Source organism: Verrucosispora sp. ts21, assembly GCF_002879555.1.
In the GTDB taxonomy this organism is placed as follows: domain Bacteria; phylum Actinomycetota; class Actinomycetes; order Mycobacteriales; family Micromonosporaceae; genus Micromonospora; species Micromonospora gifhornensis.
In genome coordinates this window covers 1-57,671 of sequence record NZ_PNOZ01000029.1, presented here as the reverse complement: position 1 = coordinate 57,671, position 57,671 = coordinate 1, and the positions used below count along the sequence as shown (strand labels likewise).

The following is a 57,671-nucleotide window of genomic DNA, read 5'->3' as shown; positions in this document are numbered from 1 at the left end:
CGCGTACGTGTGGATGCGCCGCGGTCACACCGCCATGGCGCAGGAACAGCTCGACGAGGCGCTGGCCGCCTTCCGTTCCGCCGGGTACACCCACGGGGAGGCGCACGCCCTGCGCCGCGCGGGGCAGGTGCTGCTGCGCCGGGGTGAACACGCGCAGGCCGAACAGGTGCTGACCAAGGTGCTGGAGATGGTCCGCCGCAGCCGCGACATCATCGGTGAGGGGCACCTGCTGCGCAACCTCGGTGAGGCGTACGAGGCCAGTGGTCGCCACGAGCAGGCCCGCGAGGCGTACACGCAGGCACTGGCCGTACGGGAGAAGATCATCGACGTCGGCGGTGCGGCGCTGGTACGCCTCGACCTGGCCCGGCTGCTGTTCCACATCGGTGAGTTCGCCGAGGCCGGCGGGCTGCTGGAACAGTCCACGGAGACCTTCCGGGCCCGGGGCATGCGCGCCGAGCTGCGTGAGGCGGAACGGCTGGCGCAGGAGCTGGCCGCCGCGGATCCGTCCGCCGCCTGACCTCGCCGCTATCACGGCTATCACGGCGCGGCGCACCAGCCCGGCACCCGCCCTCGACAACCTCCGAGAAGACCATCCTGAGCTGCGGAAACGTCGCCGATTGGCGGCATGATGGCCGGCCGATAGTGAGATCCCGACCATGGTGTGTGACGGCGGTTGTCCGGTGTCGTGAGCGGTGCCGGGCAGCGCTTCCAGGCGCGCTACCCCCGCGCCACGACATCGTGATAGGGAGTGGGACACCAGATGAGCATCGACCTGCCGGCCGGCGACACCGTGCCACTGTTCGGATTACTGGTACGCCAACATCGCATGCGTATCGGGCTGACCCAGCGCGAACTGGCGGACCTGTCCACCGTCAGCGTCCGGGCGATCCGCGACCTCGAACAGGGTCGGGCCCGCCGACCGCGTCAGGACACCGTCCGGCTGATCGCCGACGGCCTGCGGCTCGGGGCACGGGCCCGCGCCGACCTGGAGTCGGCCGCCGGGGAAGGTCGGACCAGTTGGGCGGTGAAGGCCAGCTACGAGGCCGACCCGCCGGCGCCACCCTTCGCCGTCGACGTGCAACTCGGGCGGGAACCCGAGACCGCCGTCATCGTCGACGAACTCGCCACCGGCGCCGAACGGCTGGTGACCGTCGTCGGGATAGACGGGGTCGGTCGGACCCGGGTGGCCATCGAGGTGGCGACCCGGATGCACACCGCGGACCGTACCCCGGTGCTCTGGTGTCCGGTGACCGGCCCGACCGGCGGTGACCGGCTCTCCACCCTGGTACGCGCCGCCGCCGACCAGCTGCTCGGCGACGGGACGCACCCCGCGGACGGTACGGACGCCATCGCGGCCCTCGTCGAGATCGTCGCCGACCGGCCGCCGCTGCTGGTGCTCGACGGGGTGCGGGAGGTCGCCCACCCCGGCCGCCTGGTGCAGCTGCTGCGCGACTGCCCGGGCCTGCGCATCCTGGTCACCGCCGCGTTCCCGCTGGGGGTGCCCGGTGAGCGGCACTTCCTGCTCAACCCACTTGCCGTCGCCGACGAAGGTGAGCCGTTCGACGCGCACGCGCCCGCCGTCCGGATCTTCATGGAGCGGGCCCGCCGGTACCGTCCCGACGTCGATCCGGACGCCCGGGAGACCGCCCTGATCGCGGAGATCTGCCGCCGCCTCGACGGGATACCGCAGGCCATCCACGCCGCCGCGTCCTGGTTGGTCGTCTACGACATCGCGACCCTGCACCACTGTCTGCACGACGGTCCGTCCGGACTGCTGCACCACCTCGCCGGCCCCGACGGCGGCACCAACCTGCGCGACGCCCTGGAGCGGCGGCTGACCACCCTGCCGACCGCCGAACGCGACCTGCTCGACGCGCTCTGCCTGCAGGGTGAGACCTTCGACCTGGCCGAGGTGATGGCGCTGACCGGCCGTAGCCTGCCCGACAGCGGCCGTGCGGTCCGTGCCCTGGTGCTGCGCGGTCTGGTCCGCCCCTGGTACACCGGCGGCCAGTCCCGGTTCCGGATCCTGCACCTGGTACGCGCGGCCCAGCTCTGCGCTCTCGACGTCCGGGTCTGACGGTGCGGTGCGGCCGCGGCGGCACGCCACCCGGCGTGCCCCCGGCTCGTCCGCGGTCTGTCCTCGTCGCATTCACCGCATCCGATAGGATCCGCTGGTCTGCTCAGCTCTCACCTCGACGTGTGTGCGGCCGGAGTCCGGCCCGCCCACCGACAGCTGCGCGGCCGGCACGTCGGAGGGCTTCGCATGAGACAGCGGCACACCGAAGCGGATTCGCCTCGACCGGTGGCCGCTGCGCAGCAGGACATCGCGCACCAACTGCAACTCGCCGCCGCCGGCGACCAGGTCGCCTGGAACGACCTCGTGGACCGGTTCAGCCCGCTGCTCTGGTCCATCTGTCGGCACTTCGGTCTGAGTTCGGCCGACGCGGCGGACGCGTTCCAGCTCACCTGGCTGCGACTGCTGGAGAATCTCGACACAATCCAGGATCCGGCTCGCCTGCCCGGTTGGCTCGGCACCACCTGTCGCCGGGAGTGCCTGGGTCTGCTTCGGCCCACCAAGCGGGTCCGGCCCACGGATGACGACCGGCTGCTCGATCGCTTGCGCGGACCGTCCTCGTCGGCCGACCAGCCGGTGCTGATCGCGGACCGCAACGCACGGCTGTGGCGTGAGTTCGACCGACTCGACGCCCGCTGTCAGCGGATCCTGCGGCTCCTGCTTATCGAACCGGACGGTGACCGGGTCTCCTACGAGCTGGTCGCCTCGGCGCTGGACATGCCGGTGGGTAGTCTCGGCCCGATCCGGGGGCGGTGCCTGACACGACTACGCCGCCTGCTCGACGCGGAGGGTATCAGCGACGCGCTTCGCGACTCCTAGGAGGAAACGGCAACCCGAGGACTGAGGGAGGAATCGTGGACGACGAGCACACGGGGCCGCAGACGCCGGCGCCGGGGGCGGACGATCCGCTGCTGGCCCCCCTCGGCGAGCTGATCCGGGCGGCCGACGCACCGCCGGCCATGGCTGTGGAACTGGCCAAGCAGAGCTTCGGTCTGCGCCAGGTCGACACCGAGTTGGCGGCGCTCGTGGCCGACTCGGCGATGGACCCGGTCGGGACCGCGGTACGCGTCGGCGAGCAGGGCACCCTCCCCCGGCTGCTCACCTTCGAGGTCGAGGGCCCGGACGACACCCCGCAGGCGGTGGAGGTGGAGGTCAGCGGTTCCGGCCGGTACCGGCGGCTGCTCGGCCAGCTGCATCCGCCGGGGGCGGCCCGGATCGAGGTACGGCAGCCCGGGGGTGACGCCGTTGATCCGGTGGACGCCGACGAGCAGGGCCGGTTCGTCGTGGCGGCGGTCGGGGTCGGGCTGATCCGGCTGACCTGGCATCGCCCGGGACGCCACGCGATCGCCACGGCCTGGTTCAGACTGGACTGACGGTGCCGGCCGGCGTCACGCCGACCGGCACCGTGGTCCTCAGACCGGGGTGCCCGGCAGCACCCGCAGCACCCGCCCGTAGTCGGGGAGGATGCGCCGCCCCGCCAGCAACGCGTTCAACGCATCGCGGGGAGTCAGCTTCGGGTCGTCCAGGCAGGCCCGGGCGACCAGGCCGCTGATCTGTGGGGCGGAGAACGAGGTGCCGCTCCAGACCGCCCAGGAGTTCGCCGGGAACGTGTAGTCGGCTACCGACGGGTCCGGCACCGGCGGCAGTGTGCCGGTCACGAACGTGGCGACCACGCCGAGACCGACGCAGGAGCAGTCGACCCAGTCGCCGTGGCTGGAGAACGGGGCCGGCAGCAGGTCCGCGGTCAGCGCACCGACGGCGACCACACCGTCGAAGGCGGCCGGATACATCGGATCCTTGCTGCCGTTGTTTCCGGCGCTCGCCACGATCAGGACCTCCGGGAACCGGTCCACGATCGTCCGCACCGCGCTCTGCAGGGCCAGTGGTGGCACACCGTCGACGGCGGGCGTACCGATCGAGGCGTTGATGATCAGCCGTACGCCGTCGGTGGCGGCCTCGTGCGCGGCGCGCAGCATCGCCTCGGCGGCCTCCTGGTCGGTGCCCAGCCCGTCGCTGCGGGTGAACCGATATGCCCGTACCTCGCAGCGGGGCGCCACCCGCTGCACGATGCCGGCGGCGAAGCTTCCGTGCCCGGCCGACCAGTCGAGCCGGCCGTCCCCCGCGCGGCCGTTGACGACCGGCAGCACGTCGAGGAGTTCGGTGTTGTCCGGCCGCCGGACGATGGTGTCCAGCCAACTGTCGGTCCGGTCCTCCGGGGTGATGCCGGTGTCGATGACCGCCACCCGTACCGCCGGGACGCCCGGTCTGCGCGCGGCTGCGGCCTGTGGGAAGTCGCCGAGGGCGGCGGTGGCGAACGGATAGTCGTCGCCCTTGATGATGTGTCCGAGCGGTACGACCAGGTGCGGCGCGGCGGTGATGCCCAGCTTCGCCAACTGGCGGACGTCACCGGCCAGGTCCTGCGGGCCTTTGCGCCCTTCGAACACTGCGGTGCGCCGCTGCTGCGACGATTCGGCCTGTTTCCACGGCCGGTAGCCCAACCGGCGCAACACCTGCAGCGGGTCGGCTTCCGGTCGGGTCGCCTCGAAGTCGACCACCAGCTGCCCCCGCGCGACGAGGACGTAGGTCCGCTGGCCGGCCAGGTCGGTCACCGGGTACCTGTCGAAGGGCAGGGCGAACTGCCCCGGTGCCCGGTCCTGCCGCTCCTGCATCTGGTCGATGATCTCGTTGGTGCGCCCGCGTCTGGCGTCGACGATCATCACTTGCACCTGCCGGCGTGCGTGGGCGGCGTCGATCTTCAACTGCTTGCTGGAGCGGTGCTCCGGGAACTCGTCCGGCGACGGCGCCGACGGGGGCCTGGGCTTCATGTTCACAGTGACGCTCCTATCGAAGATCTTGGTGATTGGCGCTGCGGTGACGGCAGTCAGATTCGGTCACGGCTCGTCGGTACACCAGCAATAACCCGACGCAAGGTACGGATACACTGCGGACATTGACGTACGGCGACGAGCGGCCCCACGATGACCGCTGATCTTTGCGCAGCTCTCGTGACAGAGGCGGATGCCGCGTACTCCAGAGTCGTCCTCGACCCCGCGAGATACACCGCGACGGCGAGGGAAATCGTCGACCTCGCCCGCCGGGCGGGAAACGACGAGGCACTGATCGTGGGTCTGCGGGCGCTGGCCTGGACCCGCCACGCGGTACTGGACAACGAGACGGCCAAGAGCCTGCTGGATTCCGCGGCCCGGCTGGCCACCCGCCGTGGCCTGCACCGTCGACTCGGGGAGGTGCTCCTCACCCGCTCGGTGGCGCTTCAGGAACTCGGCAGGTATCCCGCGGCGACGCGGGATCTGCGGCGGGCGGCGGGCCTGGTGTCCCCGCAGCAACGTCCCGAACTGCTCATGCAGCTCGCCATCCTGGACCACAACGCCGGTCGGGTGCGCGCGGCCGCGCGTCAGTACCGGGTGGTGCTCGCCGAGCCCGCCTGTCCGCCGGTGATCTGGGTGAAGGCGGCCAACAACCTGTCGTACGCGCAGACCCAGCTCGGTCGTCCGCAGGCGGCGCTGGCCTACCTGGACCGGGCCGCCTCGCTGGCGAGCGACCTGGGACCGATGTTGTCGGCGGTCATCGAGAACAGTCGGGCCTGGTCCAGCTTCCATGCCGGCAGGTTCACCGAGAGCCTGCGCCGGTTCGCCGAGGCCGGCCGGCTGTACACCGCAGCCGGGCTGCCGCTCGGCGAACACTATCTGGATTACACCGACGCGTTGGCCGAGCTGCGCCTGCTGGACGAGGCCGCCGCGGTCGCCCGGCTGGCCGCCACCGACCTCGAACGGCACGGTGCCCGGCTGATGGCCGCGGAGGCGCGGCTGCGTTGTGCCCGGCTGGCGCTGGCGTTGGGCGACGTCGACACGGCCCGCGCCGACGCGACGAGCGCCGTGCGTGACTTCCGGCGGCAGCGCCGCACCGCCTGGGCGGCGTGGGCCGTCGTCACCGCCGTGGAGGCGGACGCCGTCGCCGACGGTTTCACCACCATGGCGGTACGCCGACTCGGTCACGCGGCGGCCACGCTGCATCGCCTCGGTCTGCGGGCCAACGCGGTGGAGGCGCATCTGGTGGCCGGGCGGGCGGCGTTGGCCACGGACGACCAGCGGCGAGCGAGACGTCACCTGGCAGCGGCCGGTGCCCTGGCGGACGGGCAGACGCTGCTGGTGCGGTTACGCGGACGGTTGGCGCTGGCCCTGCTGGCCGACACCACGACGCACACCGCCCAGGGCACGGCTGCTCGCCCCCGCACGGCATCGGCGTACGGCCAGGGGGCAGCGACCCGCTCGGCAGCGCCCGACGCGGGTGCCGTGGTGCGGCACTGCGCGGCCGGACTGGCCGACCTCGCCCGCCACCGGGCGGCGCTGCCGTCGGTGGAACTGCGGGTGCTGGCCGCCGGGCACGGCGTGGAACTCGGCGACCTCGGTCTGCGCCACCTGCTGCGCACCGCGCCCCCGAGTCGGGTGCTGCACTGGCTGGAACGCACCCGGGCCGCTGCCCTGCTGACCGTGGAACCCGCTGCCCACGACGACCTCGACGACCTCGTGATCGCGCTGCGTACGGTCGAGCAGGAACTGCGGGCGGCGCGGCGCGAACGTGGCCCACTACCGCGCACCCTGCTGGCTCGCCAGGCCGCGCTGGAGGTGCAGATCAGGCGGCGGTCCTGGGGCCGCGACGGGACGACGACGCGGTCGGCCGAGATCGTGACCGCGGGTCAGCTCCGTGACCTGCTCGACGGCGGCTGGCTCGCTGAGTACGCGACGGTGGACGACACAATCGTCGCGGTCCTCGTCGGGCCGCACCGAACCCGCCAGATCCAGCTCGGCGCGCTGTCCGCGGTGCAACGGGAGACTGCCGCGCTGCACTTCGCACTGCGGCGGCTGCTGCGCGGCGGCCGCTACGTCGACCAGGCCCTCTCGGCCGCCCGGACCTCGCTGGACACCCTCGCCGAACTGCTCGTCGCCCCGCTCAGGGTGCCGCCGGGGGCACCGCTGGTCGTGGTGCCACCCGCGAAGCTGCTGCGGGTTCCCTGGTCCCCGCTGCACCCCGGACCGGTGTGCGGCGCACCGTCGGCCACCATGTGGGCGCGGAGCCGGCGGGCAGCCGGGTCCCGGCGGGCAGGACAGCGGGTCGCGCTGGTGGCCGGCCCCAACCTGGACGGCGCCGTGGCCGAGGTGCAGGCCCTCGAAGCCTGTCACCCCCGGGCGGCGACACTGCTGCCACCGCAGAGCACCGTCGAGGCCGTCGTCGCCGCCCTCCGGCAGGCCGACCTGGCGCACCTGGCCTGTCACGGCCACCTGCGTTCGGACAGCCCGCTGTTCTCGGCGCTCGAACTCAGCGACGGTCCGCTCACCGTGTACGAGTTGCACAGCCGTGCCGTCGCCCCGCACCGGGTGGTGTTGGCCGCCTGTGACTCCGGAGTCGAACGCGACTACGAGGGTGACGAGGTGCTGGGTTTCGTCAGCGCGCTGATGGCCGGCGGTACGGCCGGGGTGATCGCGTCCGGCGTACCGCTGCCGGACGGCGCGTCGCTGGCGTTGATGCCACGGCTGCACGACCGGGTCGCCATTGGTGAGTCGCTGGCCGGCGCGTTGTGGGCCGTGCGGTCCGCCGAGCCACCCGCCTCCCCCGCCGATTTCGTCACCTGGTGCGGTCTGACCGCCTACGGCGCGGCCTGAACGACCGCGCCGGAGGCCGGGCATTGCCCAGGCCCCCGGCGGGTCAGCGACTCAGGAGGTGCCGGAGATGTACCACCAGCCGGTCAACGACGAGGCGGGCACGTCCGGGCCGACACTGCCCTTGCCCCAGAAGTAGTCGTCGAAGTTGACCAGACCGCCCGGCCCGACCGGACCCATTGTCGCCCACACCACCGACGCAGGCTGGTCGTCGATGGAGGCCTGCGCCCATGCCTTGCGCACCGGCATCGGGTTGTTCCACCAGAGGAACGGCGAACGCAGCATGTAGTTGGCGAACGTTCCGCCGTGGCTGGCACTGTGGTACGACACGGTGTGGAAGCTGTTGATCTGGTGCAGGCCGTCGAAGGCACCACCCCAGCGCTGCCACCACCGCTGCCCGCCGGAATCGTTGGCGAGCACCAGGCAGGTGAACAGGCTCATCCACTCGACGTCGCCGTTGCCCCAGCGGGCCTCGGTGTTCGCCAGGAACGTGTCGTCCCTGCTGCTGCACCCGGAGAAGCTGAACCCGGTGGGCGCTCCGTGACCCTGCCAGTAGGTCATGTCGACGTGGTCGGTCCAGTTGCTGTCGGTGCCGCCGAACGCCGGGTCCTTGAAGTCCCGCTCCCAGGCGCTGCCGTTCAGCCAGCTGAACTCGACAGGAATGCCGCGGGAGGTGAACTGGCCGTTGAACGAGGCGAGGTTGGTACCGGTCCACGGCAGACCGGAGCACGGGCCGGTGCCCTCGCTGCCCACGTCGACGACACCCAAGGACTGCACGCCCGGTGCCGCGAACGCCGTCGCCGTCACCGGCCGCCGCGGCGGCACCGGTACCGGATCGATCTCGGGCAACTCGGCGTCCACTGCCGCCGGAACGAAGATGATCTGCGCGGCCGAACCGTCGGCGTTCACCCCCGAGCAACGGAAGCTCGGCTCGATGCGGTCCACCTTCGCGTCCAGGGCGGGTGCCGGGTAGGCGTAGTCGGCCTGCCGGATCCGTACCGCACCCTGCATGGCCTTGGCGCACCGCTCCCGGCCGGCCTCGGGGTCGAGGACCCGCACCGGCTCACCCTTCTCCAGCACACGCGTGCTGTACGACAACTGGGTGACCTCGCCGTCGGAGCCGAAACCGACCCGGATCTTCGCGCCCGGCCCCTCGTACGGCAGCCCGTCCAGGCTGAACGAGAACGACACGGTGGTGTCCAGCGCCGCCGAAACCGTCGGCTTACCCTTGGCGTCGACCATCTCCAGGCTGGTGTGACCGACGGTGGGCCGGGCCTCCTCCGGGTAGAGGCCGACACGGGCCAGCGCCTCGCGGGTCAGGCCCAGCGCCTTCTCGGCGTCGATCGGGCGGAGCCGAGCCAACGCCGCCTTGTCCAGGATGCTGCCGACCGTCGGGTTGCCATCCTCGTCCTTACCTGTGTCGCCCACCGAGATCGACGGGATGTCGAGGAAGCCCTTCTCGTCCGCGAACCGCACGCTGCCGTCCTCGGAGCGGGACAGGCGCTTGATGCCGAACGCCTCACCCAGCTCGGCGGCCTGGGCTTCACTGATGCCCGTGGCGCGGACCTGGTAGGTCAGCAGTTCGGTGGTCGCGGCGGCGGAGACCGGCGCGCCTGATGCGGCCAGGGTTGCGGCTCCGGTCGTGCCGGCGACGGCCAGACCGAAGCCGAGCCGCCACCACCTGCCGCGAGAACGTAGATATGACATGGAAACCTCCCGTACGACGAGGGCGCGCGAACCGCGCCACAACGAAGACGACGGAGGTCGCCACCCGATACAGGGTTGGCATGTCAGCTACCTGACTGCTGATCCTTCAGTACGACGATCGGCGAGCGACGCCGCGATCCGCGCCTACTCCCACGCCTGGGATCGAGACTCGAAGGTCTCCGGATCGCTGTGGCACGGGATGACGCACACGAGGTGACCGCCCGGAGCCCGCAATGTCACGCACTCCAACCAGCGGCCGACCTCGACGGCACCGAGGGAGATCAGTCGACGCGTCTCGGCCTCGACGTCGTCGGTCTCGATGTCGAGGTGGTACCGAGCCTGGTCGTCCACGGCCTGCACCGCCAGGATCAGTCCCGGCAACGCCCTGTGCAGAGCGGTGAACTGCTCCTCCTCGGGAACTGGATGTGCCGGCACGCCAAGGGCTTTCGACCAGAAGGCGGCAGCTGCTGGTGCCGCATCGCGGGGTGCGTCGATCAGGATCGTCGAGAGTCTGCTGCGATGTGCCACGATCGACCATTATCCACGTCTACCTCAAGATTCATGCCCCTCGCCATGACCACCTGCTGGGACGACGCGCGCGGCCACGGCCGTCCCGCACGGCGCCCCCACCGGCCTGCCCCGGTTTCGCTGCCGTTAACCAGAACGTAACAAAGCACCACCAGCAGATTCAGCCAATCAGCGGCGACAATGTGGTCCACCACGACTCCAGGGCGCCCCGGCCGCTTTCACGGCCGCCGACTATTTGATCTTGTCGAATTGCCCAGAATGGCCCCTGATCCCGGATTCGCCTGCCGCCGAGCGCAAGCGGCACGAGCGCAGCAGTCGGCGGAATCCTACGGCCGGAGCGGTCTGGACTAGCACTGCGGACCGGGCGTAGCATGCTCCAGAGAAATCGATCAGTCGATCGCCGCTGGTAAATGTTGACAGCGGAACGGGGGAGGTATTGTTCTATGCGTTACCACCGGAGCCTGACCTTACTCGCGCTGCTATAGCGCCACATCATTTGGTTCTGATCAGGGTCTCTTGAGGAGCCGGCGAAACAATACGGTTAGAGTTTGGCCGATCTTCGCGACCCTGTTTTCCTGATGTCGACCGATGCGCGCCGACCGACCTGCGGCGGCCCGCATCTCCCATTCGGTCCGGTCACACCGAGCCGCCGGCAGGACCGCTGGCATCGCGCCCGGCACCGAATCCGGATCCACGCTCACGCCGGGCACCCTCGCTGATCGGGCGGGACGGTCGACCAGGCACCTTGACAGCGCTTCCGGCCGCCGCCGGGCCAGCGACCTCGTCAACACACGGCCCGACACGCCGATCGTGTCAGAGCCGGCCATGCACCGAGTCGAGCAGCAACCTACCGCGCCAGCTCGGCCTGCGACCTGCTGGGTCGCCGGCCGCCGCGCGCACTGAAGCGATTCACCGACAACTGGAGCAGCAGGCCCGCGAAAGGCCTGTTGCACACGGGCACCCAGATGAGAGGGAAACGCGAACGTGGTGACAGTGGACATCTTTGGCCGCTGCCGGTCATACACCGAGAGCCGGGAGGCGCGCGAGGCCGGCCTTTACCCGTACTTCACCCCTTTCGGGGGGCAGGACGCGACGGTCGCGCAGACCGTGGACGGCGAGATTCTGATGTGCGGCTCGAACAACTACCTCGGGCTGACCTCCGACCCGCGGGTCAAAGCGGCGGCGCAGGCCGCGATCGAGGAGTACGGGTCGTCGCGCACGGGATCGCGACTCCTCAACGGCAATACGCCACTGCACGAGGAGTTGGAGCACGAGCTGGCCGATTTCCTCGGCATGCCGGCCGCACTTGTTTTTCCGACCGGTTATCAGGCAAATGTCGGCGTGATCGCGTCGCTGGTGTCGCGCCACGACGTGGTCATCCTCGACCGCGAGGCGCACGCCTCGGTCTACGACGGCTGCGGCATGAGCCGGGCCCGGACGCGGCGGTTCGCCCACAACGACATGGATGACCTGGAACGGCAGTTGGCCTCCGTGCCCTCGGACGCCGGCCGGCTGGTCATCGTGGACGGGGTCTACTCGATGGCCGGCGACCTGTGCCCGCTGGACGAGGTGGTACGGCTGTGCCGGCGGTACGGCGCACGCCTGCTCGTCGACGACGCGCACGGCATCGGTGTGCTGGCCGAGGGGCGGGGTACCAGCGCACATTTCGGCGTCACCGACGAGGTCGACCTCGTCACGGTCACCTTCAGCAAGTCGCTGGCGTCGATCGGCGGCGCGGTGCTCGGTCCGTCGGATGTCATCGAGTACCTGCGCCACCACGCGCGCAGCCTCATCTTCAGCGCCTCCGCCACACCGGCCAACCTGGCCGCCGCGTACGCCGCGTTGCGCATCCTGCGGGCGCAGCCGTGGCTGTGCCGGCAGGCGGTGGAGAACGCGTCCTACGTACGTCGCGAACTCGCCGCCCTGGGTTACGACCCGATCCCGAGCGAGACGCCGATCGTGTCGGTACGGCTCGACGGCGTGCCACACACCCTGCGCGCGTGGCGCAGCCTGTTGGACCGCGGCGTGTACGTCAACGCGGTGGTCCCACCGGCGGCGTCGCCCCGGCTGCGGGCGAGCTTCTCCACCACGCACACCCCTGAGCAGCTCAAGCGCGTCGTCGCCGCGTTCGCCGAAGTCCGCGACCTGATGCCCCTGGAGGACCGATGACCGTCAGCCAGCTCGAACCCACAGTCACGATCCGGGATCAGGCGGTGGCCTGGGCGCGGATGTGGCGGCTGCACTTCGTGCCCTTCTCGCTGTCGGCCGGTCTGGTCGGCATGACCGCGCCGCCGCTGGGGGCCAGCGCCGCGAGCATCGTGATCGGGCTGCTGTTCTGCACCCTCGGATACGGCGTCGGAGTGGTCATCAACGACTGGTTCGACCGCAAGGCCGATGCGGTCAACGCACCGGACCGCCCGTTCGTCACCGGGCTGATAAACCCCCACGTCGGCCTGGGCCTGACGCTCGCGTTCTCCACCGCCCTGATGGTGGTCGCCATCGTCGTCGCACCGACGCTGGCGCTGTGGAGTGTCATCGCGATCGGCGGGCATCTGGTCTACTCCTGGACCAAGCGCATCCCGATGCTGGGCAACGTCGTCAACGGCATCGACATGGCGCTGTTCACGGTGCTCGGCGCGGTGGCCGTACGACCCGACGCCGGATGGCTCGACATCCCGGCGGTCACCTGGTTCCAGACGGCGCTCGTCGCGGTCGTGTTCAGCGGCTTCTGCCTCGTCGGGTACTTCAAGGACATCGAGGGCGACCGGGTCGCCGGTTACCGCACGCTGCCGGTGGCCATCGGCACCGGCGCCTCCGCCCGGATCGCCGTCGTGTTCCCGGTCGTGGCGGTCGTGGCCGCCGGCGCGGCCGCCGTGGCCGACGCCGACCGTACGGGTGCCTACGCCCAGGTCGCCTTCTGGGCGCTGCTCGTCGCGTCCGGGCTCGGGTTCACACAGAGTCTCGTGACGCTCATCCGGACACCGGACACCCGGGCGTACGAGGCGCTGGTCTGGTTCATCCGGGCGACCACCCTGTTCTTCCTGTCACTCGGCGCGCTACACCGGCCGACCCTGTTCCTCGTCGTCGCCGTTCCGATGATGGTCTATCTGGAGCTGACGCTACGCGCGACCCGATCGTCCCGGCAGGCATGACGTGACCTCCACCGCCTGGAACCGACTCTCCCTGGACGCGGCGGAGGGCAGCCTGATCACCGCGATACGCGAGTGCATGGTCCGGTCGCCGCGGCAACTCAACAACGCCTTCGAGGCCGATGCCGAACTACTCGATCTGGGTGCCGCCGGGCTCCTGGCGATGACGGTCGACACGTTGAACAACGGAGCCGAACTCGCCACCGTCAGCACGCCGTACGCGAAGGGGTGGCTGACCACCACCGTCAGCGTCAGTGACCTCGCCGCGGTGGCCGCCGACCCGGTCGCCGTTCTGGTTTCCTGCTCGCTGCGCCGCGACAAGTGGACCCTTGACGACGCCCGCGAGTTCGGGCGCGGCGCGTCCGACGCCGCGCAACGGTACGGCTGTCACATCGTGGGTGGCGACACCAACTGGGCCGATGAGGAGAGCTTCACCTCGTGCGCCATCGGAACCGTCCCGCGCGGATCGGTGCTGAGCCGGGTCGGCGCTCGGCCCGGCGACGCGCTGTACGTGACCGGCCCGATCGGCGCCGGCAACGCGGCCGGGTTCCGTGCCCTGGCCCTGGGCGGTGCGGCGGCAGGCGAGCCGTGGTTGCCGCAGGCGCGGGTGGCCGCGGCCGAACCCCTACGCCGGTACGGCCGGGCGTGCATCGACACCAGTGACGGGTTGTTGAGCGCAGCGGTCAGCCTCGCCGAGCTCAACGGTCTGGGGGTCGAGGTGGTGCTGCGCGACGAGGTGTACGCGCCGGTCGTCTCCGCCATCGCCGAGTCGACGCACCTGCCGCGGTGGTGTTCGGCTGCTGCGGAGTGGGGCGAGTTCGAGCTGCTGTACGCGGTCGACCCCGCCGACGCTGACCGCTGCGCCGAGGCGCTGTCGGAGCGCGGTCTGCGCCCCATCCACGTGGGGCAGCTCGTCGCCGGCGCGGAGCTGCTGCTGGTCGACGAGTCGGGCGATCGCCGGCAACTGCGGGACCTGCTGCTGCGCATGCGGGCACTCGACCCGGCCGGGTCGTTACTGGCCGACCTGCGTGCCCTGCTGGCGGAAGGCGTCTGATGGGGTCGGGAGTCGCGCTGGTCACGGGGGTCACCGGCTGTGTCGGCCGGGCGGTCGCCGCCGCGCTTCGGGACAAGGGCTGGTCGGTACGGGGGCTGGTGCGGGCGCCCGTACCGGACGCGACGTACGCGGCGCACGTCGGTGACCTGACCGATCCGGAGTCGCTGCGCGGCTCCTGCACAGGTGTGGAACTCGTGGTGCACGCGGGCGCCGATCTGACCGACTGGCGGCCCGGCCGTCGTATCTGGCGGGTGAACCAGGACGGCACCCGCGCGATGTTGGACGAGGCGCGGCGCTGCGGTGTCTCCCGATTCGTCTACCTGAGCACTGTCGACGTCTTCGGTTTCGATGCGGCGAAGGTCATCGACGAGGCGTCGCCGCGGCGGGTACCGCGATATCCGTACCCCCGGTCGAAGGCGGCCGGGGAGGACCTGGCGTGGTCGTACCACGGCAACGGTCTGGACGTCACGGTGGTGTACCCGACCTGGGTGTTCGGCCCCGGCGACCGCAATCTCCTGCCCGAGTTGGTGCGTGGTCTGCGCGACGACAAGCTCGTTCAGTTCGATCGCGGCGCACCCCCGATCGAGCTGACCTACAGCGTGAACCTGGCCGACGCGATCGTGCTGGCCGGCACCACCCCCGGCGGCGCGGGTGGCCGGTTCATCGTGGGTGACTCCTACGGTCTGACCCTGGGGCAGTTGTTCGCCGCGGTGGCCGAGCGGATCGGGGCACGGCCGCCGACCTTCTCCATCCCGTTCGGCGCGGCACTGGCCGCCGGAGCGCTGTCCGAACTGGCCGGGCTGGCCGGCATCGGCACCGGCTCCGGGCGGCCGTTGATCACCCGCTACGCGGTGCGGTCCGTCGCCGGGGGGATGCGGTACGACGTCGGTCGGATCCGGTCGATCGGCTACTCCCCCCGGTTCGGCTTCGCGGAGGCACTGAGCCGCAGCCTGGCGGAGCTGGAGATGGAGCATTCGCATGGCCGGTGAGCACGACCGGGTCGTCTGCATCGTCAACCCCGCGTCGGGTGTCCGGCGCAGGCGCACGATCGCGCGGCGGCTCGCCGCGGAACTCCCCGAAGCGCAGTGCTGGTTCACCCGCCACCCCGGACACGGCGTCGCCCTCGGGCGGCAGGCAGTCGAGGACGGGTACGCCACGGTGGTGGCGGTTGGCGGCGACGGCACGCTCTCCGAGGTCGCCAACGGGATCCTGACGGCGGGTGGGGAGAAGGTGCGGCTGGCGTACGTGCCGGCCGGCACCTGCAACGACTTCGCTCGCGGCCAGCGGCCCGTCAGCAACCTCGGTGGCCTGCTCGACCGCACCCGGGACCGGGAAACCGACGTGGGTACGGTGACCTTCACCCGGCCCGACGGCACCCGGGACCACAGGTATTTCCTCGTCAGCTGCACGGTCGGGCTGATCAGCGTGATCGGTCAGCGGTTCACCGAGAAGACTCCGGTCAACCGGGTGCTCAAGCGGCTCAGCCTCCAACTCGCCGAGACGGCGTCCAGCGTCCGGACGCTCACCGGCTGGCGGCCCGTCGCCGTGCGGCTGGAACTCGACGGCGAACCGTCCGACCAGGTCATCACCAATCTCGCCGTGCTCAAGGTGCCGTACTTCGCCGGCGGGCTGACGTTCGGTCACGCGCAGCCGCCGCAGGCGGGTCGTCTGGACGCGGTGCGGGTGGCCGGCGTCGGCCGCCTGGGCGTCGTCGGGCTCATGTGGCAGGTGTTCCGCGGTGCCGCCGCGGGGCACCCGGCGATCCACCGTCAGGAGGTTCGCCGCGTGCGCATCGACGCAGACAGCCCGTTGCCCGTGGAGGTCGACGGCGAGTTGGTCGGATTCACCCCGGCCGAGTTCTCGGTGCATCCGTCCTGCCTCAAGACGGTGGTCTGAATCCCGTAAGGAGCGACACGTGCCTGCCTCGAAGACGTTCCACATCGGACTGGTGGTGCCCGACTACACCGGTCAGCTCAGCCCCATGGCCACGCTGGGCCGAGAACTGCTTCGCCGCGGTCACCGGGTCACCCTGGTCTCCCTGCCGGACGCCGGCACGAAGTCGTTCACGGCCATGTTCCCCTTCGCCCCGTTCGGCGAGCGCGAGTTTCCGGTCGGCTCGCTGGCCCGCTTCTCCGCGGAGCAGGGCCGGCTGACCGGCCTGGCCGCGATCCGCTTCATCGTCCGCGGGTATGTGCGCGAGGTCGAGGTCCTCCTGCGGGACCTGCCGGTCCTGGTGGAGAAGCACGGCATGGACGCACTGCTGGTGGACCAGGTCTACGGGGCAGGCAACTCGGTCGCCGAGCACCTCGACATTCCGGTGGTGAACGTGTGCAACGCGCTGGCCCTGAACACCGAGCCGGGGGTACCGCCGTTCATGACGGCGTGGCCGTACCACCCTTCGCCGCTCGCGCGGGTGCGCAACATGCTGGGCGACCAGGTCATCGCCTGGGTCATCCGGCCGGTGCTGCACCGGATCAACGAACGTCGCGTCGCCTGGGGCCTGCCGCCGGTCAAGGGCGTGAACGACGGTTCGGACCTCGCCCAGATCACCCAGCAGCCGCCCTTCTTCGACTTCCCGCGCACCCGGCTGCCGGACTGGTTCCACTACACCGGGCCTTTCCACGACGAGGACAGCACCGAGCCGGTCTCGTTTCCGTGGGACAAGCTCGACGACCGCCCGTTGATCTACGCGTCGATGGGCACCCTCCAGAACCGCCTCCCCGGCATCTTCCCGGCGATCGCCGAGGCGTGTGCCGGACGCGACGCGCAGCTGGTCATCTCGCTGGGCAGCACCGACATCGAGCCCCCGACCGGCCTCGCCGGCAACCCGATCGTGGTCCGGTACGCGCCACAGCTCGACCTGCTGGCGCGGGCGTCTCTCGTCATCACGCACGCCGGAATCAACACCGCTCTGGAGTCGCTGGCTCATGGCGTACCGATGGTCGCGTTGCCGGTGGGCAACGACCAGCCGGGCGTGGCGGCCCGACTCAGGTACCTCGGCGTGGGCGAATTCATCCCGGTGCACCGGGTGACTGCGGCGCGGCTGCGGGCCGCCGTCGACAAGGTGAGCGGTGACCCCGCCTACCGGACGAAGGCGCAGCACTACCAGCGCCGGATCGCGGAGTCGGACGGGGTACGGCGCGCCGCCGACATCACGGAGCAGGCGTTCCGGACGCGCCGGCCGGTACGTCGACAGGAGTTGTCCGAGACCACGGAGGGTGGCCGCCGATGACAGCGCAGGCGGGACGCATGGCCCGGCAGTTGCCGACGCTCAACGGGTTGAGGGGGGTCGCGGCCATCACGGTCTTCGTCTCCCACACGACGTTGTTCGGCTTCTTCGCCGACGAGCGGATCGACGACTGGTGGTACGCCGCGGTCAGCCGTACCGGATCTGCGGCCCTCGGCTTCTTCTTCATCCTCAGCGGTTTCGTGCTGACCTGGTCGGCCGCCGACCACGAGCCGAAACGCCGGTTCTGGCGTCGCCGGGCCGCCCGGATCCTGCCGAACCACCTGGTCGTCTGCGCCGCGGTCATCGTGCTCATGATCCTGGCCCGCGGGGGCGCGCCGCTGTGGCCGACACTGGCGAATCTCACGCTGGTGCAGAGCTGGATTCCGAACGAGTTCATCTTCAACGGAATCAATCCACCGAGCTGGTCGCTGAGCTGTGAGATCTTCTTCTACGCGTCGTTCCCGTGGCTGCTCGCAGGGTTCCGGCGGCTCTCCGCTGCCTGGCTCTGGTCGATCGCCGGTGGCATCGTCGCCGCGATGCTGGCCGCGCCCGCCTTCTCCACGGCGTTCCTTCCGGCCGAGCCGACGTACACCTACGCGGACGCCGCGTTTCCGCAGTTCTGGTTCGTGCAGCAGTTTCCGTTGATCCGGATGTTGGACTTCGTCCTCGGGATCGTCATCGCCCTGCTCGTCATGCGGGGCAGGTGGTTCACGCTGGGCCTGCCCGCCGCCGCCCTGATCACGCTGGCCTTCTACGGCATCTCCCAGGTCGTGCCGCTGCTCTACTCGGTGGTCGCGGCGATGGTCATCCCGCTGTCGTTGCTGGTGGCCGCCGCGGCGCAAGCGGACGTCGAGGGGCACCGCTCACCGCTGCGCGGGCGGGTCGCCGGCTGGCTGGGCGACACGTCCTTCGCCTTCTACCTCATTCACATCCTGGTGTTGTACGGCGCCAGCAACATCTCCCCGGACGGCTTCGGCGTCACCGCGGCGCTGGCCGTCATGGTCGGCGCCTACCTGGTCACGATCGGCCTGGCATGGGTGCTGCACTCCGGCGTGGAACGGCCGATGATGCGCCGGTTCGCCGGGTCCAGATCCCGACGGCGCGCCGCCGGCCCGCACTCCGCCCCAGCGGTTGCCGTTCCGGCTGCCGTCGAGCCGCTGCCGGTCACGACGGACGATCGGGGCCACACCACCTAGCGGCCGACGGCGGCCCGGCTCACCGGACGGTCAGCGTGGCCCGAACCTCGCCGGCCGGCCGCAAGGTGACCCTCGGTACGACGGCCAGCCGCTCGGTGCGGGTGTCGATGCGGTAGCGGGCGAGCAACGCACTCAGCAGTACTGTCATCTCCAGCAGCGCGAAGTGTTCCCCAATGCAGCTACGCGGCCCGCCACCGAACGGAAAGTACGCGTAACGCGGGCGCTCCTGGCGACCGATAAACCGGTCAGGGTCGAAGCGCTCCGGGTCGGGCCAGAACTGCGGATGCCGGTGCGTGACCCACGGAGCGACGATCACCTTGGTGTTGGCCGGGATTCGGTAGCCCGAGATGGTGATATCGGACTCGGACATCCGCTCCATGCTGTAGACGGGCGGGTACAGTCGCATGCCTTCCATGACCGCGGCGCGCACCAACTCGCTGTCGCCGGTGCCGCTCTCGGCCGCGACCCGTTCCTGCACCTCGGGATGGCGGCCCAGCAGATGCATGGTGAAGGCCAGCCCGGCCGAGGTGGTCTCGTGCCCGGCGAGCAGGAACACCAGGACCTGATCCCGGATGTCCGCCACGGACAGCGCCTGCCCGGTCTCCGGATCGCGGGCGGCGAAAAGCCGGCCGAGCATGTCCTCGTGCTCGTCGCCGCCCGTTCGGCTCTGGCGCTCGGCGATGATGCGGTCGACGATCTCGTACTGGGTGGCGCGGACCCCCGCGATCCGGCGTGACCGCGGCGTGGGCCAGCTCAGCGGCAGCTTGACCACCTGCAGGGCGCGCGCGAGAGCGAGGTCGCCCAGGATCGGCATGAGCTCCTGCAGACGGGGAACGACGTCGTCGATGTCGTCACCGAACAGCGCCCGGCCGACCACCCGCATGGCGTAGCGCTGCGTGAGCTGGTACAGGTCGACGACGGATCCCGTGGTGAGGGCCATGTCGTCGACGACCCGCGCCGCCTCGTCGGCCATCAGCTCGACGTAGCGGCCCACCCGGTGCGGCGTGAACAGCGGTTGCAACGTCCGCCGCTGCCGCAGCCACCGGTCTCCCTCGCTGGTCAGCAGGCCCTCACCGATGAATTCCCGAAGGATCTCGTACGCGCTCGCGCGGCGACTGAAGACCTGCGGGGTGGTCAGCACCTGGTGGATGCCGTCGGGATGGTGCACGTTGACCACGTCCGCGCTCACCGCGCGAGGGCCCCGTGGCAGTCCCACGTGGTAGGCCACCACGTCGCCGTGCTCGTGGAAGCCGTTCAGTATCGATCCCAGCAGGTCGTCGCGGAGCGCCGGCAACATGCCGAGGAGCGGATGGCCGGTCGGACCCGGTACGGTGGCGGCCCTGGATACCTGCGTCGTCACGGTGATCCCCCGTTCAGCGAATCGACGTACGTCGACTAGCTTTCCACGCGCCGGGCCACCGCATAAGCCCCTGTGGGCACGCGGCGGGACGCACCGCATGGCGCGGCCGAGCGCGGCGCCGGGACGGCGCGCACGCTCGGCCGCACTCTGCCGCCCGCGTGTGTCGCCTCTCACCCGGGGCGGTACGACGCCCAGTCGAAGTCCGCGTACCCGCCCTCGGCACCCAGGTCCTGAACCCACAGACCGACGAACGCGCCGGTGAAGCCCCAACCCTCGGGCTCGCCATCCACGATGGTCGCCGCGTATTCGTCGGACAGGATGGTGGCGTCCAACTCTGCCGGCAGGTCGACCCAGCGCTCCGTCCCGGCGAGCTGGTAGGCGAATGTGACCCGCGGACCGTCGAAGGTGACCCGTAGCGTGATTTCGCCGGTCTCCGGTAGTTCGACGCGGCAGGCGTCGTGCGTGACACGTCGGCCGCTGTCGCACGACAGCACCTCAAGCACCGGTTGCCCGTCGTCGTCGGCGGTCACGTAGGCGTAGTGCCAGTTGCGGGTGTTGTAGTAGGCGGTGACGCCGGCGAGCTGGCGGTAGTTGGCGGGCGTGAAGTGCATGTGCGCGGTCAGCTCGCACTGCATAGCGGTCACCCGGCGCGCGACCAGGCTCGGACGCCGCCGACTGACCGGCGACTGTCCCCCGAATACGCGCAGGAACGAGGGTCGCGAGGTGAGATCCACCCAGTCCGGGGTGGCGGGACGACGCAGTGTCGACCATTCCGGGCCGAGTGCCGGCTCGGTGAAGTCGTCCCACTCCTCCGTCGGGGCCTCCTGCGGCTCGGCTTCGCCCGGCACCGGCACGACCATCGCCGGTATGCCGCCCTCGATGCGCGGCCACTCCCCCTCCGGCCAGTGCACCGCCTGGATCGCGGTCTCCCGGCCGAGCACGCACCGACCGAGTGGGGTGTACGGCCGGGCCGCCAGGTGCGCCATGTACCAGCGTCCATCCGGGGTGGACACGAGGCTGCCGTGGCCGGCCTTCTGGAGTTCCAACTCCGGGCGGCCGTGCGACGTGAGCATCGGGCCGGCCGGATCGACCTCGTACGGCCCGAACAGGTTGCGGGAGCGGGCCATCGTCACCTGGTGCGTCCACGACGTGCCGCCCTCCGCGGTCACCAGGTAGTACCAGCCGTCCTTCTGGTACACGTGCGGCGCCTCGGTGACGCCGACGGCGGTGCCGGGGAAAATGATCCGCTCGGTGCCGACGAGGCGACGGGCCGCACGGTCGTACTGTTGGATCTGAATGCCCGCGAACCGATCACGGCCCGGCCGCCAGTCGGCGGTCATCGACAGCATCCAGGTCGTGCCGTCCTCGTCGTGGAACAGCGAGGCGTCGAACCCGCGCCCGTGCAGTACCACCGGGTCCGACCATGGCCCGTCCAGGTCACGCGCGGTCACCAGATAGTTCTGCGGGTCCCAGTATCCGCTGGCGAAGCTCGCCACGTCGGCGTAGACGAGATAGAACTCGCCATCGACGTAGGAAAGGTCGGGTGCCCATATGCCGTTGGAGTCGCCGGTTCCGGTGAGGTCGAGAAGCCGCCGTTCGGTGAGGATGCCGCCGAGTGGGCGCCAGTGCACCAGGTCGGTCGAGTGATGCAGCCGCACCCCGGGGTACCACTCGAAGGTCGACGTGGCGATGTAGTAATCGGTGCCGACGCGCAAGATCGACGGGTCGGGATGGAAGCCGGGTAGAACCGGGTTGCGGATTAGCCGGCCGAGCACCTCGCCGCCGTGGGGCCCGGCCGACGCCGGGCTCGTTGTTGCGGTCGTCATGTCGCTTCTCCGTAGCGGTAGCTTCATCGGAACTTTCGGCGGATATCGATCGCCGTGTCGGCACAGAATAGCCACGAGAACGCCGCGGTGACAATGTCGACCGTCCGTACTGAATGCGTTTTCCTGACACCGCGCTTCCGGAAGTTGTTCCGGTAGTTTGCCCGCATTCACCTTCCTACTGGCCTGGTGAAGCGGTCGATGCTGGGCACTGACCGGATCTAAGCACGAAGCCGGTCAGGGCGGGTCCTGTCGAGCATGAGCTCCTTGCATCGTGCGCAGAGCGCCGACATCCGACCGGCCCGCCGTGAAGGCGTACCTGCGCAGTTAGGTCGTGACGCGCCGCTGTGGAAGCTCGACGGGCTCAGCGAATACGACATTCGCCTCCGTCGACCCGGACCGCAACCGCCCTGCTCGGTCTGGTGAAGCGCTCGGGCTCGATCGTCGCATTCGCTGCGGTACCGGCCACGGTAGAGTCGGCGCGGTGACGGACCCTACCGCGCCGCTCTACGCCGCTGCGGACATTCATGGCCACCGGACGGAGTTTGGTCGCGCCCTCGTCGAGGCAGGCCTTGTCGATTCGACCGGCGGTTGGTGTGGTGGTCGCGCTCGGCTGTGGCTGCTCGGTGATTACGTCGACCCCGGCCCCGATGGGATCGGTGTCATCGAGGACATCTGGACCCTTGCTGCGCAAGCAGCCGCCGCGGGCGGCGAGGTCCGTTGTCTGCTGGGCAACCACGAGGTGCAGCTGCTCGCCGCCCATCACTTCGGCACCACGCTGGTCGTCGGGCTGGACGAGCCGGGCGGTTTTCGCAGTGGCTGGGCCAGGTTCGGCGGCTGCGGCGAGGATCTGCGCCGGTTGACAGACGAGCACCTCGCCTGGATGTCCGCTCTGCCGGCCGTCGCGGTCGTCGACGGCATCCTGCTCGTGCACTCCGATTCCGTGCGCTACCTGGAGCGCGGATCCGACGTGGCGGCTGTCAATACCAGCGTGCGAACCGCCCTGCAGACGCGAGACACCAACGTGTGGCTGGAGCTTGCGTTTCAGATGAGTGATCGGGGCGCGTTCCGCGGCGCCAACCCGGCGGAGGCCGAGGCTGCGGTGTCCACCATGCTCGACCGCCTGGGCGGCACGGAGATTGTGCACGGCCACAGCACCCTGACGAAGCACTTCGGGATAGCTCCCGAGGACATCAAGGGGCCACTGCGATACGCCGACGGCCGGGTGTCGGCCATCGACGGCGGCGTCTACGAGGGCGGCCGCATCATCGTCACCCGGCTGCGCTGAACGCCACGCGGGGGCATGGTCGCCTGCCATCACCGCGATGGCTGACGCCCGCATCGACCATCAACGCTGTGCGTTGGGAGCCTCGGTTGGGTGCGGCATCGGGGGCTCGTTGGGGGGTGTCCACGACGCGAGGACCCAGACGAGTCCCCTGCACCTGGCCTGTCAGGTTCCTGGCCTGCCCAAACCGGCCCCACGACAAGGTCATGCGCGAGATCGGCCTATCCAGACTCCCTACGGGACTCTCTCTCCACAGGGTGAGCCATTCATGCCGCGATCGCCTCCTGGCCATCTATCCCCAGATCACCAGCCGGGACCGTCTCCTGCTTCAGCTCCTCGACGACCATCAGGTCCTCACCATCGGCCAGATCCGCCCGCCCTCGACGCTCTCGGTGACCTCGCCCGCGCGGACCGACAACGGGTCCACGGCCTCCCGGTAACCCGCCCGCCGGTGGTGCCTGCGGTGCGGAGTACCGGCCTTGTCCGGATCCGTGCCGGTTATGATTATGGCGGGAGTTCGGGAGGAAGGAACTTCATGGGGCGGCCGACCGACTTGGGCCCGCAGGACCAGGAGGTAATCGTCCGTGCGTTCCGGGAGGAGTCGGGACGAGTCGTCGCGGCGCTGATCCGGCTGACCGGTGACTGGGACCTGGCTGAGGACTGCACCCAGGACGCCTTTGTGGAGGCGTTGCGTACCTGGCCCGAGTCCGGGGTGCCGCGCCGTCCTGGCGCCTGGCTCATGACGGTGGCCCGCAACCGGGCCTACGACCGACTGCGGCGCGCCACCACGGAGAGCAGCAAACTGCGGGAGCTCGCCGCCCTGGCCGTTGACACCGACTCAGACGACCCCGACGACGCGGGGGCAGAGATCCAGGACGACCGTCTTCGCCTCATGTTCACCTGCTGCCATCCGGCGCTGCCACTGGAGGCCAGGGTGGCGCTCACCCTGCGTACTTTGGCGGGCCTGACGACCGCGGAGATCGCCCGCGCGTTCCTGCTGCCCGTGCCGACCATGGCCAAGCGCCTAGTCCGTGCGAAGCGGAAGATTGCCAACGCGGCGATACCCTTCCGGGTGCCACCGCCGAACCTGCTGCCGGAGCGTACGTCCGGGGTGCTGGCGGTGCTCTACCTGTTGTTCAACGAGGGTTACGCGTCGTCCGGCGGCGCGGAGCTGGCCCGTGACGGGTTGTGCATGGACGCGATCCGGCTGACCCGGGCGCTGGTGGGGTTGTTGCCCGGCGAGCCCGAGGCGGCCGGGCTGCTCGCGCTCATGCTCTTGCAGCACTCCCGGCGCCGGGCGCGGGTTGACGCCAACGGTGACCTGATCACCCTGGAGGACCAGGACCGTTCGCTCTGGGACCGGGTGGAGATCGACGAGGCGATCCGCCTACTAGATGGGCTGGGCAGCCAGCGGATCGGCCCATACCAGGTCCAGGCCGCCATCGCGGCCTGTCACGCCGAGGCGTCCTGTGCCGCGGACACCGACTGGGCGCGGATAGTCGCCCTGTACGGACGCCTCGCAGAGCTGACCCCCTCACCGGTGGTGGAGCTGAACCGGGCGGTCGCGGTCGCCATGGTCGATGGCCCGGAGGCGGCCCTGCGGCTGGTCGATGACCTGGACGCCTCCGGCCAGCTGCGCGACTATCACTTGTTGCCGGCGCTGCGCGCCGACCTACTGCGCCGCCTCGGCCGCCGGGGAGACGCCGCCGCGAGCTACCAGCGTGCGCTCGGGCTCACCGGCAATGTGGCTGAGCGCCGTTACCTGAGCCGTCGGATGGACGAGATGACCGGCGCCGGGACGGGGGCGTGGACGCCGGGCCCCTGAGCGCCGGCATGCCGCCGATGGCCCCGCCGTTCGGCACCGGGCGGCGCGCATCGCGCCCCATGGTTGATGGCGTTGGCGGGTGAGGAGGCAGCCGCCGTCTGTGCAGTTTGACGATGGACCGTCGGTACGGCCCGGCACATGATGAGGCACCGACGTGTCACGGGCATACCGCGCTCGGCGTGGATGCGCCCCGTTCCCGCCGTTCGCGCTATCGGGAAGAACATCGTTTCCGTGATCAGCGACCGGCTGAGCCTGCTCGGCCTCCACCCCTTCGACCATCCGGACCTGTTCCCGCGCTTCGACGGGGAGGCCCGCCTCGGAGTCCGCTCCAGGATGGGCGGATGCAGTTGTCCATTTGCGGGCTCCGTGTTCGTCGTTCTCCTGAATACCCACGATCTCCGAACTGGAGGACCGGTGACAGGTCATCACATACACACGTGCAGCATCATCATTGCGAACTGCGACCGCAGGACCCTGCTCAGCTGCGCCCTCGTCGCAGGAGGGGTGCGATGACGCCGGAGACCCGCCTGCAAACCCTGGTCCGGCTGACCCGGGACCGGCTGGAGATCGCCCGGCTGGCCGGTCGCGCCGGCGCCCCGATGATCGTGACCATGGTGCTGGTCAACCTGGTCGTTGGGCTGTTGCCGCCTGCGTTCGTGGTGGCCTCCTCGATCCTGCTCGGCAAGGTGCCGGCCGCGGTCATCGCCGGCCTGGGATCGCCGGAGTGGGACGACCTGGTGACCGCCTTCCTACTGGCCGCGGCGGCGTTCGTCGGACAGCAGATCGTTGCGCCGGTGCAGGAACTGCTCGGCAAGCTCATGGCGCGGCGCATCGACGGCTTGGTCAGCGGCGAGCTGATGTCGATCGCGACCAGGACTGCGGGGGTCGGCCCTTTGGAGGACCCGAGCCTGGTGGAGCACCTTCGGGTGGCCGCCCGGGAGCTGGAGAACTGGCTGTTCAGCCCTGGCGAGGCCGTGGCCGGCCTGCTCGCCCTGATCGGGCGCTACACACAGTTGGTCGGGTATGCCGTGGTGGTCGGCGTGGTGCTGTCGTGGCCCGCTGCGGCGGCGCTGGCCGCTGCCGTGGTGCTACAGCGTTACGGACAGCGCGGTGGCCTGCGGAAGTTTGCCGAGGAGCGGTTCCTGCTCGACCCGCAGGAGCTGAGGAACGACTACCTGCGTGAGGTGGCCACGGCGGCGGGTTCGGCCAAGGAGATGCGCGTCTTCGGGCTGCACAACTTCTTCGTGGATTTCTGGCGCCACAGCTTCCTCGAATGGCTGGCGCTGGTGTGGGAGGCGCGCCGACGGATCTATCTGTGGCAGTTCGTCCGGGTCACGATTGTTGGCCTGGTCATTGCCGGCGCGGTGTTCGCCTTCGCGGGCCGGGCCGGGACGGATGTGACGGCCGGGCTGACCCTGACCGGGTTCGCGATGGTCATGCAGGCGGCACTCGGCGCGCTGCGGCTGGGCGAGTACTGGCCGGAGTCGGACCTTCAGACCGCTCTCGGCATGCACGCCTACCAGAAGGTCAAGCTCTTCCGCGAAGGAGTCGCCCGGTACGCCGGGCAGGCTGTGGGGGACGTCGCAGCGCCGCCCGCCCCGCCGACCGGGACGATCCACTTCGACCGGGTGAGCTTCCACTATCCGGGCGACGACCGGATGATTTTTGAGGACCTGGACCTCACCATCCCGATTGGTCAGTGCACGGCCCTGGTCGGTGTGAACGGCGCCGGCAAGACCACCCTGGTCAAGCTGCTCGCCCGGTTGTACGAGCCGACCTCGGGCACGATCCGGCTGGACGGCGTCGACATCCGCTCATACGAGTTGCACGAGTGGCGGGCCCGGCTCGGGGTCACCTTCCAGGAGTTCGCCCGGTTCGAGGTGTCGGCCGCCGACAACGTCGGCTTCGGTGCGGTGGAGCACCTGGACGACCGGGCCGGGATCCGGTCCGCGGTCGAGGCGGTGAACCTACACGAGATGCTCGACACGCTGCCGCGCGGCATGGAGACCTTGTTGGCCCGGCACCTCGTGGACGGCGCCGACCTGTCTGGGGGGCAGTGGCAGCGGATCGCGTTGGCTCGGGCGCTGTTCGGCCTGCGCCACGGCGCCTCGATCCTGGTACTCGACGAGCCCACAGCCAGCCTGGACGTCCGCGCCGAGGCCGGCTTCTTCCGGGAGTTCACCCAGCTCACGGAGGGTGCCACAACGTTGTTGATCTCGCACCGGTTCTCCACCGTGCGGCAGGCCGATCGAATCGTGGTACTCGACGGCGGCCGGGTGGCTGAGCAGGGCAGCCACGACGAGCTGATGGCCCAGGACGGCGAGTACGCACGACTGTTCCGGTTGCAGGCCGACCGGTTCACCGACGAGACGACGAGGGTGGCATGAGAACGACGTTGAGCGGGTTCTGGCGGCTGCTGGCGATGGCCTGGCGGGCGGACCGCCGCAAGACCATCGCGGCGACGGGCCTGATGGTGGCCGGTACCGTGAGCGGCCCGCTGCTGGCTCTGGTGCTGGGAATGATGACCGACGCGGTCATCTCCGGACAGGCCGGCGCGGCCGTCTGGTACGGCGTCGCGGTGGCGGTCCTGGCCATCGTGAGCCTTACCTTTGCGCACTTCTCGTACATCTTCTACCAGGAACTGGCCGAACTGGCCGAGCTCGAAGTGGTGCGGGATCTGATCCTGCTCACCAACGGCTCCGAGGGGATCGAACACCAGGAACGCGCCGAGTACGCCGACGAACTGACGGTGCTGCACCGGGAGAGCCGTGGGCTGATCGGTGCACTGGAGTCGCTGTTCGGGATGCTGGGCCTGAGCCTGGCGATGATATTCACCGCGATCCTGCTGGCCGGCCTGAACCCGATTCTGCTGCTACTTCCGCTCGCGGCGGTGCCGCCGCTGATCTGCGGGCGTTGGGCCGAGTCGCGGATCGACCGGGCCAAGACCGAAACCGCCGAGCCGACTCGGATCGCCCTCAACCTGTTCCGGCTGTCCACCTCGGCCCGGTTCGCCGGCGAGTTGCGGGTCTTCCGGCTCCGCGACGAGCTGCGCCGGCGGCACCAGCGGGAATGGGAGCGGGCGAGCCGAGGGCTGGTCCGTTCGTACGGGGCGGCCTCCGCGGTCCGGACCCTCGGGCAGGTGATGTTCGGCCTGGCCTATGTCGGCGCGGTGTTGCTGGTCGTGCGGGAGGCCATCACCGGCCGCAGCACGATCGGCGACGTGGTTCTCGTCATTGTCCTCGCCACCCAGGTCAACCAGCAGGTCACCGTGGCGGTCACGCTGCTCGCCAACCTTCAACGGATGGGCAGCATGCTGCGCCGCCTGGATTCCGTGCGGAAGCTGGTCGCGGTCGACCACCCGGTGCCGGTCGACCAGGAGCCGCCGGCTCGGCTGACCACCGGGATCGAGCTCCGGGACGTGGACTTCACCTATCCGGGCACCAGCGAAGCGGTGCTGAGCGGCGTGTCGTTGAGCCTGCCGGCCGGGGCCAGCGTGGCCATCGTCGGCGAGAACGGCGCCGGCAAGACCACCCTGGTCAAGCTGCTCTGCGGCCTGTACCGGCCGACCAGCGGGCAGATTCTGGTCGATGGCACGGACCTGCGTCGGATTCCGGCCGAGTCATGGCGCAGGTATCTGTCGGCGGCCTTCCAGGACTTCGTCCGCTTCGAACTGCTCGCGGGCCAGGTGGTCGGTCTCGGCGACGTGAGCCGGATGGGAGACGACGGCGCGGTCATCGACGCGTTGGATCGGGCGCAGGGCAGCGACGTCCTGGAGCGGCTGGAGCACGGACTGCGCACCCAGCTTGGCAAGAGCTACACCGAGGGTGCCGAGCTCTCCGGTGGTCAGTGGCAGAAGCTCGCGCTGGGCCGGGCGCTTATGCGCGAGGAGCCGTTGTTGCTGGTGCTCGACGAGCCCACGTCGGCCCTGGATCCGCTGGCCGAGGATCGGTTGTTCGAGTCGTACGCCCGGCAGGCCGCGCAGCTGCGGGCCAGTACCGGGGCCATCACCCTGTTCGTTTCGCACCGTTTCTCGACGGTGCGCATGGCGGATCTGATCATCGTGTTGCGCGACGGCCGGGTGGTCGAGGCCGGCAGTCACGATGAGCTGATGCGACGCGGCGAGCTTTACGCCGATCTGTTCAGCCTTCAGGCCCAGGCCTACCGGTAGGCGCGGGAAGGCGGGGACGTGTCGAGCATGAGCGCGACCGACCCGTGACGAGTCGGGGCGCTGCCTGAGCGGGGCCCTCAACCGCGGCGCGGTTGAGGGCCCCGCTCACCCCTGCCGGAAGGGCCGCAGCTCCAGCACGCCGTGCCGGGCGACCGGGTGCTTGGACGCCACCTCGATCGCCTCGTCGAGGTCGGCACACTCGATGATGTCGAAGCCGGCGATCTGCTCCTTGGTCTCGGTGAACGGGCCGTCCGCTATCAGCACCTCGCTGTCGCGGACCCGTACCGTGGTGGCATCGCTGACCCCCTGTAACTGACTGCCGGACAGCCAGACGTTGCGTCCGGCCTCCTCCGCCCACTCGCCGGGACAATCGAATACCGCCGCATCATCCGGCGGCAGGACCAGCGACTCGTCGACACAGACCAGCATGAGATATTTCATCGGTTCTCCTCCCGGCATCCATCTCTTACGGTACGACGGCCGGCGAGGTCGCCGATGGACAGCAGCGGCGAGTTTTCGTCGTGAGTTGGTCAAGGGAATGTCCGCTCGCGCTGAGCTGGGTCGGTGCGCCGACGCGGGCAACGGCAAGGGAAGAGATGCACCTTGCTGGGTGGCGCGCCGATCATTACTGTATGCAGCCATTTCGCGTACAGATACCCGAGGTGCAGCTGAACGATCTCAGTCGCCGGTTGGCTGAGGCCCGTTGGCCGGAGAAGCTGCCAGACGTCGGCTGGGAGCGTGGCGTGCCGACGAGCTACCTCAAGAACCTGGTCGATTACTGGCGCACCGACTTCGACTGGCGTGCCGTCGAGGCCTCCTTGAACGGGTACCCCCAGTACACCGCTGACTTCGACGGTACGACCATCTACTTCATGCACGTGCGTTCGCCTGAGCCGGGCGCGATGCCGATGATCATGACGCACGGTTGGCCCGGCTCGGTCGTGGAGTTCCTGGACGTCATCGGACCGCTGACCGATCCCCGGGCCCACGGCGGCGACCCGGCGGACGCGTTCCACCTCGTGATTCCCTCGTTGCCTGGGTTCGGCTTCTCCGGGCCCAACCCGAACGTCGGCTGGAACAACCTGCGCACAGCCCAGGCGTGGGCGGAGCTGATGCGCCGGCTCGGATACGACCGCTACCTGGCTCAGGCCGCCGACTTCGGCACCGGTGTGTCGCTCACTCTCGCCGGCGTGGACGAGGAGCACGTGGCCGGGGTGCACCTCAACACGCTGCCTACCCCGCCCAGCGGCGATCCGGGAGAGCTCGACACCCTCGACGACGAGGACCGGGCCCGGCTGGCGCGGTCGGCCCGGTTCGTCCGGGAGCTCGCCGGATCGATGAAGCTCCAGGCGACCCGGCCGCACACGGTGGCGTACGCGCTGGCCGACTCGCCGGTCGGGCAGCTTGCCTGGATCGTGGAAAAGTACAAGGACTGGACGGACTCGGCGAGCGTTCCTGAGGACGCGGTGAACCGCGACCGCCTCCTGGCCATCGCAAGCATCTACTGGTTCACCGGTACGGCTGGCTCCTCCGCCCAGTTCTACTACGAGATCGCCGAGAACCTGCCGATCAACGTGTCCACGGGCCGGTACCCGGCGATCAAGGCACCGCTCGGTGTGGCGGTGTTCCCGCACGCACCGTTCGTGCCGATCCGGCGCTTCGCCGATCGGGACTTCCCGTCGATCGTGCACTGGAACGAGTTCGACCGGGGCGGCAACTTCGCCGCGCTGGAGGAGCCGGACCTGTTCATCGAGGACGTCCGGGCGTTCCGCCGACTGATCAAGGAATGACATGAGCCAGCAGCCGGCTGCGGTAGAGGACTTCCGGGCGCTCGGCGCGCGGCTGAGCAACTGGGGCCGCTGGGGCCCGGACGACCAGCGCGGCACCACCAACCTGATCACGCCGGAGCGGCTGGTGGCAGCGGCCGGCCTAATCCGGCGGGGCAAGGTGTTCGACCTTGGCATCCCGCTCGACGGGAACGGCCCGCAGCCGGGTGGAGGACGGATCAATCCCGTCCACCTGATGTCGGAGACCGGCGCCGAGCAGGTGTTCCCGGGCGGGTTCCGGTTCGCCGACGACTACATCTTCATGGCGTTGCAGGGTTCATCGCAGTGGGACGCGCTGTCGCACGTGTATTACGACGACCGGATGTACAACGGCTTCCCGGCCGGCGGTGTGACAGTCAGAGGCGCCGCGCACTGCGCAATCGACCAGCAGAGCGCGGGAATTGCCGGCCGTGGCGTGCTGCTGGACATCGCGGCGCTGAAGGGCGTCGACTGGCTGGAAAGCGGCACCGTCATCACTCCCGAGGATCTCGACGAGGCGGCCGCGCGGCAGGGCGGTGTCGAGGTCGGCCCGGGCGACATCCTGTTGTTCCGCACCGGCTGGCGCCGCAAGTTCCTGCGCGACGGCGACCGGAACGCGTTCATGGCCGGTGAGCCCGGCCTCGGCCAGGCGTGCTGCGCCTGGCTGCGCGACCGCGACGTCGCCGCGGTCTGCTCGGACAACTGGGCCATCGAGGTGCTTCCGGGCGAGAACCCTGACGCGCTGTTGACCGTCCACATGGTTCTCATCCGGGACATGGGCATGACGCTCGGGGAGATCTTGGACTTCGAGGAACTCGCGGCCGACTGCGAGGACGACGGTGTCTGGGAGTTTTTCTTCGCGGCACCTCCGCTGAAGGTGAGCCGGGCGGTGGCGTCGCCGATCAACCCGCTGGCGATCAAGTAACCGCTCGACCGGGCCGCTCCGTGTGTTTCTCCGCGGAGCGGCTCAATGCTGTCCCCAGTGCCGCCTCGGGTGCATAGATTCGGGCTCCTCGACCGTCAGCCGAGGAGCCCGAATCCCATTCCGCCTACAGATACAGGGTGTCCGGTTCGAGCCCGCTCAGCACGCGGCCGTACAGCTCGAGGTTGGTCTCGGGCTGCATCAGGGCGTGCATGTTCATCGCATCGATGTCACGGGCGATCTGCTGGATCGGCACGTTCGTATAGATGGAGGAGCCGCCGCTGGCTCGGCGCAGGATGTTCACGGACTCTTGGGCCAGGCGGCAGGCACGTCCCATGTCGACCCGGGCACGGGCACGGTCCTCGATCGTCCAGGGGTCCGCAGCGGCGTTCTTGGTGTCCGTTTGCCGGGCCAGCCGCTGCGCGTGGAACTCGGCCTCGTCGGCACGCACCACGGCGTCGGCGAGCTTGAGGTGGGTCACCGGCGCGGCCGCCTGGGAGGCGTACGAGGTGTACGTGATGCCCCGCTCCTGCATCCGCTGGCGGAACTGGTCGATGGCCGCCCGGGCCATTCCGACGGCGAGGCCGGTCACTGAGGCAGCCGCGGTCGCCACGAGCGGAGCGCCGTAGATGCCGGTGCGGCCCGACGCGTAGCCGTCGGGAAGCGCGGATACCAGCGGCACAACCCTCACGGCCGGGACGAACACGTTGTCCGCCACCGTGGTGACGCTGCCCGATCCGCGCAGGCCCGAGGTGTGCCAGTCATCCACGACCAGCAGGTCCGACAGCGGGGCGAGGGCCATCACCGGCCACGGGTCGCCCCCAGGGCCCGGGGCCATGGCCACCAGGACCTGCCACTGGCTGTGCGGGGCGCCGCTGACGAAGCCCCACTTCCCGTTCACGAGGAAACCGCCGTCGACGGGTGCGGCCGTCGCCGACGGGCTCAGGGTGCCGCACATGCGCAGGCTCGCGTCGGCAAAGACCTCGTCGCGCACCTCCGGCGGGAACAGCGCGGCCATCCACGTGGTGATCCAGTTGACCGCGACGGTCCAGGCCGCGGAGGCGTCGGCCTTCGCCAGCTCGGTGGCCACCGCGACCATGGTGGTCGCGTCACTCTCGTAGCCGCCGTTGGCCGCCGGCACCCGGAGCCGGAACATCCCGGCGTCGGTCAGCGCCTCGACGACCGTGTCATGGACCCGGCGATTCTCCTCGTTCCAGCCGGCGTGCTCGGTCATTACAGGCGCCAGTTGCGACGCCCGATGAACCAGTTCGATCTGCGTCGGTAGCTCGGTGGTCTCCATCGCGTCCTCCTCGAGGCCTCGGTTGAGGGAATGTCGTGTAAGAGTCCCTTTCGGGGAGTACGCCGTCCGGAGACGCGAACCGGCCGGTATCCGAATTCTCACGCCGGCCGGAGCGCTGCTTCACCTTCCTCCGCGCGGCTCAGCCGCACCTTGCTGCGTCACTCACCCACGGGCGGGTTTCACTCTTTGATGACCGACATGATGTTGCCGGCCGGGTCACGGAACCAGGCGATCAGCGGCCCGCCCTTGCGGAACACACCGTCGTCGTCCACGCCGTCGAACTTCTCCATCTCCACGCCGCGCTCGCGCAGCCACGCCACCGCCGCGTCGATGTCATCGACCGGGAAGTTGAGCATCGTGTACGTGGCTGGCTCGTGGTTCGGCTTGGGGTATACCAGGATTTCCCGGTTGCCGCCGACATGCAGGTGCAGCATGCCGTGCTGCTCGGTCACCGGGATCCCGAGCGTGTCGCGGTAGAACTCCTGCGCGCGGGGGATGTCGTCCACCGAGAACCCGTTGAACGCCACCGCACCCGCGAGCATCCCGGAGCCACCGCGGGCGGCGGCGAGGTACTCCGCGTTGAGCTCGATGATCTGCACGTAGTTGCCGTCCGGGTCCAGCAGTGTGCCGAACAGGCCGTCCTTACGCTCCTCCAGCGGCGCGACCCAGGACACGCCCATAGCGTCGAGGTGTGCGGCCACCTTGCGGGCATCCGTGACCTCGAAGTTGAGGATGACGCGCCCGGGTTCCACCGTCGTCGCCGCGACGTCGTCGCGACTGTCCACGAGCACGTCGAACCCGTCGAAGTCGAGGAAGCCGGACGGTTGCTGAAGCGCTTCGAACGCCTCGATGTACCAGGTGCGCAGCCGTTCCGGGTCGGCCGAGCCGAGCAGAATGCTGCCGAGTCGTGGCGTTGACATTCAGGACCTCCACGTATCGATCGATGACTTCTAGTCTTCAACCTATCGAGAAATGGCGGCCGTCTTTTGGATCAACGCGGGCGTAAGTTGTACCGATCCGCCGACCCGGGCAGCCTCCGCCAGGATCTCGGTCGACCAGCGCGGCCAGAGTCCGGCCAGGCGCGACGTCAGGACCACGACATCCACGGCGTGGTCGGGCAGCGGAGTGCGGATGCCGATGGCGTGGTACGTGGCACCGAGCTCGGCCACGGCGTCGGCGTCGAAGTCCAGGGTCACCGCGCCGGCCAGTTCCGCCGGCAGGCGGCGGCCCGCGCCAAACACCGCGAGACGGCCGGGTGGTAGCTGCGGCAGCAGGTCGGCGACCTCCGCCGCCACGTCGACGGACCGGGCCTGATCGATACAGCCGATCAGGAACCGGTAGTTCTCATCCACCTCCAGCAGGTCATCGTCGTTGTTCAGCAGGTTCCAGGCCAGCTCGGTCATCGGCTCCGGGAACCTGGACATCATCCGGCGCATGTTCACCATGGTGCCGGCCAGCGCATCGGCCAGGGGTGCCCGATCGTGCGGTGCGTGCACCGCCCAGGCGGTGCGGCTGAGCCGGAATTCGAGGCCGGCCTTGAACAATCGGAAGCCCAGTTCCAGGTCATCCAGACCCCAGAGGACGATGCCCTCGTCGAAGCCGTCCACCCGCCAGTAGTCCTCGGCGGATATGGAGAAGTTGAGCCCCCAGAGCAGGACCCACGGTGCGACCATCCGACTGAGGTCGAAGTCGGTCTTGACGAACGCCGCGTGCCGGGCATCGAAGAAGGCCGGCGAGTCGTGGAACCGAGCGACGACGTCCTCTGGCAGCGACTCGGCCACTGCCTCGGCCAGACCGGGGGGAGGTTCCTTTTCAAAGTCGTAGCCCCAGGTATAGCCCACCACGACCAGCCGTTCGCCTTTGGCGTGGGCCGCGACGTGCTCGGTCAGGAAGTCCGGCCCGACGTATACACCGCTGTCGAGGAAAACCAGCAGCGGCGCGGCGGCCAGCCGGGCGCCGGCGTTGCGGGCCAGGCACACCCGGTTGCCCTCGTCGGGCTGGAAGTGGTATTTGATTCGCAGCTGCTGCGACGCCTCTTCGACCACCGCGCGGCTACCGTCCGACGAACCGTCGTCAGCGACGATGACTTCGAATTCGTCGGCCGGCATTCGCTGCCGGGTGAGGTTTCGCAGCGTTTCACGCAACAAGTCGCGCCGGTTGTAGGTCGGGATGACCACCGTCACCCGGGGAACCGAGCCTGCTGTCCTAGTAGCGTCCACTCTGCCAGTGTGCCGACGAGAACGTCCGTGTTCATCTCCCAGAGTGCCGCTCGCGACGCATTCACGAGGATGCCCACCGATGACGGCTGGGTGACGCTTGCAAGGCGTCGCCCGACTCCGGACAGGGAGAAATCGCTGTCATCCCGTTGCTGATGACGCTTCGGACGATCAACCCTTCCACATCAACGACGTGAATGTGGCTCGGTCTGGACACGACAACCGGACGCCCCGAGTCGGCCTGATGACCCGCCCACGGGGCCGCCTGTCGCACTGCAAGCCAGCACATATCGGTAAGGGGAAGAGTGCCATGTCTGTCGTCAACGAGATGCCGCGCACGATGCTGACCGCGGCGCAGCTCGCCGAGATCGATCGGCGGGTGCTGGTGCATCCGCACCACCACGGCGGCCGGTCGAAGCGCATCACGATCGTCCGCGGTGACGGGTGCACGGTGTGGGACGCGTCCGGTGTGGAACTGCTGGACGTCATGGGTGCCGGCAACTGGGTCGCGCAGGTCGGGCACGGTCGGCCGGAACTGGCTGACGCGGCGGCCCGTCAGATGCGCAAGCTGGCGTACTACACCGGGTTCGACATCTTCGCCAACGACCAGTCCATCACGCTCGCGCAGCGGCTGGTCGACCTGGCCCCCGACGGGCTGGACCGGGTGTTCTTCACCAACGGCGGCTCTGAGAGCGTGGAGACGGCCTTCAAGTTCGCCCGGCTCTATCACCACCACCGCGGCGAGCCAGAGCGCGTCTGGTTCATCTCGCGGAACTTCGCCTATCACGGCTGCACCTATGCCAGCGGCGCCGCGACCGGGTTCCCCGGCATTCACGAGGGCATCGGGCCGGAGTTCCCGAACGTGGCGCGGGTCTCGCCCCCGCACAGCTACCGCGCGCCGGACACGTGTCCCGGCCGGGACCTCACCGACTTCCTCATCGAGGAGTTGGCTACCACCATCGAGCGGATCGGCCCCAGCAACGTGGCGGCGATGATCGGCGAGCCGGTCATGGGCGGCGCGGGGGTTCTCATACCGCCCGCGGACTACTGGCCGCGGGTCCGCGAGCTGCTGTCGCGCCACGGGATCCTGCTCATCGCCGACGAGATCGTCACCGGTTTCGGCCGGACCGGCGCCTGGTACGACTCGGCCGAGCGCGGCATGCAGGCCGACCTGGTGACCGTGGCGAAGGGCCTCACCAGCGGCTACGCCCCGCTGGGGGCGGTGCTCATGAGCGACGCGATCGCCGAGACGATCGCCGGCGGCGACACGTATCTGTTCCACGGTCACACCTACTCCGGCCACGCCGCCGCCTGCGCGGTCGCGCACGCCAACCTCGATTTGCTTGAGCAGGAGGGCCTGGTGGATCGGTCCCGCACGGTCGGCACGTGGCTGCGCGAGGCATTGGCCCCCCTCGCCGACCTGCCCAACGTCGGCGAGGTGCGGGTAGCCGGCGCCACCGCCGGCGTGGAACTGGTGGCCGACCGGGACACGCGGGAGCCGTTGATGGCCGACTGGGTCACCGTCGCCCTGCGCGACGAGCACCGCGTGGCGGCCCGGGAGTACGGCAACACCCTCGTCATGGCCCCGCCGCTGGTCATCTCCCGGCCCGAGGTCGACCGCGCCGCGCAGGCGCTGGCCGACGTGCTGCGCCGCCGACCCGCCAGTCACTCGTGATGGAGTCCTACGACTACGTCATTGTCGGCGCCGGCACCGCCGGCTGCGTGCTCGCGGCGCGGCTGAGCGAGGACCCTGACGTGACGGTGTGCCTGCTCGAGGCCGGACCTGCTGACGACTCGGACAACATCCGCATCCCGGCGGCGGGCGGCAAGCTGCTGCGCTCACAGTACGACTGGGACTACAACAGCAACGAGGAGCCACGGCTCGGCGGGCGCCGGCTCTATCTGCCGCGGGGACGTGTGCTCGGCGGTACCAGCGCGCTGAACGGCATGGTGCACATCCGGGGCAACGCCCGCGACTTCGACGAGTGGGGTCAGCCCGGCTGGACCTACGAGACCATGCTGCCGTACTTCGTCGGCTGCGAGGACAACGAGCGAGGCGCCTCGGCTTACCACGGGACCGGCGGCCCGCTGCCGGTCGCCGAGAGCCGTTCGCGCAACCCGATGGCGGCCGCGTTCGTGCGTGCCGCGGTGGAGGCCGGGTTTCCGGCCAACGACGACTTCAACGGCCCGAGCCAGGACGGTTTCGGCTTCTATCAGGTGAACCAGCGCAACGGGCGGCGGTGCAGCGCCGCGGCGGCATACCTGCATCCGTCGGCTGCTCGACCCAACCTGACCGTGCGCACCCGCACCCACGCACACCGCGTTCTCGTCGAGGGCGGGCGGGCTTGCGGGGTACGGGTCCAGCGGTACGACGAGGTGGTCGACATCCGGGCGCAGCGCGAGGTCATCGTGGCCGCCGGGGCGTACAACTCCCCGCAGCTGCTCATGCTGTCCGGAATCGGTCCGGCCGAACGCCTCTCGGCGGTGGGCGTGCCGGTCCTCGTCGACCTGCCCGAGGTCGGCCGCAACCTGCAGGACCATCCCGCCGTATACCTGGTCTTCACACACGACGAGCCGGTCAGCCTGCTGTCCGCCGGTGAGGAAAGGAACGTTCGCCAGTTCGAGGCTGACGGCAGCGGACCGCTGTCGTCCAACGTGCCGGAAGCCGGTGGCTTCGTGCGTACCCAGAGCGACCTGGCGGCCCCCGACGTGCAGTACCACGTGCTGCCGGTGATGTTTGTCGAGTGCGCCCTCGGCGAGTCGGCCGAGCACGGCATTTCCTTCGGGCCCTGCGTGTTGCGGCCGGCCAGCCGCGGCGAGGTCAGCCTCGCCTCCGACGACCCGACAGCCAAGCCGCGCATCCGGCACCAGTACTACGAGGACCCTGCGGACCTGCGGACGATGACAGCCGGCCTGCGAATCGCCATGGAGCTGGCCGGGCAGCCATCGCTGGCGCCGTACACCGTGCGCCCGTACGCATATCCGGCTTCGACCGACGAGGCGGACCTGCATGCATTCCTGCGGGCACACACCCAGTCGGTCTTCCACCCGGCCGGCACCTGCGCGATCGGTCCCGTGCTGGACCCGGATCTGAGGGTGCACGGGGTGGACGGCCTGCGCGTGGTGGACGCGTCCGTGCTGCCGCTTGTGCCGAGGGGCAACACCAACGCCCCGACCGTAGCGGTCGCGGAGCGGGCGGCGGACCTGATCCGTGGCCGCACCGAGGCGGCCCACACCCGCGAAGGCTTGATGGAGGTGCATCGATGAGTGAGAGACTCGGCAGCCGGGCGGTCGTGCTCGGTGCCGGAATGGCGGGCCTTGTGACGGCCCGGGTGCTGGCGGACCGGTATGCCCAGGTCGTGGTCGTCGAGCGCAACACCGTCGTCGGCGTGACCGGCCCGCGTGCGGGTGTGCCGCAAGGGCACCACGCGCACGCTCTGCTGGCCCGAGGACAGGAGGTGATGGAGCGGCTCTTCCCCGGTATGCAGGCCGACCTGACCGCCGACGGCGTGCTCAGCGGCGACCTGTCGGGGGATCTGCGCTGGTACTTCCGCGGTCGCGCGCTGCAACAGTCGCACTCGGGCCTGAGTAGCGTCTCGGCCAACCGGCCGACGCTGGAGGCCTATGTGCGCCGGCGGGTGGTCGACATGCCTGAAGTGGTCATGCGGGAGCGCACCGTTGTGCAAGGTCTGGCGACGACGGCCGACCACAGCCGGGTCATCGGCGTGCGGGTCGTCGGAGACGAACCAGGGGCGACGCCCGAGACGATCGATGCCGACCTGGTGGTCGACGCGACCGGCCGCGGCAGCCGCACCCCGGCGTGGCTGGAGCAGTTCGGCTACCAGCGGCCGGCAGAGGACAAGGTGCGAATCGACCTGGCCTATGTGTCGCAGTACTTCCGGTTGCGCACAGACCCGTTCGGCACCGATCTGGCGATCAACTCGGTGCCGCACCCGGGCAACATGCGTGGAGCCTTTTTCGGCAAGTTCCCCGACAACGTGGCCCTGCTGTCCCTTACCGGGCTGCTCGGCGACCACCCGCCGATGGACCGCGAGGGGTTCCTGGAGTTCGCCCGATCGCTTGACGCACCGGAGATCTACGAGGCGATTCGCACCGCGGAGCCGCTCACCGAGCCCGCGATGTTCCGCGTGCCGGCCAGCGTCCGACGCCGGTACGAGAAGCTGACCCGCTTCCCGGACGGTCTGCTGGTCGTCGGCGACGGCGTGTGCGCGTTCAACCCGGTGTACGGCCAGGGGATGACGGTGGCCGCGATGGAGGCGGACGCGCTGGCCAAGCACCTGAGCCGCGGTCCCGCCCGTCCGCGGGAGTTCTTCCGGGCCGTGGGTCGCATCGTTGACGTGCCGTGGGAGACCTCCGTCGGCGGTGACCTGGCATTGCCCGCGATCGAGGGGAAGCGTACGGCCAAGGTCAAGGTGGGCGGCGCGTTCCTCGCCCGGCTGCACACCGCGGCCCAGCGCGACGGCGCCTTCACCCGCGCGTTCTTCCGGGTGGCCGGCCTGGTCGACCCGCCGAGCGCGCTGATGAAGCCCGGCTTCATCGCCCGCGTTCTGCTCTCCGCCCGCAAGGTCGACGCCGAGACGGTACCGGCGGGGAGGCCGGATGTCGTCGTCGGGCAACGCGCTGTCGTCGTGGGCGGCAGCGTGGCCGGGACCCTCGCGGCGCGTGTTCTGTCCGACCACTATCGCGAGGTGGTCGTCGTCGATCGCGACGAGGTGCTCGGCATCGACGTTCCCCGGCGCGGCACACCGCACACCGCCCACGCGCACGGACTGCACGGACGCGGATACCTGATCCTGACCGAGCTCTTCCCGGGCCTGCGGACCGACCTGCAGAGCCGTGGCGTGCCGGTGGGTGATCTCGGTGAGATGCGCTGGTTCTTCGACGGTCGGCGCGTTCAACCGGCCCGTAGCGGCCTGCTGTCGATCACCGCTCAGCGGCCGGTTCTCGAGGAGTATCTGCGTTCCCGGGTCGCTGCGCTGCCCAACGTGACGTACCGGCAGGGCACCGAGTTGACCGGCCTGCGGGCCACCGCCGACAACCGGCGCGTCACCGCGGTGGCGCTGCGCGACGTGGTGACGGGGACGGAGAGCGTTCTCGACGCGGACCTCGTCATCGATGCCACCGGGCGCGGCTCCCGCCTGCCGGTGTGGCTGGAGCAGTTGGGCTACCAACGGCCGGTCGAGGAACGTATGAAGATCGGCTTGGCGTACACCACCCGGCTGTACCGCAAGCGGCCGGAGATGTTCGACGGGACCCAGTCCATCAACCCGGTCGCGTCGCCAGCGCACCCGCGCGGGGCATTCTTCGGGCAGGTCGGCGAGCATGAGTGCATCGTGTCGCTGACCGGGATTCTTGGCGACCACCCGCCGTCGGACCCCGACGGCTTCCTGGCCTTCGCCCGTTCGCTGCCGGTGCCGGACGTGTACGACGGGCTACGCGACGCCGAGCCGCTGACCGAACCCGTGACGTTCACCTTCCCGGCGAGCCTGCGGCGCCGGTACGAGCGGCTGTCCCGCTTCCCGGAGCGCCTACTCGTGCTCGGCGACGCGGTTTGCAGCTTCAACCCGGTCTACGGCCAGGGCATGACGGTCGCCGCCATCGAGGCGATGACGCTGCGCAAGTGGCTGCTCCGCGGCGCGCCGCCCGAGCCGCGCGGGTTCCTGCGCGACATCGGCCGCGTCGTGGACACGCCGTGGCAGATCTCCACCAGCGGCGACCTCGACTTCCCAGGTGTACCCGGCAAACGGTCGGCGATGGTGCGCATAGGCAACGCGTACATGGCGCGGGTGCAGTACGCGGCAACCAAGGACCCGTCGATCACCGCGGCGTTCATGCGTGTGGCCGGCCTGATCGACCCGCTGAGTTCGCTGATGCGCCCCGGCCTCGTCCGGCGCGTGCTGCGGCTGTCACGCGACCGCACAACCGGGCCGGCGGCCGGGTCTCTCACCGCATTCGATCCCACCAACGAGGTAGAGAGGGCCGCGTCATGAAACCGTTCCGCATCGAGATTCCGCAGGCCGCCATCGACGATCTCCATCGTCGGCTGGCCGACGTCCGCTGGCCCGCACCACTGGGAGACGATGACTGGAGCCGCGGCGTACCGGTGTGGTACCTGCGTGAGCTCGTTGAGTATTGGCGTACCCAGTACGACTGGCGGGCCGCCGAGGCTGAGCTGAACCAGTACCCCCAGTTCCTCGCCGAGATCAACGGTGTCACCGTTCACTTCCTGCACGTACGTTCCCCGGAGCCGGACGCGGTGCCGATGCTGATCACCCACGGCTGGCCGGGCTCGGTGGCCGAGTTCCTCGACGTCATCGGTCCGCTGACCGACCCTGCCGCGCACGGCGGCGACCGGGCCGACGCGTTCCACCTCGTCATTGCCAGTCCGCCAGGGTTCGGCTTCTCCGGCCCGGCCCGCCCGGGGTGGCACGCGGGCACCATCGCGCCGGTCTGGGCCGAGCTGATGAACCAGCTGGGCTACGACCGGTACGTGGTCCAGGGCGGCGACGCCGGCGCGGTCATCTCGCAGCAGGTCGCCGCCGTGGCACCAGATCATGTCATCGGGTTGCACGTCAACATGCTGATGACCTTTCCGTCCGGCGACCCGGAGGAGCTGGCCGGGCTCAGCGAGCTCGACCAGGCGCGTCTGGCACTCATGGGTCGCTTCGACGCGGAGCTGTCCGGATACATGAAGCTCCAGTCGACCCGGCCGCAGACCTTGGCGTACGCGTTGACGGACTCGCCGGTGGGCCAGTTGGCCTGGATCGTGGAGCGGTTCCGGGAGTGGACCGACGCGGCGAAGGTGCCCGACGACGCCGTGTCGAGGGACCGGTTGCTGACCATCGTGAGTATCTACTGGTTCACTGCCACCGCTGGCACGTCGGCCGCGCTCTACTACGAGGGGGCGGAGGGCATGCGCGCGATGGCCTCCGGCTGGCGGCCGGAACCGATACGGGTCCCGGCCGGCGTCACGGTGTACCCGCACGATCCCTTCCAGCCGTTGCGCGGGCTGGCGCACCACTATCTGGCCGACATCGTGCGGTGGAGCGAGCCCGATCGGGGTGGTCACTTCGCCGCGATGGAGGAGCCGGACCTGTTCGTCGACGACGTGCGAGCCTTCGGCCGTATCGTGCGGTGACGGCAACGGAAGTCGGGCGGCCCTGACTGGGCCGCCCACCCTGTGGTAGCCGCGGCCACGCCCACATCCGATGTGGCGCAACGGGAACGGGCGACCGGTGGCCCGATGTCGAGCTGGCAAACCCGATCGCCGCTCGGCAGCATTCGGCGCAGCACCCCTCGACGTCGGCGATCCAGGCTGCGATGTCGTCGTCGTGCGGTGCAAACAGCCCTATGTGGATGCTCGGTGTGATGACGGCGATCGCGGCCGAGCCGGCAGCAGGCAGGTCCCACTGTTTGCGCATGATTGTCCCTTCACGATGCCGCAAGCCGTAGCACCAGAGCGGCGACGGCAAGGCACGCAGAACAAACCAGAGAAGCGCAGCAGGATGAACAGAGCGCATTATCGGAGTAGACCCGTTGAAGCACATGAATATGCTTCTAAAGTAGATCGACGCTCCCGCTGGCAGCTCCCGCAACGGGTCCATGACGCTATGGACGGTGCCTGGTCATCAAAGGAAGGACACCGATGGGCACCCGAGCGCAAACCAATGTTCCACCGCTGGTCCGCGACGGCGAGAGCGTCCCTGCGCGGAAGCTTCATCACGGCCTCCGCCAGCTGATCCCGCCAGCCTTTGCACTATTCGCGCGCACGAACAACACCGTCACGGGATCGATGCGCCCAATACCGATAATCGGAGGCTCCCATGTCGGCAACCGGTAACCCAAAAATTTCGATAGTGATCCCGACATACAACCGTCGCGACAGGCTGCACAACACCTTGCACCATCTCACCCGGCAGGTGCCCGGCACGCCGGAGTTTGAGGTCGTGGTGTCCGACGACGGCTCGTCCGACGACTCGGCGACCGTCGCCAAGTCGTTCTCCGATCGACTGAACCTGAAATACACCTACCAGGAGGATCTCGGCAACCGCGTCGCGCTCGCGCGCAACAACGGCGCGAGGCTGGCCACCGCACCGATCCTGGTCTTCTTGGACACCGGCGCGATCGCCGGGCCCGACTTCGTGCTACAGCACTATCTGGCCCACAGCAATGGTTCGCCGCGGCATGCCCTGGCCGGATACGCCTACGGCTACAACCCAGGGGACCCGATGCTGCAGGTGCCCGATCTCCTCAAGCGGTTCACACCCGAGGAGATGGTGGAGGTCTACGGCCGGGCCCACGAGTTCCTCGACAGTCGCGAGCTGGCGCTGCTCAGGTGCAACGACGACCTGACCAAACGTAGCGTGCCGTGGCTCGTCTTCTGGACCATCAACTGCTCCGTGCACACCGACGACTTCTGGGCGGTGGGCGGCTTCGACGAGGGGCACCGCGGCTGGGCCGTGGAGGACCTCGATCTCGGATACCGCCTGCACCGTAGTGGCCTACCGCTGCACTTCAGCCGCGCGGCGTGGGTGATCGAGGAGCACCAGGACCGGGTGTTCGATGAGCAGTACGAGGAGTTCCAGGCCAACATGCTGCGCTTCGTGACCAACAATCCGGAGCCGGTCAACGAGATCGGCTGGACGGGGGTGGTCCACGAAAACATGTTCTGGGCGTGGGAGGAGGACAACAACGACCTTATCCGGTACACCGACGAGGTGCGCGATCTGGACGTTTCGGCAGAGGTCGAGCTGGCGTTGCGGGGCGTCTCCGCGACCGACCGCGTGGTCGTGATCGGCGCTGGTGGCGCGTTGCCCGAGTCGATGCACGCGGCCACCGTGATGGACTTCGACCGGGAGCTGATCGAACGCGTGGCAGCCACCGGGCGGCACGTCACCCATCACAGCCTGGGCCTACGCACGCCGCTGGCCGACCAGTCCGCCGACGTCGTCATCCTCACGTCCCGGCTCGCGAAGTTCTGGCGCCGCTGGGAGGACCAGTTCATGATCGAGGCACGCCGCATCGGACGCGACGTGCGCTGCCTCGTGCCGTAGACCCGCACTCCCCTTACTACCACCGGCGAATGGCAGCTGGAGGCGGCCTTGTGGCGGTCACGAGACCATCATCGACGGTCTGGAGAACCTCGTCACGGCCGCCCAGGCCCAGCTCGACGGGCCGATCGAGGCAAGGTGCTCCCTACGCTTCTGACGCCATCAAGGAGGCGGTGGACATGCTCAACACCGCCAGCAGCGGCTCGTCACTCTACGGGGATGTGCCGATTCAGCGCATCGAACGGGACATCCAGGCACTCAACCTGCACGCCCTGATGCACCTCAACGCCAACCTGGAGCGGTACGGCCGGATGCTCTGCGGCCTGCCGCCCAACCCCATGTACCTCTGACTCGGCACACCCCGGAAAACCTGCCCGCCGATCATCGCCGTCCGGTGGGTGGGCTGCCGTGGCCTGCCCGAAAAATCAAGAGGAGCAACCGGATGCGGCCTACGCTCTCCGACGCCACACCCCTCACGGGCACCACATCCAGCACGCGCCGTCGCTTCGCGGCGCTGGTCCTGCTGTGCTTCGCCAGCTTCATGATGATCCTCGACTCGGAGATCGTGATTCTGGCCCTGCCGTCCATCCAGAACGACCTCGGGCTGGACCCCTCGGCGGCGCAATGGATCCTCACGGCCAACGCCATCACCTTCGGCGGCCTGCTCCTGCTCGGCGGGCGCGCGGCCGACCTGCTCGGCCGGCGCCGCGTGTTCATGTGGGGCATGGCCCTGTTCCTGATCACCTCGCTGGTCTCCGGCATCGCCTGGAGCGGCGAGGTCATCATCGTGGCCCGCGCGCTGCACGGCGTGTCGTCGGCCATGCTCGTGCCCAGCGCGCTGTCCATCCTGATGAACACCTTCCGGGAGGGTAAGGAACGCAACCGGGCCATCGCCTCGTGGTCAGCGGTCGGCGGCGTCGGCGCCACCGCCGGGCTGCTGCTCGGCGGCACGATCACGACCGGGCTCGGCTGGCAGTGGGTCTTCCTGGTCAACGTGCCGGTCGTGGCGCTCGTCATGCTGATCAGCCCGTTCGTGCTCGACGAGAGCTGGGACCGCAACCGCGTGCGCAACTTCGACATCGCCGGCGCCGTCACCATCACCGTCGCCGCAACCGCCCTGGTGTATGCGATCAGCAACGGGCCCGCGCTCGGCTGGGGCAGCGCACCGATCATCGCCCTGTTCGCCGCGGCGATCCTGCTCCTCGGGGCGTTCGTCGTGATCGAGGCCCGATCCGCTGCACCCCTTGTGCCGCTTCGGTTCCTGCGGCTGCACACGGTCAAGAGCGGCAACTTGCTCATGGTCGTCGTGGCGATGATCGTGTGGGGCGCGAGCGTGCTCTTCTCGCTCTACACCCAGCAGGTGCTCGGCTACTCGGCCGTCATGTCGGGCTTTGCCACCTCGGTCATGCCCGTGGCAGCCGTATTCGGCGCCTACATCGGGCAGGCCTTCATCACCAAGCGCGGATTCCGCGTGGTCGCCGGGATCGGACTGCTCGGATTCGGCGTGTGCTGCCTGCTGCTGTCCCGGATACCCGTTGAAGGACAGTACTTCCGCGACCTGTTCGTCGCGCTCGGACTGTTCGGTCTCTCCCTGGGCGTCGCGCACACCACCGCCTCGATCGTCGCACTCACGGCGGTCCCCGAGCCGGAGTCGGGCCTCGCCTCCGGGCTGAGCACCGCGAGCTTCCAGGTCGGCGGCGCCATCGGCGTCGCGCTCGTCACGACCGTGTCGGTGACCGTCTCGCGCGGATCAACCGCGCTGCCCGATCTGACCAAAGGTTTCCAAGCCGCGTTCATCGCCCTGGTGTGCGCCGCGATCGTTGGCCTCGTCATCGCCCTGACGCTGCCGCGCAAGGCGGTCGCGCAGGCCGGCTGACCGTGGGGCCGGCTCAAGGCCGGCCCCACGCAAGACCGGCCCGAGACTCGTCCAGCGATCGATCATCCAGGTTTAGGCAGAGAAGCCCACCACCGCGGAACTCGAACGCCGAGGTGAACCCTCCGGGGTGCTCCAATTCGCCTGCTCGCAGGCGGCGGCTACGGGAGCGGCGAACGCGGCGAGGAAGAATGCCCGTTTGAGCTGCTTGTTGCCGCCTCGGGTGGGTGTTCACCGCGGATGCTGGTGCCGGATCGTCGGGGGACGGGTGCGAGGCCGGCGTAGGCGGCGAGGTGTCCGGGGGTGGGAAAGGCGGTGCCGTCGCCGACTTCGAGCAGGATCCGGGCGGCGGTCCTGACGCCGATGCCGGGCATCGAGGTCAGGACCTCGGCGAGAGGGTGTGCATCGAGGATCCTCTCGACCTCGCCGGCGACGTGGTCGCGTTGTCGCAGGACGTCGCGGAGGCTGTCGGCAAGGCGGGGCAGGATCGTCTCCGCGGCGGTGGTGCCGGGGACGGTGACGGTCTGCTCGTCGAGGGCGGTCATGATCTGGGCGATGAGTCGTTCGCCCAGGCGAGGGGCGTGAGGGCCGGCGATGGACAGCAGCTTGCGGTGGCCGGCCTTGCGTAGCCCTGCTGGTCCGCCGCAGCGGGACAGCAGTTCCAGGACGGCCTTGTGCTGCATCTTCGGGCCAAGGACCCGTTCGAGGGCGGGGTGGATCTGGGTGAGCGGCCCACGGATCCGGTTCGAGATGCGGGTGGCTTCGCCGGCGAGGTCGTCATCGAAGCCAACCAGGACTTCCAGCTCTGCGAAGGTTTCGTCCCCGACGTCGACGCGCCGCAGCGTGTGGGGCAGGGTCGGGCGGCGTCAGCGATGACGTAGGCGTCGCGGGCGTCGGTCTTCGCCGTGCCGGGGTGCAGGTCGGCGATGCGGCGCATGGCAAGTCCGGGCAGGTAGGCAACCTGATGCCCGGCCGCTCGGGCGACCGCGATCGGCAGGGCGCCGATCGAGGCGGGCTGGTCGACCACCACCAGGATCCGGCCATGGCGGCCGAGCTTGTCGAACAGTTGCCGCAGCCTGACCTCAGTGTTCGGCAACGCCGCGTCGTGCAGCCGTCTCGGCACACCAATCGTTTGCGAGGTTCGGGCAGGAGGATCAGCGGCCGAGGACCGGGATGAGCCGACCGTGCGGCTTGGGACGGTCGAGGTGCAGGCCGAGAACCCCGACGTCGAGGGCTCCGTTGGCGTCGATGTCGAACCGCCAGACGGTGTTCGGCGCGTCGCCGACGACCACCACGGCCGCCGTGCCGTCGGAGGCCGCCGCCAGCGCGCCGAGGCGTTCCAACTCCTCGGGCGGAAGCGGGGCGGTGACCACCACCAGGTGGTCGCGAAGCGCCGAGGACCCGTGTGCGTCCTGGGCGTCGTCGCCGGGCAACATCAGGACGGAACGCAGGTCGACGACGACCCGAACCCGTTCCGGGACCGGCCAGGGCGGAGGTGGTGGGCCGACGACGCTGATCGCCACCGACGTCGCGGCGTAGCGGCTGATCTCGTCGAGGAACGCGCCCGCCAGGCGGTACGCGGCTGTCGGCTCCCCGGTGAGCGCGACGATTCCGGGCGCTCGTCCCAGGTTGACGACTGTCAGCTCACCGCCGACGGTGCCGACGGTGGCGAGCATCGGCAGCCCGCCGCCATCAGCGGTCACCTGCTGGTCGAGGTCCCAACTCGGCGCTTCCCAGATCGCACCCTGCTGCCGTGCCCGCCACGGGGGCGGCGGGTCCGGCAACGCCGGCGCCAGCCGGAGCGACACCCGGTCCGCACCGACCATCGCCGCGTACACCGGGGGCTGGGACGCCGGTGCGGCGATCTGCCGCAGGGCGCGGTCCAACGCCTGCCGTGAGCCCGGCGCGGGTCGCGGCGGCTCGGCCGCGCGGCGGCGTCGAACCAACCGAATCAGCACCGGTACGACGACCGCCAGCACCACCGCGCCGATGCCCAGCAGCGTCACCGCGACCGGTCGGAGCCCGAAGGTTCCACCGCCGCCGACCGGAGGAGCCGGGGGCGCCGCTGCCGGTCCTTGCTCCGGTTGGTCGACCGGCGGAGCTTCCGGTTGCTGGCCCAGGTCCGGCGTGGCCGACGGCGGCGGACCGACGCGGATCTCACCGGAGGTCGCGCCCTCGGGGAGGACGAAGACCCAGCCGGCGCGGATCGGCTGCGCCGGATCCGTCAGCGTGCCGCCGTCCGGCTGGGTACGCCCCTGGTTCAGCTCGAAGATCTCCGGCCAGCGCCGGCTGTCGCCGAGCACCCGGTCGGCGACCCCGGGCAGCGTCAACTCGCTCTCCGCGCCCGGTTGCCCGGGTACCACCCAGTACGGCACCGACGGTTCTACGGCGTCCGCCCCGGTCGGGGTCGCCAGCAGGAACGCGGTCACCACCGCCAGCACCAGTCCGGCGTACGCCCTGGTCAGGGACATCTCACTCGGCTCCGTCGGCGTCGACCGAGTCGCGCAGGGCGCTCGCCTGCAGGCGCATGGCCCGTGGCCCGCCCGGGTTGACCAGCACGTCGAGCCCGTCCGGAAGCAGCCCCAGCAGCTCGGTCAGACCGACCTGCCGCCACTGTGGCGCGTCGACGCGCGCCTGGTCGAGGGCGCCGGAGGCGACCACCACGCAGGCCACCCCGTCCGGGGCGGACGTCACGGCCGCCTCGCCCGCCTCGTCGAGCGCCACCGCCACCAGGCTGTCCCGCAGCGTCCGCAGCACCAGGCCGACGTCGGCCCGGTCGGTGGCGACCAGCTTCGCCGCCGCGTCCACGGCGCTGGTGGGTGAGTCGGCGTTGCGCGGCTGGTACAGCGGGTTCGCCTCGAACCGTCCGATGGTCCCGTCGTCCTCGACCAGCCAGCCGCCGACGATCGTCTCCACCGGAGGAGCCTCGGTCGGCTGCTCGTCGTCGCTGTCCAGCAGCAGCATCCAGTTGCGCTGCACGTCGGTCTCGTCGTGCTCGTTCATCAGGACCTTCCCCTCGGCGTCGGTGTGATCTTTCGGAATTCGCCCTTGCCGTCCTTCGGGTCGTCCGTGCTCTCCACGGCCAGGGTCGCGATGGTCTCGCCGGGATTGGTGAGCAGGCCGATTTCATCAATGCCCCGGGTCACGTGCACGGTGTTGTTCGCTGCGAAGATCTGCCGCCGGTTACCGAGGTCGCGCATGACGTCCGCGAACTGCTGCCCGGCTTCACCCTTGATGTTGGCGAAGTTGCAGGAGATCATGGCGATCGCGGCCTTCGGGTTGGCCTCGGCGAGCGCCCTGAAGTTCGGGTCGTTGCTGAGGATCTTGGCCATGCTGGCGCCGGTGACGTGCACCACCTTGCCGCTGGACAGGGTCACCGCGGCGGTGTCCGGGCTGCCGTGGGCGAAGATGAACATCGGGTCGCTCCTCAGGTTGCTCCACGGAGCCGGCAGGAACTGGTTGCCGGCGAGGGTGGGCTCACTGCCGGGCAGCTGTCGGATGGCCTTCGCACCCCCGATGTCCATCGAACCGCCCAGGTTCTTACCGGTGGCGAGGTTGGCCTTCTGCGCTCCCCAGTCGGTGAAGTTCTCGGCGTCGGTCGACCTGCTGGGGAAGATGACGCCGATCTGCTTGCCCTCGCTGTCGCGCAGGGGCACGGACTGGACGTCCGCGGGACGGAACGTCTTCAGGCGGCCCTTGTCGGTCATCCCGGCCAGGAGGCTGGGGTCGGCGGCGCGCCTCTCCTTGGAGATCCTGAGGTCGTGCGCGAAGCGCATGTCATTGATCTTGTTGCCGATCGACGTGAACACGCCCTTGATGGTCTTGCCGAGGCCGACACTGGTGACGGCGGTGTCGATCCCCGCCCCCGGCGTGGGAGCCTTGCCCACGCTCCGGGTACTGCCCGGCGTGCCGCCGAGCCCCTTGATGCTGTTCTTGATCCCCTCCGAGACGCTGCCCGGCAGCTTGTTGCCAGCACTGCCAGCGATCTTGACGATGCGACTGACGAGCCGCCCGCCCGGCACCAGACCGAGCAGCAGACCTCCGGCGGCCAACCCGATCGCGGCGGGATCACCGGTGAGCGCCGCCGCCGCGAGGTCGATCGCACCGGAGAGGAAGCCGATCGCCTGGCCCAGCGGTGGGAAGATGAACGAGGCGATCACCGACAGCGCGTCCAGGATCAAGGTGATCCACTGGATGACGGTGCTGCGGAGGAAGTCGATGAACGCCTGGAACGCCTCGACGATCTTCTCCCAGAGCGAGCGCTGCGGCGCGTCCTTCGCCAACCCCCGCAACGTCTGCGCCGCCGTCCGGGCAGCCTGATCACGTAACGCCGTCGCCTGGCCCAGCAGCGCCTTCGCCTGGTCGAGCGCCTGCTGGGCGTCGGCCGCGCGGTTCTGTGCGGCGGCGTCGTCGTCACTGGCCTTGTCCTTGGCGGCCTGGTCCGCCGCCGGATCGCCGCCCAACGCGGTGATCGCCGCCTGAGCCGAGACGACCGCTGCCTGCGCGGCGGCCTGGTCGCCGGACGCTTGTCGGGCCTGATCGAGGGCCCGCAGCGACATCGCCTGCGCCTCCTCCAGCGACGGCAGGTACCGCACGTACGCGTCGGCCGCCGCGGCGTAGGAGTTCGCCATCCGATCCAGCCGCCCGGGCAGCTTGCCGATCAGGTCACGGAACGCCTCCATCGCCTTGCCCTGACCAAGCTGGACCTGGCCACCGGAGGCGAGCAGGTCGTGCGCCTCCCGCGTGGTGGTGGACAGCTCCTGGTAGGCCCGCGTGATCTCGTCGAAGGACTCCGGATCACCGGGTACCGGGTCGGAGTCCACCTGCAACACCGACCACTCGGCGTCTCCCGGACGCGTCATGACCAACCTCCCCATCGCACCGACCGCACCCCGCTCCGGCCAATGCCGTGAGCCGACTCGCACACGTAGCGATCGTGGAAACGGTTCAGCCGGACTGAACCGATCCGACCGGTCGTCCGTGTACGGCGCGGAGTCATTGACCGGATCGGGGAGGAGAGCGGGGATGGGCAAGCAGAGCAGGCTCGACGCCGGGGTGGTGCGATGAGCGTGATCGACGTACCCGGCACGGAGCTGATGCGGGTGCACGACCTGTTGCAGCGCACCAAGGAGCTGATGGACAGCTCACCGATCAGGTCGATGGGGCCGGTCGTCGACACGCTGGGGCAGCGTGAGTTGGAAGGGGCCGCCCGCGAGTTCGAGAAGCGCTGGGGCGACGGCCGGTACGTCGTGGCCAAGGACCTCGAAGGGGTCCGCGACGCCGCGAAGGCGGTGGCCGACGCGTTCCGGGAGACCGACGACCAGACGGCGGCCTCACTCGAGTCGGACGGAGCGACGAGTTGACCAGCGCAGGAGGCACGGCGGTAGCTGTCCCGACCGGATTCGAGCTGCGTACGCCGCACGACTGGGTCGACTTCTCGGTCGCCGACGAGGCGAGCGAGAACCGCGTCGCCGACGACGTGTGGACCCGGGCCCGCGATGGTGGGTTCACCGAGGAGCAGGCGGGACAGTACGCCGAGCAGCTGCGCCGGTCGGTGCGGCAGGCCCGCAACGCCGGCGCGGTGCACGCCGCCGGCACGTTCCAGGTGTACGAGGACGGCGCGCTCATCGCCACGGTGCTCGTCTCCGTGGTCACCCCGCCCGCGACCGGGGACATCATCGGGGCGTTGACCGCGGTGGCGCAGCCCGCCCACGCCGACGGCACCTGGCGTCGGGTGAGCACCGCCCAGATCCCCGCGATCGGCACCGTCGGTCGGGTGCACGGCATCCAGAACGTCAGCCAGGACGGCGTCACCATGCGCTGCGCCGTGATGCACACGGTCGTACCGCTGCCGGGGGCAACGAACGCGCTGGTGGTCACCGGTTCGAGCCCGAATCTCGCGGAGGCGGAGGAGATCTTCGAGCTCTTCGCCACGATCACCGCGACATTGACCTTCTCGTATGAGGGGGAGGCTTCCGCGCTCACGCCGCCGGCGGCCTCCCCCGGGGGAGGTCGGCAGCTAGACGAGTAAGTCCTAACTCAGGGCGGGGCTGCGGGTGCAGTGAAGGGTGTTGATGATCCGTTTGTGACGACAGACATCAACACCCTTCTCACCGCACTGTACGTGAAGATCGATGACTGGCTCGGGCGGCCTGCGCGCGTCGGACGGCCGCCGAAGTTGACCGATGCCGAGCTGTTGACGCTGGGGCGTGGCGCAGGTGTTGCTGGGGGTACGGTCCGAGGCCCGCTGGCTGCGGTTCGTGCCCCGACACCTATCCGGGGCGTTTCCATACGTGCCGGGTCAGTCCGGCTACAACAAGCGGCTACGCGCGGCGTTGCCGTTGCTGAAGCGGGCGATCCGGGCGGTGGCCGCGGACACCGATCTGTGGACCGACGGTGTGTGGCTGATCGACTCCACCCCGGTCGAGTGCGCTCGTTCCCGACCCACAGCCAAGCGCTCGCAACTGGCAGGCTGGGCCGGCTACAGCTACTGCGCCTCACACTCGCGCTGGTTCTGCGGGCCCACGGCTGCACCTGATCTGCACCCCGGCCGGGCTGCCGGTCTCCTGGGCCCTCGCCAACCCGAAGATCGACGAGCGACAGATCCTGACCGCCGTGCTCGAACACGACCCGGACCTGCTGGCCAATCGTCCCGGCCTGCTGATCATCGCGGACAAGGGCTACGTCTCCGCCGAGTTGGACCGCGGGCTGACCGAACGCGGAGTACGACTGCTGCGACCGTCATACCGCAACCGCACCCCACGCCCCGACGAACACCTACTCAAACCGATCAGGCAGCTCATCGAGTCGGTCAACGACACCCTCAAAGGCCAACTCGACCTGGAACTACACGGCGGCCGCAGCATCGAAGGCGTAGCCGCCCGCATCGCCCAACGCATCCTGGCCCTGACCGCCGCCATCTGACACAACCGCAACACCGGCCAACCCATCACCCGATCACTGATCGCCTACGACCACTGAACAGGGATTAGGACTTACTCATCTAGGGGTAACTGCCGACCTGCGTTGGGGGGACACCGTTGGGGGTGTCCCCCAACGTCGTTTCGTACCCGGTGGGGTCTGAGCGCTGTCGAGTCCGGCCCCGAAGGGGAGCCGGACTCCGTCGACGCGGTGGTGCCTAGCGGGCGTCGCCGGTCCCGGTCAGCAGCTTCCGCAGCACGTCCGGTTCGGTGCGGGGCACCTGCAGCAGGTGCAGCTTGCCGTCGCCGAAGTGGGCGTGCACCCGGCCCGGCCGCCCGCCGCCGAGCTGGCTGCGGGACAGCTTCACGCCGATCAGCTCGCCGTCGCCGAGGCCCTGCGGGCTGAGCAGCGCGCCCTGCCGGTTGCGGCGGGCGTCGACGTGCCAGCCGCCGAAGCCGCTGGAGAGGCCGTCGATCGAGCCCGCCATGATCAGACCGAGTCCCTTCTCCGTGCCGACCCGGGCGATGTCCCCGAGGTCACTGCCGGCGTCGCACTTGAGCAGCTGCTCGGCGTCGTCCAGCACGACCACGGCGGGTCCGGTACGTCCGTCGAGGGCCGCCGCGAGCCCGGCGGAGGTGAAGTTCTCGCTCGTCACCAGGTCGAGCACCCCGGGCACCCCGGCCAGTTCCCGCAGCGGCGACCGGCGGGGTGCCGCGATCACCACGGGCGTCCCCTTCTCCAGCAGACCGGCGACCATCGTCAGCAGGGCCGTGCTCCGCCCGGATCGGGGCGGCCCGGCCAGGATGAACGAGGGGTTGGTGCCGAGGTCCGGGCCGATGGCCGACAGTTCGTCGCCGCCGACCCCCACCATCGTCCAGAGCGGGCCGTCGGGCCGTGGCAGGACGCTCGCCTGCGCCAGGGTCAGCTCGTCGGGCAGCACGTCGATCCGGAACGGGCGGGCAGCGTCGCCGATCTCGGCGTCGCGCAGCCGCGCGGCCTCGGCGATCGCGGCGAGCGCGCGGGCCTGCCCCTGGCCGGAGCTGTCCCGGGTGAGCAGCGCGATCTGTGCCTCCGCACTGTCGACCGCCCGGATCGCCCGGCCCGTGCCGATCTCGTCCGGCAGCTGCCGGTAGTTGATGCCGACCATGCTGTAGTCGCTGCGTTCGGCCAGTCGCAGCACCAGTTTGTCGTCCGTCGTCGACGAGATCCGAGTGGTGAACATGCTCCGGTCACCGGCCATCACCACATGGATTCCGGCCCCGGCGCCTTCGCGCAACAGGGTCAGCAGAGCCGCCATGACGGTGCCGTTGTCGTAGTCGGCGAACGTCTTGTCGAAGACCTCGAACCGGTCGAGCAGCACCAGGATGTGCGGCGGACGGTCGGCTGCGGCAACGCCGGCCCGGTACTCGACAAGCCCGGCGGAGCCGGTGGAGGCGAGCAACTGCTGACGGCGTCCCAGCTCCGCGACGAGGCGGGTGAAGAGGCGACCGAGGCGTTCGGCCTCGGTGCGCTGCACCACCGCGCCGCAGTGCGGCAGCTCGGTGAGGGCGAGCAGGGCCCCGTTGCCGCAGTCGACACCGTAGAGGTGCACGTCGGCGGTCGAGTGGGCGCGGGCCACGGTGCCGGCGATCGTCCGCAACGCCTGCGACCGGCCGCTGCGCGACGAACCGATGACGTGCAGATGCCCCAGCGTCCCCAGATCCAGCTCCAACGGCACCTGCTCCTGCTGCGCCGGCAGGTCGACCAGGCCGTACGCCACCGGGGGCAGGTGGTAGCCGCTGCCGCGCGGCGCGGGAAGAGCCTCGACGGTCAGCGTGTCCGGTAGCGCTGGCAGCCACGGGCTGTGCGGCGGCTCGATGGCGAGTTGCTCACTGGCACCCCGGACGGCCTCCACCAACACGGCGAGGTCGGTGAGTTCGGCCGATGGCGCGGCCTTCACACCCGGACGGCTGGGCCTGGGCCGACCCAGGTCCTTCCAGGAGACCGGCGTGAGCCAGGGCTCCTGCCGTGCCTCGGTGCGCGTTCCCGGGCGGAAGCCGCCGACCCGCCCGGCCTGGAACGGCACCAGCGACGACTGGGCGAGGCGTACGAAGGCCCGCCCCGGCGTCGACTTCAGGATCGAGGCGGCGTCGGGGGCGTTCAGCACGTCCTGGCTCTCGCTGGTGTCGGTCACCCGCAGCGCGATCCGCAGGTTGGTGTTCGCCCGGATCTCCGGTGACACCACCCCGCCCGGTCGTTGGGTGGCCAGCACCAGATGGATACCGAGTGACCGGCCCCGCTGCGCGATGTTCACCAGACCGGTCACGAAGTCCGGCAGGTCACGGATCATCGACGCGAACTCGTCGATCACGATCAACAGTCGGGGCATCGAGGTGCGGGTCGGCTCGCGGCGCAGCAGGTCGACGTAGTCGTCGATGTCCTTCGCGCCCGCCTCGGCGAGGATGTGCTCCCGCCGCTTCAGCTCGGCCGTGAGCGAGGTCAACGCCCGGCCCACCAGGTGGGTGTCGAGGTCGGTGACCATGCCGACGGTGTGCGGCAGCCGGACACAGTCCTTGAACGCGCTGCCACCCTTGTAGTCCACCAACACGAACGTCATCGCATCCGGCCGGTTGGCGACGGCGAGCGAGGCGACCAGGGTCTGCAACAGCTCCGACTTGCCGGAACCGGTGGTGCCGGCCACCAGCGCGTGCGGACCGTCCCGCTTGAGGTCCAGCGCGAACGGCCCGTCCAACGAGACCCCGAGAACCGCCTCGGTCGTGCGACCCCCGGTGGCCCATCTGGCCGCGACCGCGTCCGGCTCCGGCGGTTCCATGCCGAGGACGTCGAGCAGCCGACTCGCGTCCGGCAGGGCCGCGCCGTCGTCCGCACCGCCGGTGTCGCGCAGCGGCGCGAGCGCGCGGGCCACCGTCCGCAGCCACTGCATCGAGAGCAGGTCCGGGTGCACCCCGGGGATCGGGGCGGCGAGCGTCCGGGTCACCAGCAGCGACCCGTCGGCCTGCTCGGCGACGACGGCCTGACACTCCTCCGGCAGCAGCTTCTCCTCGGCGTCGACGCAGATCGCGTACACCCCGACCGCAGGTCCTTCCCGCAGGATCTGCGTCACCCCGGGCAGGGAACGCAGCCGGCGTGCCCCGTCGAGCACCACGAGGACGTCGCGAAACGACCCGTCGGTCCGCTCGGCGGCGCGAGCCGCGATCACGGCACTCAGTTCGGCCACCCGCCGGGCCACGGTCTGGGTGTCGGTACCGACGGTGGCGACGGTGTCCTGGCCGTCACGCGGCAGCACATGCGGCAGCCAACCGACCCAGGACCAGCCCTCCTCGTCTCCCGCCCCGGCCAGCAGGTAGATCTGCAGGTCCTCCGGGCTGTGCAGGGTGGCCGCCTGCGCGACCATCCACCGGGCCGTCACCCGGGCAGCACCGCTACCGGCGATGCCGACCACACCGTGCTTGCGCACCGAAACGGTCGCCGGCACATCGAGCGCGCTCCACCGGACCTCCCGCCGGTGCTCGTCCTGGCTCGGATCCCGCAGCACCACCTCCGACGGCAGATCGGCGCTGCCAGCCCGCAGTTCGAGAAAGTCGGGGTCGGTACGGCGTCGTTCCCACAGGCGACGCTGCGGCCCGACGGCGATCAGCCGTACGGCGGCGGGGTCGGGGAAGTTGTCCCGTCGGGCCAGCCGCTCGGCGGTCAGCGCCGCCTGCGCCTCGGCGCTGATCCGCGTCCGTTTAGCCTCGTACTCGGCGAGCCGGGTGCGGTGGCTGGCCTTGCCCAGGCGTCGGGAGCTGATCTGACCGGCGATCAACGCCACCGGCGACAGGATGGCGAAGAGCAGGGTCAGCGGGTTGCCGGTGATGAGGTACGCGGCTCCGGAGACCACCAGCGGGGCCAGCACGGTGATCAGCACGAACGGTCGCCGTTCCGGTGGCGACGGCGGCGACGGCAGGGTGAACTGGGTGGTGCGGGCCTCCGGCAGCAACCGGGGCGGGCGGTTGTAGTCCAGGCCGGTGCGGTCCTCGGAGATCTGCAGCGCGGCCTCGGCCCGGACCGGAACGCGGAGTTCCAGCAGGGACGAGCCGACGGCGAGTTGTCCGCCGGGGGGCCACGCCTGTTCCCCGTCGAGTTCGACCCGGTCGAGCAGGAGGCCGGGTTGCTCCGGCCGCAACCGGCACCTGCCGTCCGGCAGGACCCGGACCGACGCCATCACCGGGGCGAGCGAAGGGTCCGTGAGGCCGACCCGGCTGACGCTCGCGGTGCCGATGGTGTGCTCACCGAGGTCGAGCTGATAGGTCGCACCGGCGTCGGTGCCGCTGACCACCCGCACCTCCACCAGCCCTGACGGTGGTGCGGGATCCTCGGGCACGGGCCGATCCAGCCCGAGCACCGTTCCCTGGCGCAGCGGGGCTTCGGCGAGGGTGAGCCGCGGGTCCAGTGGCGCACCGGCGACGAAGATCGCCGGTGGGGCGCCGGTGGGCTCCGGCCGCCGCGCG

Annotated in this window: 40 protein-coding genes and 3 pseudogenes (1 of these 43 running past the window's edge); 29 read left to right on the top strand and 14 right to left on the bottom strand. The window is 69.9% G+C overall.

The annotated features are described in order from the left end of the window. The 4 genes from C1A38_RS14870 to C1A38_RS14855 all read left to right on the top strand — a co-directional run. On the top strand, positions 1–517 hold the end of the coding sequence (locus C1A38_RS14870) for an AfsR/SARP family transcriptional regulator (protein WP_102658423.1). It extends 2,510 nt beyond the left edge of the window; the window shows 517 of its 3,027 coding nt (coding positions 2,511–3,027); its start codon lies off the left edge, out of view; its stop codon occupies positions 515–517. A 243-nt stretch (positions 518–760) separates the two neighbouring features. Further along, complete coding sequence (locus tag C1A38_RS14865; RefSeq protein WP_102658422.1) at positions 761–2,077, top strand: ATP-binding protein; 1,317 nt, start codon at positions 761–763, stop codon at positions 2,075–2,077. Positions 2,078–2,302: 225 nt separating this feature from the next. After that, positions 2,303–2,893: an RNA polymerase sigma factor gene (locus C1A38_RS14860; RefSeq protein ID WP_233196835.1), complete on the top strand. Its 591-nt coding sequence runs from the start codon at positions 2,303–2,305 to the stop codon at positions 2,891–2,893. Between the two features lie 35 nt (positions 2,894–2,928). After that, positions 2,929–3,447 carry a hypothetical protein gene (locus tag C1A38_RS14855; RefSeq protein ID WP_102658420.1) on the top strand — a complete coding sequence of 173 codons (519 nt, stop codon included), beginning with the start codon at positions 2,929–2,931 and terminating at the stop codon, positions 3,445–3,447. A 39-nt stretch (positions 3,448–3,486) separates the two neighbouring features. Here C1A38_RS14855 and C1A38_RS14850 read toward each other — a convergent pair whose 3' ends face one another. After that, positions 3,487–4,899 (bottom strand): S8 family peptidase, encoded by a 1,413-nt coding sequence (locus C1A38_RS14850; protein ID WP_102658419.1) that lies wholly within the window; start codon positions 4,897–4,899, stop codon positions 3,487–3,489. 180 nt (positions 4,900–5,079) lie between these two features. Between C1A38_RS14850 and C1A38_RS14845 the strand changes: the two genes are divergently transcribed. Continuing rightward, positions 5,080–7,752 carry a CHAT domain-containing protein gene (locus tag C1A38_RS14845; RefSeq protein ID WP_233196834.1) on the top strand — a complete coding sequence of 891 codons (2,673 nt, stop codon included), beginning with the start codon at positions 5,080–5,082 and terminating at the stop codon, positions 7,750–7,752. Between the two features lie 51 nt (positions 7,753–7,803). Here the strand turns inward: C1A38_RS14845 and C1A38_RS14840 are convergent, their stop codons facing one another. Beyond that, positions 7,804–9,456, bottom strand: a complete 1,653-nt coding sequence (locus tag C1A38_RS14840) for a DUF6345 domain-containing protein (RefSeq protein WP_102658417.1) — start codon at positions 9,454–9,456, stop codon at positions 7,804–7,806. A 144-nt stretch (positions 9,457–9,600) separates the two neighbouring features. Beyond that, on the bottom strand, positions 9,601–9,984 hold the full coding sequence (locus C1A38_RS14835; protein ID WP_102658416.1) for a VOC family protein: 384 nt from the start codon (positions 9,982–9,984) through the stop codon (positions 9,601–9,603). A 993-nt stretch (positions 9,985–10,977) separates the two neighbouring features. Here C1A38_RS14835 and C1A38_RS14830 point away from each other — a divergent pair. Genes C1A38_RS14830 through C1A38_RS14800 form a run of 7 tightly spaced genes read left to right on the top strand, consistent with a single transcriptional unit; the run spans position 10,978 to position 18,612 of the window. Next, positions 10,978–12,153 carry an aminotransferase class I/II-fold pyridoxal phosphate-dependent enzyme gene (locus tag C1A38_RS14830; RefSeq protein ID WP_102658415.1) on the top strand — a complete coding sequence of 392 codons (1,176 nt, stop codon included), beginning with the start codon at positions 10,978–10,980 and terminating at the stop codon, positions 12,151–12,153. After that, the gene (locus C1A38_RS14825) at positions 12,150–13,136 is read left to right on the top strand and encodes a UbiA prenyltransferase family protein (RefSeq protein WP_102658414.1); all 987 of its coding nucleotides are present in this window, start codon (positions 12,150–12,152) and stop codon (positions 13,134–13,136) included. The genes C1A38_RS14830 and C1A38_RS14825 overlap by 4 nt, the downstream gene beginning before the upstream one ends. A gap of 1 nt (position 13,137) precedes the next feature. After that, positions 13,138–14,187, top strand: a complete 1,050-nt coding sequence (locus C1A38_RS14820; protein WP_102658413.1) for a thiamine-phosphate kinase — start codon at positions 13,138–13,140, stop codon at positions 14,185–14,187. Then, positions 14,187–15,176 carry an NAD-dependent epimerase/dehydratase family protein gene (locus tag C1A38_RS14815; RefSeq protein WP_102658412.1) on the top strand — a complete coding sequence of 330 codons (990 nt, stop codon included), beginning with the start codon at positions 14,187–14,189 and terminating at the stop codon, positions 15,174–15,176. The genes C1A38_RS14820 and C1A38_RS14815 overlap by 1 nt, the downstream gene beginning before the upstream one ends. Then, positions 15,166–16,083, top strand: coding sequence for a diacylglycerol/lipid kinase family protein (locus C1A38_RS14810; RefSeq protein ID WP_102658411.1), 918 nt, complete (start codon positions 15,166–15,168; stop codon positions 16,081–16,083). Before C1A38_RS14815 ends, C1A38_RS14810 begins: the two co-directional genes overlap by 11 nt. Positions 16,084–16,102: 19 nt before the next feature. Further along, positions 16,103–17,419 (top strand): glycosyltransferase, encoded by a 1,317-nt coding sequence (locus tag C1A38_RS14805; RefSeq protein WP_199180210.1) that lies wholly within the window; start codon positions 16,103–16,105, stop codon positions 17,417–17,419. After that, on the top strand, positions 17,416–18,612 hold the full coding sequence (locus tag C1A38_RS14800) for an acyltransferase family protein (RefSeq protein WP_102658410.1): 1,197 nt from the start codon (positions 17,416–17,418) through the stop codon (positions 18,610–18,612). Before C1A38_RS14805 ends, C1A38_RS14800 begins: the two co-directional genes overlap by 4 nt. A 19-nt stretch (positions 18,613–18,631) precedes the next feature. Here the strand turns inward: C1A38_RS14800 and C1A38_RS14795 are convergent, their stop codons facing one another. Both C1A38_RS14795 and C1A38_RS14790 read right to left on the bottom strand, forming a co-directional pair. Further along, positions 18,632–19,972, bottom strand: a complete 1,341-nt coding sequence (locus C1A38_RS14795; RefSeq protein ID WP_158244902.1) for a cytochrome P450 — start codon at positions 19,970–19,972, stop codon at positions 18,632–18,634. Positions 19,973–20,142: 170 nt separating this feature from the next. Continuing rightward, entirely contained in the window at positions 20,143–21,798 is a 1,656-nt protein-coding gene (locus C1A38_RS14790) for a glycoside hydrolase family 43 protein (RefSeq protein ID WP_102658408.1), read from the bottom strand. A 481-nt stretch (positions 21,799–22,279) separates the two neighbouring features. On the opposite strand from C1A38_RS14790, the gene C1A38_RS14785 reads away from it, so the two are divergent. The 4 genes from C1A38_RS14785 (at position 22,280) to C1A38_RS14765 (ending at position 29,073) form a co-directional block, all read left to right on the top strand. Continuing rightward, a complete protein-coding gene (locus C1A38_RS14785) occupies positions 22,280–23,083 on the top strand; it encodes a metallophosphoesterase (RefSeq protein WP_102658407.1) in 804 nt (267 codons plus the stop codon). Between the two features lie 532 nt (positions 23,084–23,615). After that, on the top strand, positions 23,616–24,905 hold the full coding sequence (locus tag C1A38_RS14775; protein ID WP_102658405.1) for an RNA polymerase sigma factor: 1,290 nt from the start codon (positions 23,616–23,618) through the stop codon (positions 24,903–24,905). 509 nt (positions 24,906–25,414) lie between these two features. Next, positions 25,415–27,292 (top strand): ABC transporter ATP-binding protein, encoded by a 1,878-nt coding sequence (locus C1A38_RS14770; RefSeq protein WP_102658404.1) that lies wholly within the window; start codon positions 25,415–25,417, stop codon positions 27,290–27,292. Then, the gene (locus tag C1A38_RS14765) at positions 27,289–29,073 is read left to right on the top strand and encodes an ABC transporter ATP-binding protein (RefSeq protein WP_102658403.1); all 1,785 of its coding nucleotides are present in this window, start codon (positions 27,289–27,291) and stop codon (positions 29,071–29,073) included. Before C1A38_RS14770 ends, C1A38_RS14765 begins: the two co-directional genes overlap by 4 nt. A gap of 105 nt (positions 29,074–29,178) precedes the next feature. Here the strand turns inward: C1A38_RS14765 and C1A38_RS14760 are convergent, their stop codons facing one another. Next, entirely contained in the window at positions 29,179–29,514 is a 336-nt protein-coding gene (locus C1A38_RS14760; protein ID WP_102658402.1) for a YciI family protein, read from the bottom strand. 191 nt (positions 29,515–29,705) lie between these two features. On the opposite strand from C1A38_RS14760, the gene C1A38_RS14755 reads away from it, so the two are divergent. Both C1A38_RS14755 and C1A38_RS14750 read left to right on the top strand, forming a co-directional pair. Next, entirely contained in the window at positions 29,706–30,863 is a 1,158-nt protein-coding gene (locus tag C1A38_RS14755; protein ID WP_102658401.1) for an epoxide hydrolase family protein, read from the top strand. A gap of 1 nt (position 30,864) precedes the next feature. Continuing rightward, positions 30,865–31,803 (top strand): cyclase family protein, encoded by a 939-nt coding sequence (locus C1A38_RS14750; RefSeq protein ID WP_102658400.1) that lies wholly within the window; start codon positions 30,865–30,867, stop codon positions 31,801–31,803. A 124-nt stretch (positions 31,804–31,927) separates the two neighbouring features. On the opposite strand, the gene C1A38_RS14745 is transcribed toward C1A38_RS14750, so the two are convergent. The 3 genes from C1A38_RS14745 to C1A38_RS14735 form a co-directional block, all read right to left on the bottom strand. Next, on the bottom strand, positions 31,928–33,100 hold the full coding sequence (locus tag C1A38_RS14745; RefSeq protein ID WP_102658399.1) for an acyl-CoA dehydrogenase family protein: 1,173 nt from the start codon (positions 33,098–33,100) through the stop codon (positions 31,928–31,930). A 179-nt stretch (positions 33,101–33,279) separates the two neighbouring features. Beyond that, positions 33,280–34,020, bottom strand: coding sequence for a VOC family protein (locus tag C1A38_RS14740; RefSeq protein WP_102658398.1), 741 nt, complete (start codon positions 34,018–34,020; stop codon positions 33,280–33,282). Positions 34,021–34,062: 42 nt separating this feature from the next. Next, complete coding sequence (locus tag C1A38_RS14735; protein WP_158244901.1) at positions 34,063–35,283, bottom strand: glycosyltransferase family 2 protein; 1,221 nt, start codon at positions 35,281–35,283, stop codon at positions 34,063–34,065. A gap of 343 nt (positions 35,284–35,626) precedes the next feature. Between C1A38_RS14735 and C1A38_RS14730 the strand changes: the two genes are divergently transcribed. The 8 genes and pseudogenes from C1A38_RS14730 (at position 35,627) to C1A38_RS14695 (ending at position 46,263) form a co-directional block, all read left to right on the top strand. Then, positions 35,627–36,991 (top strand): aminotransferase family protein, encoded by a 1,365-nt coding sequence (locus C1A38_RS14730; protein WP_102658396.1) that lies wholly within the window; start codon positions 35,627–35,629, stop codon positions 36,989–36,991. Then, complete coding sequence (locus C1A38_RS14725; RefSeq protein WP_102658395.1) at positions 36,991–38,583, top strand: GMC family oxidoreductase; 1,593 nt, start codon at positions 36,991–36,993, stop codon at positions 38,581–38,583. Before C1A38_RS14730 ends, C1A38_RS14725 begins: the two co-directional genes overlap by 1 nt. Then, positions 38,580–39,608 (top strand): annotated as a pseudogene (locus C1A38_RS32425) (FAD-dependent oxidoreductase); the annotation flags it as partial. The gene C1A38_RS14725 and the pseudogene C1A38_RS32425, both read left to right, overlap by 4 nt. A gap of 357 nt (positions 39,609–39,965) precedes the next feature. After that, entirely contained in the window at positions 39,966–41,327 is a 1,362-nt protein-coding gene (locus tag C1A38_RS32420; RefSeq protein ID WP_102658436.1) for an FAD-dependent oxidoreductase, read from the top strand. Further along, on the top strand, positions 41,324–42,475 hold the full coding sequence (locus C1A38_RS14710; protein WP_102658394.1) for an epoxide hydrolase family protein: 1,152 nt from the start codon (positions 41,324–41,326) through the stop codon (positions 42,473–42,475). Before C1A38_RS32420 ends, C1A38_RS14710 begins: the two co-directional genes overlap by 4 nt. Before the next feature lie 685 nt (positions 42,476–43,160). Continuing rightward, a complete protein-coding gene (locus tag C1A38_RS14705) occupies positions 43,161–44,390 on the top strand; it encodes a glycosyltransferase (protein ID WP_102658393.1) in 1,230 nt (409 codons plus the stop codon). 29 nt (positions 44,391–44,419) lie between these two features. Beyond that, positions 44,420–44,737, top strand: coding sequence for a hypothetical protein (locus tag C1A38_RS32195; RefSeq protein ID WP_102658392.1), 318 nt, complete (start codon positions 44,420–44,422; stop codon positions 44,735–44,737). A gap of 92 nt (positions 44,738–44,829) precedes the next feature. After that, entirely contained in the window at positions 44,830–46,263 is a 1,434-nt protein-coding gene (locus C1A38_RS14695; RefSeq protein ID WP_102658391.1) for an MFS transporter, read from the top strand. 165 nt (positions 46,264–46,428) lie between these two features. Here C1A38_RS14695 and C1A38_RS14690 read toward each other — a convergent pair. From C1A38_RS14690 to C1A38_RS14675, 4 genes and pseudogenes are all read right to left on the bottom strand, one after another. Continuing rightward, positions 46,429–47,374, bottom strand: a pseudogene (locus tag C1A38_RS14690) (IS110 family RNA-guided transposase); the annotation flags it as partial. A gap of 40 nt (positions 47,375–47,414) precedes the next feature. Next, positions 47,415–48,731 carry a LysM peptidoglycan-binding domain-containing protein gene (locus C1A38_RS14685; RefSeq protein WP_102658390.1) on the bottom strand — a complete coding sequence of 439 codons (1,317 nt, stop codon included), beginning with the start codon at positions 48,729–48,731 and terminating at the stop codon, positions 47,415–47,417. 1 nt (position 48,732) lies between these two features. Beyond that, positions 48,733–49,263: a type VII secretion system-associated protein gene (locus C1A38_RS14680; RefSeq protein WP_102658389.1), complete on the bottom strand. Its 531-nt coding sequence runs from the start codon at positions 49,261–49,263 to the stop codon at positions 48,733–48,735. Then, complete coding sequence (locus C1A38_RS14675) at positions 49,263–51,122, bottom strand: hypothetical protein (protein WP_102658388.1); 1,860 nt, start codon at positions 51,120–51,122, stop codon at positions 49,263–49,265. Before C1A38_RS14675 ends, C1A38_RS14680 begins: the two co-directional genes overlap by 1 nt. 201 nt (positions 51,123–51,323) lie before the next feature. On the opposite strand from C1A38_RS14675, the gene C1A38_RS14670 reads away from it, so the two are divergent. The 3 genes and pseudogenes from C1A38_RS14670 (at position 51,324) to C1A38_RS14660 (ending at position 53,184) form a co-directional block, all read left to right on the top strand. Then, positions 51,324–51,623 (top strand): hypothetical protein, encoded by a 300-nt coding sequence (locus C1A38_RS14670; RefSeq protein ID WP_088988841.1) that lies wholly within the window; start codon positions 51,324–51,326, stop codon positions 51,621–51,623. Continuing rightward, complete coding sequence (locus C1A38_RS14665; protein WP_102658387.1) at positions 51,620–52,291, top strand: hypothetical protein; 672 nt, start codon at positions 51,620–51,622, stop codon at positions 52,289–52,291. Before C1A38_RS14670 ends, C1A38_RS14665 begins: the two co-directional genes overlap by 4 nt. Positions 52,292–52,345: 54 nt before the next feature. Next, positions 52,346–53,184: pseudogene (locus C1A38_RS14660) on the top strand (IS982 family transposase). 214 nt (positions 53,185–53,398) lie between these two features. On the opposite strand, the gene C1A38_RS14655 reads toward C1A38_RS14660, so the two are convergent. After that, on the bottom strand, positions 53,399–57,671 hold a 4,273-nt coding region (locus tag C1A38_RS14655), incomplete at its 5' end, for an FtsK/SpoIIIE domain-containing protein (protein WP_102658386.1).

Coding starts and splice junctions, on each gene's coding strand:
- C1A38_RS14865 (WP_102658422.1), top strand. CDS start 761: ATGAGCATCGACCTGCCGGCCGGCGACACCGTGCCACTGTTCGGATTA.
- C1A38_RS14850 (WP_102658419.1), bottom strand. CDS start 4,899: ATGAAGCCCAGGCCCCCGTCGGCGCCGTCGCCGGACGAGTTCCCGGAG.
- C1A38_RS14840 (WP_102658417.1), bottom strand. CDS start 9,456: ATGTCATATCTACGTTCTCGCGGCAGGTGGTGGCGGCTCGGCTTCGGT.
- C1A38_RS14825 (WP_102658414.1), top strand. CDS start 12,150: ATGACCGTCAGCCAGCTCGAACCCACAGTCACGATCCGGGATCAGGCG.
- C1A38_RS14815 (WP_102658412.1), top strand. CDS start 14,187: ATGGGGTCGGGAGTCGCGCTGGTCACGGGGGTCACCGGCTGTGTCGGC.
- C1A38_RS14810 (WP_102658411.1), top strand. CDS start 15,166: ATGGCCGGTGAGCACGACCGGGTCGTCTGCATCGTCAACCCCGCGTCG.
- C1A38_RS14800 (WP_102658410.1), top strand. CDS start 17,416: ATGACAGCGCAGGCGGGACGCATGGCCCGGCAGTTGCCGACGCTCAAC.
- C1A38_RS14790 (WP_102658408.1), bottom strand. CDS start 21,798: ATGACGACCGCAACAACGAGCCCGGCGTCGGCCGGGCCCCACGGCGGC.
- C1A38_RS14775 (WP_102658405.1), top strand. CDS start 23,616: ATGGGGCGGCCGACCGACTTGGGCCCGCAGGACCAGGAGGTAATCGTC.
- C1A38_RS14770 (WP_102658404.1), top strand. CDS start 25,415: ATGACGCCGGAGACCCGCCTGCAAACCCTGGTCCGGCTGACCCGGGAC.
- C1A38_RS14765 (WP_102658403.1), top strand. CDS start 27,289: ATGAGAACGACGTTGAGCGGGTTCTGGCGGCTGCTGGCGATGGCCTGG.
- C1A38_RS14760 (WP_102658402.1), bottom strand. CDS start 29,514: ATGAAATATCTCATGCTGGTCTGTGTCGACGAGTCGCTGGTCCTGCCG.
- C1A38_RS14755 (WP_102658401.1), top strand. CDS start 29,706: ATGCAGCCATTTCGCGTACAGATACCCGAGGTGCAGCTGAACGATCTC.
- C1A38_RS14750 (WP_102658400.1), top strand. CDS start 30,865: ATGAGCCAGCAGCCGGCTGCGGTAGAGGACTTCCGGGCGCTCGGCGCG.
- C1A38_RS14745 (WP_102658399.1), bottom strand. CDS start 33,100: ATGGAGACCACCGAGCTACCGACGCAGATCGAACTGGTTCATCGGGCG.
- C1A38_RS14740 (WP_102658398.1), bottom strand. CDS start 34,020: ATGTCAACGCCACGACTCGGCAGCATTCTGCTCGGCTCGGCCGACCCG.
- C1A38_RS14730 (WP_102658396.1), top strand. CDS start 35,627: ATGTCTGTCGTCAACGAGATGCCGCGCACGATGCTGACCGCGGCGCAG.
- C1A38_RS14725 (WP_102658395.1), top strand. CDS start 36,991: ATGGAGTCCTACGACTACGTCATTGTCGGCGCCGGCACCGCCGGCTGC.
- C1A38_RS14710 (WP_102658394.1), top strand. CDS start 41,324: ATGAAACCGTTCCGCATCGAGATTCCGCAGGCCGCCATCGACGATCTC.
- C1A38_RS14705 (WP_102658393.1), top strand. CDS start 43,161: ATGTCGGCAACCGGTAACCCAAAAATTTCGATAGTGATCCCGACATAC.
- C1A38_RS32195 (WP_102658392.1), top strand. CDS start 44,420: ATGGCAGCTGGAGGCGGCCTTGTGGCGGTCACGAGACCATCATCGACG.
- C1A38_RS14695 (WP_102658391.1), top strand. CDS start 44,830: ATGCGGCCTACGCTCTCCGACGCCACACCCCTCACGGGCACCACATCC.
- C1A38_RS14685 (WP_102658390.1), bottom strand. CDS start 48,731: ATGTCCCTGACCAGGGCGTACGCCGGACTGGTGCTGGCGGTGGTGACC.
- C1A38_RS14680 (WP_102658389.1), bottom strand. CDS start 49,263: ATGAACGAGCACGACGAGACCGACGTGCAGCGCAACTGGATGCTGCTG.
- C1A38_RS14675 (WP_102658388.1), bottom strand. CDS start 51,122: ATGACGCGTCCGGGAGACGCCGAGTGGTCGGTGTTGCAGGTGGACTCC.
- C1A38_RS14670 (WP_088988841.1), top strand. CDS start 51,324: ATGAGCGTGATCGACGTACCCGGCACGGAGCTGATGCGGGTGCACGAC.